Origin of the sequence: Roseateles hydrophilus, from assembly GCF_026712245.1 — a bacterium.
Taxonomy (GTDB): Bacteria; Pseudomonadota; Gammaproteobacteria; order Burkholderiales; family Burkholderiaceae_C; genus Pelomonas; species Pelomonas hydrophilus.
The window spans coordinates 114,845-171,578 of the sequence record NZ_JAPPUY010000003.1; the positions used below are offsets into that span (position 1 = coordinate 114,845).

Sequence of the window (56,734 nt, forward strand, 5' to 3'; positions counted from 1 at the left end):
CCAGGACAAGGTGCCCGGCCACGCCGCCATGCTGCCGTTCACGCGCAACCTGTTCGACCCCATGGACTTCACGCCCGTCGTGTTCCACGAGATCCCGAACATCAAGCGCGCCACGCGCAACGGCTTCGAGCTGGCGCAGAGCGTGCTGTTCCTGTCCGGCATCCAGCACTACGCCGAGACACCCGAGGGCATGGCCACCGTGCCGGCCTACGTGAAGACCTTCATGCGCGAGCTGCCGCGCGCCTGGGACGAGGTGCGCTTCCTGGGCGGCGAGCCCGGCCGGTGGGTCGCAATCGCGCGCCGCGCCGGCCAGCAGTGGTTTGTGGCCGGTCTGAACGCCGACGACACGCCGCGCGAGGTGAAGCTCGACCTCGCCTGGCTGGGCCAGCGCGAAGGCCAGCTCATCACCGACGGCGCCGGCCCGCGCGAGTTCGCCGAAGCCAAGCTCGCCGCGCCGGCCGCCACGCTGACGCTGGCCCCCAAGGGCGGCTTCGTCGCACGCTTTCGATAATGCGGTCTTTGTTCGGTAGCCTGCCGTTGATGAAGACCCGCGCGGACCATTCCACCTACAGCGCCCCGGCCGAGGGCAAGAGCCAGCACGGCCGCATCGTCAGCGAGCTGGGCCTGGCCATCGTCGGCGGCCAGCTGCAGCCCGGCGACAAGCTGCCGCCCGAGGCCCAGCTGCTGGAGCGCTACGAGATCAGCCGCCCCGTGCTGCGCGAGGCCGTGCGCGTGCTCGTCGCCAAGGGGCTGGTGGTGTCGCGCCAGCGGGCCGGCGCCATCGTGCGGCCGCGCAACGAGTGGCACCTGCTGGACCCCGACGTGCTGTACTGGCTCATCCAGGCCCAGCCCCAGCGCGACTTCGTGCAGACGCTGCTGGAGGTGCGCCAGATCTTCGAACCCGCTGCCGCCGCGCTGGCCGCCAAGGCCGCGACCGACGAGCAGCTGGCCGGCATCGCCACCGCCTACGAAGGCATGGCTGCGGCCAAGACCACGGCCGAGCTGCTGGAGCCCGACCTGCTGTTCCACCGCCGCATTGCCGAGGCCACCGGCAACGACCTGCTGGCCTACATCGGCAACATGCTGTCGCTGGCGCTGCGCGAGTCCATCATCCTCTCCAGCCAGCTGCCCAACACGCACGAGCTCTCGCTGCCGCGCCACAAGGCCATCCTGACCGCGCTGCAGGCCCGCGACCCACTGGGCGCCCGCCAGGCCACGCTGGTGCAGCTGGACGAGACCGGCGACGACATCAACAGCGTCCTGGCCAACGATGGCCGCGTCAACCTCGCCTGACCCAGAAGACCCCCATGGCCCGTGAAGACGACGATGACGAGGCCGGCGCGTCACTGACCGACGCCAGCCCCAACCCCAACTGGTTCCTGCGCGCGCGGCTCAAGACGCGCCAGCTGCTGCTGCTCATCGCGCTGGACGACGAGCGCAACATCCACCGCGCCGCCGAAGTCCTCTGCATGACGCAACCCGCCGCGTCCAAGCAGCTCAAGGACCTGGAGGACATGCTGGACGTGAAGCTCTTTGACCGCCACCCGCGCGGCATGGAGCCCACGCTCTACGGCGAGACCATGATCCGCCACGCCCGCATGGCGCTGACCAGCCTGTCCGCCGCGCACGACGACATCGTCGCGCTCAAGCACGGCCTGTCGGGCCAGGTGGAGGTGGGCGTCATCATGACGCCCGCCATGGGCCTGCTGCCGCGGGCCATCGCGCGCATCAAGCTGCAGGCGCCACGGCTGCGCATTGGCGTGCACATGGAGAGCAGCAAGCAGCTGCTGGGCATGCTGCAGCGCGGCTCGCTGGACTTCATGATCGGCCGCATCCTCGAGGACGACAGCGCCGCCGGCCTGCACTACGAGGAGCTCACCGTGGAGCCCGCCTGCGCCGTGGCCCGCGTGGGCCACCCGCTGCTCAAGAGCGACAACCTCAAGCTCGCCGACCTGGCCGACCAGCCCTGGATCCTGCCACCGCCCGGCAGCGTGCTGCGCCACCGCTGGGAGCTGATGTTCCGCCGCGCCGCGCTGGAGCCGCCCACCAACTGCGTGGACACCACGGCCCTGCTGCTCATCACGGCTCTGCTGCAGCAGACCGACTCGCTGCACGTGATGCCCGTGGAAGTGGCACGTTACTACGCGTCGCTGAATGTGCTGGCCATCCTGCCGATCGAGCTGCCGTGCCACATGGATGCGTTCGGCATCATCACGCGGGAAGGCCACCTGATGTCGCCGGGGGCGCGGCAGTTGCTGCATGAAGTGAGGCTGGCGGCGCGGGATTTGTATTGATCGTCCTGGCGGGGCCAGTGGGTTGTTCTTGCCGAGCATGCGCGCGCTCACAGCATTGCCGAGAATCGCGCCCATGCGTCGCCCCCACCCACTCCTCCTCGCACTGCCCCTGGCCCTGCTGCTGCAGGCCGCCAGCGCCGCCCCGCTGCCCGCAGTCGCCCGGGCGGAGATCGACGCCTTGCTGGCGCGGCTGCAGGCGTCGGGCTGCGAGTTCAACCGCAATGGCAGCTGGCATGCCGGCGCCGAGGCCCGCGCGCATCTGCTGAAGAAGCTGGACGTGATGGCCGGCCGCGGCCTCGTCGCGAGCGCGGAGCAGTTCATCGAGCGCGGCGCGACCAGCAGCAGCATGAGCGGCCAGCCCTACCGCGTGCGCTGTGCCGGCCAGGCGCCGGTGGACAGCGCGCCGTGGCTGAAGGCCGAGCTGCAGGCGCTGCGCGCGGCACGGGCGGCGTCCAGCCCGCGCTGAGCGCCCGCTGTGGCCCGCAGCCGCCTGCGCCGCGCCGAGCTGGCCCTGGCCGCCGTGCTGGCGGCCGTGCTGGCGCTGGACATCGCCTGCCCGCTGCCCCAGCCCACCGCCGACGCCCCCACGCTGACCGTGCTGGCCGCCGACGGCACGCCGCTGCGCAGCTGGGCCAGTGACGACGGCGCGCAGCGCCACCCCACCACGCCCGAGGCCGTCTCGCCGCTGTACCTGCAGGCCCTGCTGCACTACGAGGACCGCTGGTTCCACTGGCACCCCGGCGTCAACCCCGCCGCACTGGCCCGCGCCGCCTGGCAGTGGGCGCGGCATGGGCGCATCGTGTCGGGCGGCTCCACGCTGACCATGCAGGTGGCCCGCCTCGTCGACGAGCGCGCTGCCGGCCGCAGCCTGGGCGCCAAGGCGCGCCAGATCGCCCGCGCGCTGCAGCTGGAGCTGCACCACAGCAAGGCCGAGATCCTGGCGCTCTACCTCAACCTCGCGCCCATGGGCGGGCCGCTGCAGGGCGTGGAGACGGCCGCGCGCGCCTACCTGGGCAAGGGCGCGGCCGAACTCTCGCAGGCCGAGGCCGCGCTGCTGGTGGCGCTGCCGCAGTCGCCCACGCGGCTGCGGCCCGACCGTGCCGTGGCTGCCGCGCAGGCCGCGCGCGACAAGGTGTTGACACGCATGCAGACGCTCGGCGTGTGGGCCGCCGCGGACGTGGCCGACGCCAAGCTGGAGCGCGTGTTCGCGCCGCCGCTGCGCGCCCGCTGGCTGGCGCCGCTGGCGGCCGAACGGCTGCGCCAGCAGGCGCGCCGCGAGGGCGCGGCCGTGGCCGTCATCCACACCACGCTGGACGCCGGCCTGCAGGCCCGGCTGGAGCAGCTGCTGGCCGACCGCCTGCCCACGCTGCCCGAGGCCAACTCCCTGGCCGCGCTGGTGGTGGACAACCGCACGATGGAGGTGCGCGGCTACGTGGGCTCGGCCGACTTCGGCGACGCCCGGCGCGGCGCCCATGTGGACATGGTGCGTGCGCTGCGCTCGCCGGGCTCCACGCTCAAGCCCTTCCTGTACGCGATGGCGCTGGACGACGGCCTCATCCACTCCGAGAGCCTGCTCATCGACGCACCGCAGAACTTCGGCGGCTACGCGCCAGGCAACTTCCAGGCCGACTTCTCCGGCCCCGTCAGCGTGGCCGAGGCCCTGGCGCGCTCGCTGAACGTGCCGGCCGTGGACCTGCTGGCCCACCTGGGGCCCGAGCGCTTCGCCGGCCGGCTGCGCCACGCCGGCCTGCGGCTGCGCATGCCGGCCAACGCCGCGCCCAACCTCAGCCTCATCCTGGGCGGCGGCAGCACCTCGCTGGAAGAACTGGTGGGCGCCTACGCCGCGCTGGCCCGCGGCGGCCTGGCCGGCAAGCCGCGCCTGCTGCGCGCCGAACCCGTGCAGGACACGCCGCTGATGAGCAGCGGCGCCGCCTTCATCGTGCGCGAGATCCTGGAAAGCGGCGGCCGCCCCGGCAACCCGTTCCGCGAGAGCGCCCAGCGCGTGGCCTGGAAGACGGGCACCAGCTTCGGCTTCCGCGACGCCTGGGCGCTGGGCGTGACGGACCGCTACACGCTGGGCGTGTGGGTGGGCCGGCCCGACGGCACGCCCAACCCCGGCCACTTCGGGGCCAACACCGCCGCGCCGCTGCTGCGCGACATCGCCGCCGCGCTCGGCCCCGCCGGCCCGGACCGGCAACAACTGGCCCCGCGCCGCCAGCCCGACAGCGTGCGCGCCGTGCCCATCTGCTGGCCGCTGGGCACCGCGCTGGCCGCCACCGCGCCCGGCCACTGCCTGCAGCAGCGCACCGCCTGGACGCTGGACGGCGCCGTGCCGCCCACCTTGCCCGACCGGCTGGCACCCGGGGGCCTGGTGCAGGCGGTGTGGACGCAGGCCGGCCAGCGTGTGCGGCCCGACTGCGCGCCCGCCGCCGAGCGCGTGGACGCGGTGCGCTGGCCCACGCTGCTGCTGCCCTTCCTGGACGCCGCCCAGCTGCACCCCGCCGAGCGCCTGCCCTGGGCGCCCGGCTGCGCGGCGCGCACGCCCAGCGCGCAGGCGCTGCGCATCGTGGGCGTGGAGCCCGGCACCGTGCTGCGGCCCACGCCCGGGCGGCCGGAGGTCACGCTGCGGCTGCAGGCCTTGGGCGCGCAGCAGGGCCTGAGCTGGCTGCTGGACGGCCAGCTCGTCGCCAGCAGCGAGGCCGCCGACCACACCCAGGCGCTCACGCTGCGCCAGCCCGGCCGCCACACGCTGACCGCGCTGGACGGCCGCGGCCGCTGGGCACGCGTGGCCTTCGAGCTGCAGGCCCCGCTCAGCGCGGCGAGCAAAACTGCCGGGATCCCTCAATGACGAACGTGACGGTCACCGTCGTTCGTTAAGCTGCCGTGCTGGAACCCGCTGATGGGCCTGCTGACCGCTCCGTCCGCCGGAGCCTCCCACCATGAATGAGCTGTTGATCTGGATCCTGGCCGCCGCCGCTGCGGCGCTTGTCGTGCTGCTGCTGTGGCTGGGCCGTGCGCGCCAGCGCCGCGCCCGCGAGGACGCTGAGCGCCGCGAAGCCCAGCGCCTGGCGCAGGCCCAGGCCGAGCACGCGGCCCGCGCCGCGCAGCTGGCCACCGCGCAGGAGGCCGCTGCTGACGCGCCTGAAGCTCCGCTGGCCGCGGCCGCCGAGGCGCGGCGCCTGGCCGAGCAGGCCCGCCAGCAGGCCGAGGCGCAGCGCGACTCCGAAGACATCACCCGCCGCATCGCCGAGGCCGAGGCCGCGCGGCTGGCGCAGGAGCGCGCCCGCCAGGAGGCCCATGAAGCCCAAGAGGCCCAGCAAGCCCAGCAGGCCGAGGAAGCCGCCGCCCGCGAACGCGCCGAGCGTGAACGTGCGGAGCGCGAAGCCGCCGAACAAGCCGCAGCCGAGGCCGAAGCCCGTGCGCAGGCCGAACGCGAGGCTGCTGAGCAGGCGCAACGCGAAGCCGCCGAGCGGGAGGCCGCCGAGGCCGCCCGCCTGGCCGCTGAAGCCGAAGCCCGCGCACAGGCGGAACGCGAGGCGGCGCAAGCCGCAGCCTTGGCCGAGCGCCAGGCACGCGAACAAGCCGAGCGCGAAGCCGCTGAACGCGCAGCGGCCGAGGCTGCACAGCAAGCCGCCGAGGCCGAGGCGCGCGCCCAGGCTGAGCGCGCCGCCGCCGAGTTGGCCGAACGCCAGGCCCGCGAGCAGATCGAGCGCGAGGCTGCCGAAGCCCGCGCCGCTGCCGAGGCCGCGCGCGCCGCCGAAGAGGCCCGCCTGCAGGCCGAGGCCGCCGAGCGCGAACTGGCGGCCCAGCAGGCCCTGCAGGCCGCGCCGCCCGACGCCGCCCCCACCCGCGAGCTGCGCGCCGACGAGCTGCTCGTGGTGGTGGCCGACGACTCCAAGATCGTGCGCGTCAAGCTCAGCCGCCTGCTGGCCGGGCAGGGCTACCGCGTCGCGCTGGCCGACAGCGGCGAGCAGGCGCTGGAACTGCTGGCCGCCGAGCGGCCGCATGTGCTGATCACCGACGTCGAGATGCCCGGCATCGACGGCTTCGAGCTGACCCGCCAGGTGCGCGCCACGCCGCACTGGGCCGCACTGCCGGTGCTGATGATCACGTCCTCCGACGACAAGACCGAGGCCGCCGCCGCCGCTGGCGTGACCCAGCTGCTGGGCAAGCCCTTCTCCGAGGAAGCGCTGCTGGCCGCCATCGAGCGCGCCCGGCTGGCCGTGCGCGTGCCGGCCTGAACCCATGTCGGGCGGCGACTGGAAGGAGATGTTCAACGCCGGCTGCGAGGGCGACCTCGCGCTGGTGCAGTACCACGTGCAGGCCGGCGTGGACGTGAACTACGCGCACCCGGAATTCCTGTCCACGCCGCTGGTGGCTGCCATCCTGGCCCGCCAGCCGCAGGTGGCGCTCTACCTGCTGGAGCACGGCGCGCTGCCGGACCTGCCCTCGGAGTTCGACGGCCTCACGCCCATGCAGGCGGCGCTGCGCACCGGGCTGGACGGCGTGGCCGAGCGGCTGCAGGCCCTGGGCGTGGCGCGCCCGGCGCCATCGGCGCTCCCTGCCGCGCGGCGCTGGTGGCAGGGCCTGTGGGGCTGAACAGCCTGCGGTGGTGGGGCATCATCGCGCCCACCACACAGGGAGTCAGCCCATGCTCATCAGCAACCTCGAAACCGCGCCCGGCCACCGCATCACCGCCCACCTGGGCATCGTGCAGGGCAGCACCGTGCGCGCCAAGCATGCCGGCAAGGACATCCTGGCCGGGCTGAAGAACATCGTCGGCGGCGAGCTCAAGGCCTACACCGACCTGATGCAGGAAGCCCGCGCCGAGGCCGTGGAGCGCATGACGGCCGAGGCCCGCGCCATCGGCGCCAACGCGGTACTCAACGTGCGCTTCGTGACCACCAGCATCACCATGGGCGCCGCCGAGATCCTGGCCTACGGCTCGGCGGTGACGGTGGAAGCAGCCGCATGAGCCTGAACTTCTGGCTGGACACCTTCAGCCTGTGGGCGCTGCTCATCGCGCTGGCGCTGGGCTACGGCGTGGGGCGCTGGCTGGAGCGGCGCCACTACCGGAGCCTGCGCGAGCGCGAGCAGACGCTGCGCCACGTCATCGCGCTGAACACGCGCTATGTGCCCGAGGGCGTGGCGGCCACGTCGGCGCAGCTGGTCAGCGGCGGCGTGGTCATCTCGTCGGACTACTTCAAGACCTTCGTGGCGGGCTTCCGGTCCTTCTTCGGCGGGCGCTTCCGCGGCTACGAGACGCTGCTGGAGCGCGCCCGGCGCGAGGCGCTGCTGCGCCTCAAGGCCGAGGCCGAGGCGGCGGGCAGCACGCTGGTCATCGGCGTGCGCTTCCACACCACGACGATCGCCGGCTCCACGACGCCCTCGGTCGAGGTGCTGGCCTTCGGCACGGCGCTGACACAGGCGCCGCCCGCGCCCGCGGCATGACGCCGCCGCGGCTGGAGAACCGGCTGCCGCCGGACGACCTGCTGGAGCGCGACGAGCACCCGCTGCGCGAGCTGGCCTGGCTGCTGGGCGCCAGCCTGGCGCTGCTGGCGGTGCTGGTGCTCGTGACCGGGCTGTCAGCGCGCTGGCTGGCGCCGCGCCTGCCGTTTGCCTACGAGGTGGCGCTGGCCCAGCGGGTGTTCGACGCGCCCGCCCCCGCCACGCCCGAGGCTGCGCAGCGCCGCGCCGCGCTGCAGGCGCTGGCCGACCGCGTGGCCGGCGCCATGGCGCTGCCGCCCGGCATGCGGGTGGTGGTGGCTGACGATCCGTCCGGCCTGGTGAACGCCTACGCCACGCTGGGCGGGCGCATCCACGTGTTCCACGGCCTGCTGCGCCGGCTGGACAGCGAGGAGGCGCTGGCCGCGCTGCTGGCCCACGAGATCGCCCATGTGAAGCACCGCCACGTGGCCGCCAACCTGGGCCACGGCCTGGCCGTGGCGCTGCTGCTCTCGGTCATCACGCCCGACGGCGCCGCCCAGGCCGCGCAAGGCCTGCTGACCGGCGCGGCGCAGCTGGCGCTGCTGGGCTACTCGCGCGACGCCGAGCGCCAGGCCGACGCCGAGGCGCTGGCCGCGAGCCTGGCGCTGTACGGCCACGCGGGCGGCATTGCCGCGCTCTTCACCACGCTGCCGCAGCGCGATGCGCCGGCCGGCACGGCCTGGCTCAGCAGCCACCCCGACACCGCCGAACGCCTGGCGGCGCTGCGCAACGCCGCCGCCGCGCGCGGCGCCACGCTGGCCGGGCCGGCCACGCCCCTGCCCGCCGCGCTGCGCGCGCTGCCGGCGCCCGCCAAGTAACCGCGCTGGCTGACAACGCCCCGCCACGCCGGCGCGTTATCGTTGCCCATCCCCCGCTTTGCCCTGATCCCCATGCAAGCCTCCCGCCTCCTTCCCCTGCTCGCCGCCCTGGCGCTGGCCACCACCGCCGCCCGGGCCACCTCGTTCGCGTCGTCCGCCGCCGGCGCGGGCTCAGCCTCGTCGGGCAGCGTGTCCGACTCGCTGAAGGCTTCGTCCGGCAGCAGCACCGGCGGCGAGAAGCGCGCCGAGGGCCGCTACCGTGTCACCGACGTGGCCCAGGCCGACGCCGGCCGCCTGCGGCTGACACTGGCCCGCGAGGGCGCCACCACCGTGGAGCTGACGCTGCCCCAGCAGGCGCTGGCCGCCCGCGCCGTGCAGGTGGGCGACGAGGTGCAGGCCACGCCGCAGACCTACGGCGTCGCGTTCGCGCATGCCGACACCGGCCGGGCCTTCTTCCTGGTGCTGGAAGACGCCTGGGCACGCGAGCTCGCCGCGCGCGTCGTCACGCCCTGATGCGCCGTCTGCTGCCGGCGCTGCTGGTGGCGCTGGCCTCCGCAGGCGCCGCGCAGGCCGGCTCGGTGCTGCCGCAGGGCTGTGACCGCCCGGTGGCCGTCAACGCCACGCAGCAGGACCGGCTGCTGCGCTTCACGGCCGTGGTGCGCGAGGCGCTGGCCGCGTCGGGCGCGCCGGCCGCGCTGGTCGCCCGCTCCGGCACCGACCTGTCACGCCTGGGCCTGCGCTACTCGCACGCCGCCGTCGCGCTGGCCGAGGGGCTGGACACGCCCTGGGCCGTGCGCCAGCTCTACTACGCCTGCGCCGAGGGCCAGCCGCGCCTGTTCGACCAGGGCCTGGCCGGCTTCGTGACCGGCAGCGACGATCCCGACGTCGGCTACCTCAGCGTGCTGCTGCTGCCGCCCGAGGCCGGCGCCGCGCTGGCCGCCGCCACGCTGGACCGGCCGCGCGCGCTGGCGCTGCTGAACGCGCGCTACAGCGCCAATGCCTACCCGTTCAGCACCGAGTACCAGAACTGCAACCAGTGGGTGGCCGAGCTGCTGGCCGCCGCCATCGCCGGCAGCACCACGCGCACCGAAGCCCAGGCCTGGCTGCAGCGCGAGGGCTATGCGCCGCAGCCGGTGCGCGTGTCGCCGTGGCTGATGCTGGCGGGCCGCTTCGTGCCCTGGGTGCGCTTTCACGACCACCCGGACGCGCTGCTGCAGGCCGGCCTCGTGCAGACCAGCCTGCCCGACAGCCTGGAGGCCTTCGCGCTCAAGCGCTGGCCCGGCGCCCGGCGGCTGGAGTTCTGCCATGGGCCAAAGGGTGTGTTGCGCAGCCTCGACGGCAAGCCGCTGCCGGCCGGCTGCGTGGCGCAGGCTGAGGTCAGCGCGGCTGATGGACGGCACGCCGCCGCAGCAGCGCCAACACTGCCAGACCGGCCAATCCCATGAGCGCCGCGGATGGTTCAGGTACCGGCGTCGTGATGAGGCTCAGCCGGTCCAGCCGCGTCGCGCTTGCGTCGGGCGCCTCGACGCCGCCCGCCAGGTCGCTCCCATTTGTGTACACAGCCGCGATCGTGCCAACGAACAGCAGCTTGTTCAGGTCGATCCCGGTTGCCGTGGGCAAGGCATCACCGGGCTGCAGCAGGCCGGTGGTGCCGATCAGCTCGACGCTCCACTCATAGCGCGCTGATGCACCGCAGTCGCTGGTGCTGCAGACCGCGGACATGCCGAAGAACGTGATCTTCTCGTATGTGCCGGCGGGCAGGATGCCGAACGCGCCGTCATAGTCCCAGGCCGTCTTGATGTTGATGTAGTTCAGTGCGGAGGTGGCAGCAAAACCGCCGTCCACGACCACATTCAGGCCACCCGTGCCCTGCAGCTGCCAGCCCCGGTCGAAGTCCGCCGTCGGCCCATCCACGCGCTGAACCAGCAGCGAAGACCAGCTCATCTGCACGCTAAAGGTCTTGCCGAGCCAGCTTTGCAGCTGATTCGGGACGCCGCCCAGGTCGCTGCCGATGAGCTCGGTGGTGAACTGCCCGGTGGTGGCCAGGTGGTGCTGGTCAGCGGCCTGCGCTGCAGGCGTCGTACAAGCAAGGGCGCAAAGCGCCGCGATAGTGGACATGAGCGTGCGCATGGCGTTTCCCCGACGAGTGATGACGCTGCAGTCTAGGCACGCGTTCGAGCGTGTCCATCAGCAAGTGTGGGGGCAGCAGCGATGCTAGGGGGACGGAGCTGGTGCCACCACTTCGGGCGCCTCACGACCCTGCCGGGTTGGGGGGAGGGTACAGCTGTGGAGCGGCCAGCCTAGCGGCGCGAGAAAATGCCCGCATGACCTCCACCGCTCCCGCCGCCACGCCGCCCTCGCGGCTTGCGCTCTACCTGCAACTCATCCGCTGGGACCGCCCGGCCGGCTGGCTGCTGCTGCTGTGGCCCACGCTGGCGGCGCTGTGGATCGCGGCGGACGGCTTCCCCGGCTGGCACCTGCTGATCGTCTTCACGCTGGGCACGGTGCTGATGCGCTCGGCCGGCTGCTGCGTGAACGACGTCGCCGACCGCGATTTCGACCGCCACGTGAAGCGCACCGCGCAACGGCCGGTGACGACGGGCGCGGTGTCGGTGAAGGCCGCGCTGACGCTGGGCGCGGCGCTGGCGCTGGCGTCCTTCGGCCTGGTGCTGACGACCAACCCGCCGGCCATCCTGCTGAGCTTTCCTGCGCTGGCCGTGGCCATCGCCTACCCGTTCGCCAAGCGCGTGCTGGCCATGCCGCAGGCGGTACTGGGCGTGGCGTTCTCGTTCGGCATCCCGATGGCGTTCGCCGCCGCGCTGGGCGGCATGGAGTGGCACCTGCGATCGGTGCCGCTGTCGGCCTGGGCGCTGCTGGTGGCCAACCTGTTCTGGGTGCTGGCCTACGACACCGAGTACGCGATGGTGGACCGCGACGACGACCTGAAGATCGGCGTGCGCTCCTCAGCCGTCGCGCTGGGCCGCTGGGATGTGGCCGGCATCATGGGCTTCTATGCGGCCTTCCTCGGGCTGTGGACCTGGCTGGGCCTGCGCCTGGGGCTGGGCGCGTGGTTCCTGGCCGGCATGGCCGTGGCGGCCGCGCAGGCGCTGTGGCACTACACGCTGATCCGCCACCGCAGCCGCGACGACTGCTTCCGCGCCTTCCGCGCCAACCACTGGCTGGGCTTCGCGGTGTTTGCCGGCACGGCGCTGGACCTGGCGCTGCGCTGAGGGAGTGAAAAGTCACGCGTGATCGCGCAGCGCGGCGAGCCGACGCGCCGCCGGACCCACGTACATTGCCCGCCATCGTCCCGGGGAGTGAATCGATGTCCGATGTGTTGCGTGCGCCGCTGTCGCTGGCCTTGCTGCTGAGCTTGGCACTGGCCGGCTGTGGCGGCGGTGGGGGGGGTGGCGGCACGTCGACCACCGGAGGCGGTGGCGGCAGCAGCGGCAGCGCGTCGCCCAACCCGCAGGGGCCGTCGTCCAGCTTCGCGCAGCAATGCGCCGCCAACAACACGCTGGCCGCCGCCGGGCTGCGCACCGCCACGCTGGACACCGAGAAGAAGTGGCTGCGCGCCTACGTGGACGAGGCCTACCTGTGGCGCGACGAGGTGCCCACGGTCGACCCGTCCGCCGCGGCCTACAGCGGCAGCGACGCCTTTGTCGCGATGGACAACTACTTCGAGGCCCTCAAGACCCCGCAGCTGACCGACACCGGCCAGCGGCGCGACCGCTTCAGCTTCACCTACGCCACCGATAAGTGGAACGCGCTGAGCAGCAGCGGCCAGGAGGCGGGCTACGGCATCGAATGGCGGCTGGCCAGCACCACGCCGCCGCGGCAGATCCGCGTGGCCTATGTCGAGCCGGGCAGCCCGGCGGAGCGGGCCGGTGTGATGCGCGGCGACGAGCTCGTCAGCGCCGATGGCTACAGCGCCGACGTGTCCAGCGACGCGGGCGTGGACGGGCTGAACGCGGCGATGTACCCCGAGGCGGCCAACGCCGCGCACAGCTTCGTGTTCAACCGCAGCGGCAGCGGCACGCTGACCCGCAGCCTGACCAGCGCCATCATCACCAAGACCCCCGTGCCGCAGGCCCGCGTGCTGAGCACGCCGCAGGGCAAGCGTGCCGGCTACCTGGTGTTCCATGACCACATCGCCTCGGCCGAGCAGCCGCTGATCGACGCGATGCGCAGCTTCCAGCAGCAGGGCGTGAACGAACTGGTGCTGGACCTGCGCTACAACGGCGGCGGCTACCTCTACCTCGCCAGCGAGCTGGCCTACATGATCGCGGGCACGGCACGCACCAGCGGCCAGGCCTTCGAGACGCTGCGCTACAACGCGCGGCGCAGCGCCGACAACCGCACCACGCCGTTCTACAGCACCTCCTGCCTGCTGGTGGGCAACCGCTGCACGCAGGAGCTGCCGCTGCCCGCGCTCAACCTCAGCCGGGTCTACGTGCTGGCGCAGTCAGGCACCTGCTCCGCCAGCGAGGCCCTCGTCAACAGCCTGCGCGGCGTGGGCGTGGAGGTGGTGCTGATCGGCGGCAAGACCTGCGGCAAGCCCTATGGCTTCACGGCCAAGGACAACTGCGGCATCAGCTATTTCCCCATCGAGTTCACCGGCGTCAATGCGCAGGGCTTCGGTGACTACGCCGACGGCTTCGAGCCCACCGCCAGCGGCACCACGGGCACCCGCTTCGTGAAGGGCTGCACCGTGGCCGACGACTTCAGCCGCGCCCTGGGTGACACCAGCGAGTCCCTGCTCGCCTCGGCGCTTGGCCATGCAGACACAGGCAGCTGCCCGGTGCTGCCGGGCGTGTCGTCCGCCACCGCGCGCGCCCAGGGTGCCTTGCACGGCGAGGGCGGCGAGGGCGGTGTGGCGCTGATGCCGCGCCGCCACCCGGCGCGCGACAACCGCATCTGGATCGCGCGCTAGGAGCCTGTCGGGCTCCTAGCCCTTCTTGTTCACGCCTCCGGGCAGGCGCTCACGGATCGCGTCGCTCCAGCGCAGCAGGCCCAGCGTCTCGCTGTGCGGCATGCGCGGGCTCTCCAGCAGGCCGGCGCGGATGCAGGCCTGCGCCTCGGCGATCTCGCCCTCGAAGCCATTGACGGCATGCGGCGCGTCGAAACGCTGCACCGGCGCCTTGCGCGTGACCAGCTCCACCGCCTCCGAGCCCCAGAAGTCCACCGGAAAGCGCAGCGCGGCCTTGGCGCCCATCGCCTCGAAGGCGTTCATCGACGACGCGTCGAAACCGCAGCGGAACTGCGACGTGACGCCGCCGGGAAAGTGGAACGTGGCCGTGACGGACGCATCCACGCCGGTGGGTGCCAGCGTGGCGGCCACGTCGATGCACTCGGGCTCGGGGCACTCGCCGCCGTTCATCTGCTGCAGCACCCAGCGCGTGACGACGAGGTTGTAGATGCCGATGTCCCACAGCGCCCCGCCGGCCAGCGCCGGGTTCCAGCAGCGGTGCGTCAGGTCCGCAGGGCCCGTGAAGCAGAAGGTGGAGGCCATCGCGCGCAGCTCGCCGATGGCGCCCTCGCGCAGCAGCCGGCCGGCCAGCTCGTAGGCGGGCAGGAAGCGCGTCCACACCGCCTCCATCAGGAACACGCCGCGCTCGCGGGCCAGGGTGATCAGCGCCTGGCCTTCCTCCAGCGACGTGACCAGCGGCTTCTCGCACAGCACCGGTTTGCCGGCCAGCAGTGCGGCGCGGATGTACTCGCCGTGGTGGGAGTGAGGCGTGGCGATGTAGACCGCGTCTACATCACCGTCGGCCAGCAGCTCGGCCAGCACCGTGGTCACGCGCGCCGGTGCGCCGTCACCCCGCCACTGCTCGGCATAGGCCTGGCCCTTGGCGGCGTCGCGCGCGAACACCGCGGCCAGACGCGCCCCGGGCACGCCGGCCAGCGCGCCGGCAAAACGGTTGGCAATGCCGCCCGGGCCGATCACGCCCCAGCGGAAGGATTCTTGGTGTTCAGTCATGGCGAGCAGCAATGCAGCGGTGGCCCGGACGGAGGCCCGGGCCGGCCGCGCATTGTGGGCGCCACGGCGCTGCGCCGAGGTTCAAGCCGGTTTCATCAACCGGGCGTCGCCCTCACTTGCCGAGCAGGGCCGCCATCTCCTGCTTCAGCACCTTGGCCTGGGCGCGGCGCTCCTTGGTCGCGGCGCGCTGGTAGGCCTCCTCGGCCTTCTCGCGCAGCGCGACGGCGCGCGCCAGCGCCTCCTGGTAGCGCTCGATGGTGTAGGTGTTCTCGGTGCCGATGTAGACGCTGCGCGCCAGCGGCGTGTCGCCGAAGCGAGGCAGGGTTACCGCGAAGCTGCAATCACGGACACGACTGCCCGCGCGCTGGCGAACGATGGGGCCGGAAATGCCCGACGGCAGGTCGCTCTGTTTTTTGCGGCTGGGCGTGCGGCGCAGGCGCGACGGTGCGGGCATCGTCGCGATGCGTTTGAGCAGTTCCTTGGTGGCCAGCACCAGTGCCTTCTTGGCGCCGCTGCCGTCCTGGCTGTGATCGGAGTACAGCTTGGTGCCGCCGTAGCGCAACTGCCAGCCGTGGGTGGAAAGGTGATCGATGCGCTGGATGCACTGCGGCACCATGAAACGCTCGCCGGTGAAGATCGCGACATCACGGGTCTTCATGTTTGTCCCAACTGTTCTTGTGCCTGCCTTTGCGGGGTCCGCGGCAGGTCGTCTAACGCCCCTCTGCAAGGGCAGATTTTATGAGCGCCATGCGCCGCACCGCGCATTTATGACTGGGTGAAAACACCGTCATTGTTCACGCGTCAGCCCGCTGACAGCTGACCGCGCCGTCAGCGCTAACGCCCGGGCCGGTGCCGCCGCAGTTCGGGCGCGAACAGCTCCATCACGCGCAACTGCGCGCCGCCGCGGCTGAACACCGAGTTGCGCGACCACAGCATCTGCGCCGGCATGGCCTCGCCCGTGGCAGCCAGCCACTGGCGCTCGGCATGCCGGCGGGTGTGGCCGTGGCGCGAGAGCCGGCGCGGCTGCAGCTCACTGCGACGGATGCGGTCGTCGTCGTACAGCAGGTGGGCCAGCGGGCGGGCACCCAAGCCCTTCACCGCCCGCCACGGCCCCGTGGTGGCGCGCTGGTGCAGCGCCGAGCGGGCCCACACCAGCGGCCGGTCGTCCACGCGCAGGATGACCTCGCGCACCACCGTGAGCCCGCGCGGCGGCAGGCCCAGCGCGGCGCGCTCCAGCGCCCGGAACGGCGCCACACGCTGGCGCAGCACCTGCACGCTGAAACGCTCGCCCAGCCGCGCCAGCCGGCGGCTCAGCGAGCCCGGCGCACGCAGCCAGTCGCGCAGGCTGTCGCGAGTGGCGATGCCCATGGGTTCAGCCGAATTCCTTGCCGAGTTCGGCGGCGCGGTGCTGTGCGGCGATCACGGCGCGCCGGATGGCCGCGTCCACGCCATCGGCCTGCAACGCCGTGATGGCCGCATGCGTGGTGCCGCCCTTGCTCGTCACGCGCTCGCGCAGCGTGGTGGGCGACTCGGGCGACGCCAGCCCCAGCGCCGCCGCGCCCTGGCAGGTGGCCAGCGCGAGGCGCCGGCCCTGCTCGGCGCTCAGGCCCATGTCCTGTGCCGCGGCCATCATGGCCTCGACGAAGAAGAAGAAATACGCCGGGCCCGAGCCCGACAGCGCCGTCACGGCGTCCAGGTCGTCCTCACGCTCCACCCACAGCGTCTGCCCCGTGGGCTGCAGCAGGTGCTCGACGGCGGCGCGCTCCACGGCCGACACCGCCGGCCGCGCATACAGCCCGGCAATGCCCTGGCCGATCAGGGCTGGCGTGTTGGGCATGCTGCGCACGATGCGCTCGCTGCCGGTCAGGCGCACCAGCGCCTGCGACGGGATGCCCGCCATCACCGACAGGTGCAGCGCGCCGCCCAGCCAGGCCTGCAGCGGCTCGGCTGCCGCGGTGAACAGCTGCGGCTTGACGGCCCACACCACCGTGGCAACGCCCGCCAGTGCGGCGTCACCCGCGGGCCGGGCCTCGATGCCGAAGTCGGCCCGCAGCTTGTCGCGCTGCGGCGCGTGGGGTTCGATGACGAGCACGTCGGCCGCCTTGACCTGCCCCGCCCGCAGCAGGCCGCCAAGAATGGCGCCGGCCATGTTGCCGCCACCGATGAAGGCGATCTGTTCTGAACTCATGGGGCGCGAGTCTACGGGCCCGCCGGATCGGCCGCGCCCGCCTCAGCCGCGGGTCAGCGCGCGCCGGTCGGCCTGCACGCGCTGCTGCACCTGGGCGTGCAGCGCGGCCACGCGCGGCAGCTCGCGCACGCTGGCCAGCGCCGGGTCGTGGGCGATGCACCAGCTGCGCCGCCAGCCCAGGCCCACGGCCTCCTCCAGCGCCGCCACGGCCGCCTGCGGGCGCTGGCGCAGGGCCTCGATGCGGGCGCGTAGAAAGGGCTCGGTGTGCCAGACGTTGCCCTGCTGGCGGTGGCGCTTGAGAAAGGCCTCGGCCTGGGCCAGCAGGGGCTCGGCGCGGGCAGGCTCGCCCAATCCCAGGTAGACCGCCGCCGCGTCGATCAGCACATGGCGGCCGTTGAAGGCATCCCAGTTGCCCCAGGCGGGCAGGGGGTCGGCCAGCATCAGGCCCACGGCCTGCTCCAGCAGGCGACGGGCGCGTTGCCGGTCGCCCAGACGGAGCCACAGCAGCGCGGCGTCGATCACCAGCTCGTGCCCACCGCTGGCCGGCAGTTGCAGGGCCTGCAGCGTCTGGCTCAGCGCAGCCGCGTCGTCCAGCTGCAGTCGCGCGCCGGCGAGCTGCGTCTCGGCCGGCTGCGCCGTCTGCGACTGGGACTGGGCGAAGGCGTGGCGGGCTTCGTCGGCCATGCCCAAGTCGAGGTAGAGCCAGCCCAGCTGCAGCCACAGGGCGTCGCGGCGGGGGTCGACGACCAGCGCCTTGCGGTAACCCTGCACCGCCTCGGCGAGCTGGCCGCGCGCATAGCCCACCAGGCCCAGACCCCAGTGGCCGTTGGCATGCTGAGGGGCCAGTACCAAGGCGCGGCGATAGTGGGCCTGGGCCTCGGCGTAGCGGCCGGCGTACAGCGCAGCCAGGCCGGCCAGGTGCTGCACCTGGACCGCCAGCGGGCTCAGCTCCGCCGCGCGCCGCAGCAGCGGGCCGGCGGCAGCGGGATGGCCGTCGTCCATCTCGTTCTTGGCCGTCCAGGTCAGCAGCGTGACGTCGTTGGGCGAGCGCTGCAAGGCCGGGCCCAGCCAGCGGCGCGCCTCGTCATGCAGGCTGAGGTTGGCCTTGAGGTGGCCCTGCAGGCCCTGGGCCAAGGGCAGCTCGGGCGCCAGCTTGAGGGCGCGGTCGATCAGGGGCTGGGCGCGCGCATCCACGTCGCGCAGGGCCAGGCCGCCGCCGTAGTGGAACTGGGCGATCCAGGTCGCGGCCTGGCCGACGTAGGCGGGCGCGAAGCCGGCGTCGCGGTCGATGGCGCGCTGGAAGTACTCGCGCGCCTTCAGGATGCCGGGCAACTGCGCGCTGCGCTGGTGCTGCAGACCGGTCAGGTAGAGCTCGTAGGCATCGGCGGGCGTGGCCGGCAGCACGGGCGCCGACACCGGCGCCGCACCCAGGGCATCCAGTGCCTGGTTGGCCACGCTCAGCGCCAGGCGGCTCAGGTCGGCCAGCTCCACCTCCAGCGCTTCGCGCCACAGCAGCCGCTGCCGGGGCAGGCCGTGCAGGCGCAGGTTCAGGCTCAGGCGGCTCGGGCCGCGCGTCAGCTCGCCCGCCAGCACATGGGTGACGAAATGCTGCTCGGCCAGCGGCAGCAGGGCATCGGGGCTGTTGAACTGGAAGCTGGTGGCCCGCGACAGCACGCGCACCTGGCGGTGGCTGGCCAGCGCGACGATTACCTGCTCGGCTAGGCCATCGGCCAGCGGCTGCTCCAGCTTGTGGGCCGAGGTGTCCTGGAACGGCAGCACGGCCAGCCGCACGTTCTCGGGCAGTACCCGGCCGGCCAGCTGCCACCACGCCGCCAAGCCGCCTGCACCGGCAAGCGCCACCGCACCGCCGCCCACCAGCCAGGCGCGCCGGCGCGGGCCGGTTGCCAGGGTGGGCGCCGGCTCGGCATTCGGCGCCGGTGGGGCTGCGGTTGCGGAAATGGGGTCAGGCTCAGGCGCCGATACCGGTAAGGGTATCGGTGGCGAGGCGGTGGCCGGTGCAGCTGGCGATTCCACCGGCACCGGTGCCCGAGGCACCCGCACCGGCTCCACCACGGCGACCAGCCGATAGCCCTTGCGCGGCACGGTGGCGATGTAGCGCGGTCGGCCGGCCTCGTCGCCCAACACCTGACGCAACTGCGATACGGCCTGGTAGACCGAACTCTGCGTGACCACCAGGTCGGCCCAGACCTCGGTCAGCAATTCGTCGACCGTCAGCACCTCGCCGGGGCGCTGCGCCAGGGCGGCCAGCAGCCGCATATTGCGCGGTTCGATCTTGATGACTTCGTTGCCGCGGCGCAGCTCATCGAGCTGGCTGTCGGCCAGCCAATCACCGATCAGCCACTGCTCGGGCGGGTTGTCCAGGTCCTCTGGCAGCCCGGCCAACTCCTCACCCCCCTGTTTGAATGGCTCCATAACTCGTTGTTTTATTTGAGGAAATTGCTTCTTGAGACAAGCATCAGGGAAGCTTGAGGACAGCGATGCATCGGCCGTCCAGGATGTCTCCATCCTCACCTCCCTGGCTGGCCCGGGCGGTGCCCAGGCGCCAGGCTGCCTCACTCTTTAAGAGGCCGCAGTATCTGGAATTCCGGCAGTTGCCGAGTCCCTCGTTCAGAGGGCGCGGCGGCGGCGGGCCTGGGCACCCACGGGTTGGCAGCGCACACCGATGGCCATGCTTTGCCCACGTTTCGCCCTCTCCCGCCTCGCCCTGGCGCTGTTGGCGCTGAGCTCCACCTCGCTGGCACCCGCCGGCACTGTGACCTGGGTCGGCCCGCAGGGCGGCAGCTGGGCGGATGCCGCAAACTGGAGCGGTGGCGTGCTGCCGTCGGCACTGGACGACGTCCAGCTGGGCAGCTTCATCACGGCGGTAGAGGGTACCCACGTCATCGCCAGCCTGATGGGCACGAACTCGCTGCAGCTGTACAACACCGGCGGCCGGCTGACGGTCAACGGCGCCGCCGACCTGGGCGCGCTGGACCTCGTCGCGGGCACGCTGATTGGCAACGGCAACACACAGGTGGGCGGCTCGCTGCGATGGGACAACGGCAGCCTGGCCGGCGCCGGCAGCACGCGTGTGCTGGGCCTGACCACGCTGAGCGGCACGCTGTTCAACGTCCGCTCGCTGAGCGGCGGCCACACGCTGACACTGGCCGGCGGCGTGCAGCTGACCGACAACTTCGGCCTGGACATCACCGGCGGCAGCACGCTGGTCAACACCGGCATCTGGCGCGACCAGGCCGCCGGCGACATCGGCCTTGGATCCATCGAATCCGCCACCGGCCCGGCCAACCGCTTCGACAACCGCGGCAACTACGTCAAGGCCGGCAACTTCACGACCAGCGTGGCGGCCGGCGTGGCCTTCGACAACAGCGGCAGCGTGGCCGTGAACGAGGGCACGCTGAGGCTGCAAGGCGGCGGCGATGGCCGCACCGGCAGCTTCAATGTGGCCCTTGGCGCGACTCTGGACTTCAACCACGCCGGGCAGACTTATGCGCTGGGCCGCAACGTCGTCAACCGTGGCCGGCTGAAGATATCCGTCGGCACGGTCACTGCTGATTCGGGCCTGGAGGTCGATGGCAACGTCACGGTGGAGGCGGGAGAGCTGCAACTGGGCCTTGCCAGCACCTTCGAGAATTTGAGTCTGGTGTCGCCCTCCAGCCTTGTCAGTGTGAGCCGCAACAGCGGCATCATCACCGATGGACTTGATTGGGGAGGCGGAACACTCAGCGTCAGCGGCATGGCTGTCCAGCGCGCTATGTTGATCCATGGCGGTTCCCACCAGCTGGGGGGCTTCCTGTCGCTGGCGGCAGGAGCCAACAGCTCCGTCCAGGGCTCGCAGGTCAGCGTCAGAGGCGTCGGCGCCACGCTCTCGAACAGGGGCGTCTGGAACGACCTCACCTCCATCAGCCTGGATTTCGTCGACGCCGGCACGTTCTTCAACTTCGGAAGCTTCCTCAAGAGCGGAGCTGGCACGACGACGTTGGACTGGGCCTTCGACAACAGCGGCGTCGTCAACCTGTTCTTCGGCACGCTGCGGCTGATGGGCGGCAGCGATGCGGCCAGCGGCTCCTTCGCGCTGTCCTCCGGCACCACGCTGGAGCTGGGCGGTGCCGCCAACCATGCGCTGAACCGCAATATCAGCAACGGCGGCACGCTGCTGATGCAGGGCACCACCGTCGACGCCGCTGCGGGGCTGGCCCTCGGCGGCCAGACCCGCATCAACGGTGGCAGCCTCACGCTGGGTGCCGACAGCAGTATGAACGCGTTAACGCTGCAGGGCGGCGCGACGCTGAGCAGCGCTGGCAGGCTGGAGGTGAACGGGCCCATGGTGTGGGAAGACGGCCACCTGGCCGGTGCGGGCCGCACGCGCGTGCTGGGCCCGCTGACGCTGGACGGCAACACCGTGCGCACCGTGGCCGCCGGCCACACGCTGGAACTGCTTGGCAATACGGCCTTGAACGCCGGCACGCTGCAGCTGCAGTCCGCCTTCAACCAGGTCGGCAGCCTCAGCATCGCCAGCGGCGCCGTGCTGCAGGTCGACCACACCAGCTTCACCAACAGCGGCACGCTGGCCGGCTCGGGCACGGTGCGGGCGCTGGACGCACTCGGCAACACGGGCACCCTCGCCCCGGGCGGCATCGGGCAAGTGGGCCGGCTGGACGTGATCGGCAACCTGGTCAACAGCGGCAGCCTGCTGGTGGACCTGGGCCGCAGCAGCGCCGACCAGCTGGCCGTCAGCGGCAGCGTCACGCTGGGCGGCACGGTCAACTTCGCCGTGGCCGGCGGCGAGCGCCTGGCGCGCGGCAGCCAGTTCACCGTGGTGAGCTGGGCCGAGCGGGCCAACAACAGCCAGTTCGACACGCTGGACTTCTCCCAGGCCTCGGGCTACCGCTTCGCCACTGCGTATGAGGCCAACGGCCTGAGCGTGACCGTGACCGGCGTGCCGTTCAACTGGACGGGCGCGGCAGCCGGCGGCTTCTGGGATGTGGCCAACAACTGGAACAGCGGCAACGACGGCCTGCCCCAGGCCGGCGACACCGTGCTGCTGGGCGGCGCCGACACCGTGATCCGCAGCACCCGATCGATGGCCGCCGCGACCGTCAACGGCACCGGCACCCTGGTCATCAACAGCGGCGCCACGCTCACGCTGAGCGACAGCGCCAGCCTGGGCGGCCTGCACCACAGCGGCACGCTGAACAACACCGGCCGCATGGTCGTGACGGCCGCCGGCATCCTCTCAGGCGCCACCCTCAGCGGCGCGGGCACCACGCGCTATGAAGGCGCGCTCGCCATCCAGGGCAATGCCAGCGCCCTGCAGAACGGGCAGACCCTCGAGGTGGCGGGCACGACCACGGTGCAGGGCAGCACCGCCACCGGCCTGTCTGCCAGCAGCGGTGCGCGCATCGTCAACCAGGGCACATGGATCGATGTCGCCAGCGCCAACAGCCGCCTGAGCGGCAACAGCGGCAGCAGCGCTTTTGACAACCAGGGCAGCTTCACCAAGGCCAGCGCCACCACCACCACCATCGGCAGCTTTGGCCTGAGCTTCAACAACAGCGGCAGCGTCAACGTCGAGGCCGGCACGCTGAGCCTGGTCGGCAACGGCGCCAGCACCGGGCAGATCCGCATCGCCAGCGGCGCCACGCTGGATTTCGCCGGCAGCGGCGCCAGCTTTGACCTGAACCGCGACGTGAGCAACGCCGGCAGCTTCCAGGTCCGCGCCGGCGTTGTCAACGCGGCACAAGGCCTGACGCTGGGCGGCAGCACGGTCATCAGCGCCGGCCGGCTCAACCTGGGCGGCAACAGTCAGTTCGACACCTTCAACTTCGTCGGCAGCGGCAGGCTCGACAGCAACGCCACCCTCATCGTCACCGGGCCTACCACCTGGGCCGGCGGCACCTTCGCCGGCACGGGCACCACGCGGCTGGAAGGCGCGGTGAGCCTGGAGAGCGCCTCGTCCAGCGCCCTCAGCGGCGGCACGCTGGTGATGGCCGGCACCACCACGCAGACCAGCAGCGCCGGTATCAACATGAATGGCGGCGCCAGCGCCCGCCTCGTCAACGAAGGCACCTGGCTGGACCAAGCCGGCGGCAACATCAGCATCGGTGGCAGCGCGTCTCGCTTCGACAACACGGGCCGCTACATCAAGACCGGTGCCTTCACCACCAGCATCGGCAGCTTCGGCACCGTCTTCAACAACACCGGCACCGTGGACGTGCAGGCCGGCACGCTGGACTTCTTTGGCGGCGGCAACAGCCCCGGCCAGTTCACGGTGGCCGCTGGCGCCACGCTGCAATTCAGCGCCGGCACCATGACCTTGAGGCGGTCGGTCAGCAACCTGGGCAGCTTCCGCGTGGGGGGCGCCGCCATCGTCAATGCCGCGCAAGGTCTTGAGCTCGGCGGCAGCACGGTCATCAGCGCCGGCCGGCTCAACCTGGGCGGCAACAGTCAGTTCGACACCTTCAACTTCGTCGGCAGCGGCAGGCTCGACAGCAACGCCACCCTCATCGTCACCGGGCCTACCACCTGGGCCGGCGGCACCTTCGCCGGCACGGGCACCACGCGGCTGGAAGGCGCGGTGAGCCTGGTGGGCGCCTCGTCCAGCGCCCTCAGCGGCGGCACGCTGGTGATGGCCGGCACCACCACGCAGACCAGCAGCGCCGGTATCAACATGAATGGCGGCGCCAGCGCCCGCCTCGTCAACGAAGGCACCTGGCTGGACCAAGCTGGCGGCAACATTAGCATCGGTGGCAGCGCGTCTCGCTTCGACAACACCGGCCGCTACATCAAGACCGGTGCCTTCACCACCAGCATCGGCAGCTTCGGCACCGTCTTCAACAACACCGGCACCGTGGACGTGCAGGCCGGCACGCTGCAGGTGTCCACGGGATTCAGCAACACCGGCCTGATCACCCTCGCCGCGGGTGCCGAGCTCCACGGTACGGTTGGCGCCTTCACCAACGCCGGCACGCTGGCCGGCGACGGCACGGTGCGCGCGGCCGACCGGCTCACCAACACCGGCACGCTGGCGGCCGGCGGCCTGAGCGACGCCGGCACGCTGAGCCTCATCGGTGGCCTGACGCAGCAGGCCGGTGGCACCTTCCTCGTCGACCTGGGTGGCACCACGGCCGGCAGCTTCGACCTGCTCACCATCAGCGGCGTCGCCACGCTGGGCGGCACGCTGGCCGTCAACCTGCTGGACGGCGCGCACTTCAACGTGGGCGACAGCTTCACCGTGATGACCTGGGGCCAGCGCCTGAACAACAGCCAGTTCGCCAACCTGGACCTCAGCCACGCCCAGGGCTACACGTTTGCCACCGAGTACGGCGCCAACAGCCTGACGCTGCGCGTGATGACCGCCGCGCCCGTGCCCGAGCCGGGCAGCTGGGCGCTGATGGCGGCGGGCCTCGTGGCCCTGGGCGCACTGCAGCGCCGCCGCCGCAAGGTCCAGCCCACCGCCTGAATGGAACTGCCATGAACCACGCCCCGCGCCCCATCCCGTTCCCCGCGCAACCGCAACCCGCCACGGCCCGCCGCACGCTGGCGCTGCTGGCCACGCTGGGCGCCCGAGCCCGGGCCGAATCGCCGGGCCGTGACGCCGAGCAACAGCGCGCTGCCGGCCTGGCGCCGTCCACCGGCGGCAAACCGAGGCAGCGCCGCTGGCGGCGGCTGCGTGCCGGTCTGGCGGGCCTGGCCCTGGCCTGCGGCGCCCTCAACGCCGCCCAGGCCGGCCTCGTGAGCTATCGCTTCGACGGCCACTTCACCGCGGCCGGGCCGCATGACCCGGCACTGGTGGATGCCTTGTTGCCGCTGCTGAACACGGGTGCCGTGCGCATCGACATCACGTTCGACACGGCGGCGCCGGTCTCGCTGGAGGCAGAGGGCCAACTCGCCCGTGCGGCCGCCATCACCGGCGCCAGGTTCCAGTTCGCCGGCTTCTCGGGCGAGCTGACCGGCTGCGCCAGCCGGCCGGACAGCAGCTGTGCGGTCCGCGTGGGCAATGACATCTCGCCGTTCGACCCCGACGACCCGGGGGGCTACGACCTGTTCGGCCTCTCGCCCGGCCTGTTTCATCTGCAGGCACTGGACGATGCCGCCGGCCTCGGCACGCGCATCGACTTGCGTTGGCACATCGGCTTCCTCGACGTCTTTGGCAATGCGCTGGACTCGTTGGCCTTCGACGCCGACCTGACGACGTTGCCGCTGAGGGACTGGTACCCATCGCTGTTCGCCGCGGCACCGGAACGCCCAAGCGCCTTTGGAACGGCCGAGTTCCACATCCGGATGGACGCGGTGACGCGGCTGGACGAGGCGGTGGTCGTCACCGTGCCCGTGCCCGAACCCGCTTCATGGGCACTGACCGTGCTCGCACTTGGCGGTGCAGCACTGGGCGCACGCCGCCGCGCCGCCATCACACGCACAGCCTGACACCTCAACGCTGCGCCAAGGGGAGCCCGCCATGTCCAAAGCCCTCGACGACCTGCTGACCAAGCTGCCGCTGTGGCTGGGCCAGTTCACACGCACGCTGACCCACCCCAGCCAGGTGCTGACCGAGCAGCTGAGCGCGGACGCCACCGCCAGCGCCCCGACGGACGCCAAGCCCGTGCAGGACGGCGTGGGCTTTCTGATCCTGTCCTTCGCCGTGGCGGCCGGCGTGGCCATCGCCTTCCCCGTGGCCAGCATGGCCCCGCTGGCGCCGGTGCCGGCCGACGGCGCGCTCGCGCAGAGTGCCTTGGTGCTGCGCCATCTGTTCGTGTTCCTGGGCGCCGCCGCGCTGGTGCACGGCGCCAGCAAGCTGCTGGGCAACCGGCAGGCCTTTGCCGGCTTCTTCGGCGCGGTGGCGCGCTTCGGCGGCGTGACGCTGGTGCTGCTGGCCCTGGCTGGCGCACTGACCAACGTGGGCATGGCCGACCCCATCGTGGCGCGCAACTGGCAGCAGTTGCGCCAGGTGGCCGTGCAGATGGGCGAGGGCGCCAAGACCGTGCTGTGCCAGGCCGACGCCAAGACCGGCCAGCTCTCGACCGGCACCGCCGTCGCTGGGCTGAACCCCGCCCAACTCGCCGACGCGCAGGCCCTGTACCTGGACACCGTGAGCCGCCCGCTGGTCCTCATCGCCAGCGCGCTGGAGTCGCTGTGCCTGCTGGCGCTGACCGTGTGGCTGGGCTGGGTGTGGTGGCGCTACTTGCGCACCAGCGGACTCACACCCGGCCGCGCCGTCGCGGCCAGCGCCGTGGGCGCCGTTGGCCTGGGCAGCGGCTACCTGCTGCTGGTGCTGATCGACGGCGGGCAGATGGCGTCGCAGCTGATGCGCACCTGCAGCTGAACTCACCCCACATGCTGATACCCATGACCCATCTCCTCCCCGTCCGGCTGCTGCGCCACACCATCGCACTGCTGACTGCCAGCCTGCTCTGCGTGAGCGCTGGCGCCATGCCCCTGGTCAGCGCCGAGGCGGCCTTGCTGGCGCTCATCAACGATGCCCGCGGACAGCTGGGCGCCGCGGCACTGACGCTGAACGACCGCATGCGTGACGCGGCGCTCGCCGCCGCGCAAGACATGGCCGCCCACGCCATCACCGGCCCGGTGGGCAGCAACGGCAGGACGGCGCTGGATCGCCTGGGGGACGCCGGCTACACCGCCGCCACCTTCCAGCCCGTGGGCCTGGTGGGCGTGGGCGGCGCGGACGGCAGCGCTCCGGTGCTGCTGGATCTCTGGCTGGCCGACACCACCAGCCGCGCCGCGTTGACCGCCACGTCGGCCACCGAGATCGGCGTGGGGCTGAGTTTTGACAGCGCCTCGCGGTCGTACTGGTCCCTGGTGATCAACCCGGTGGTGCCGGCCGACAACGGTGGCAATGACACCCCGCCCACCCCGCAGCCCCTCCCCGGGCTGGACCCGACCGCCTGCGCGGCCGGCCTGGCCACCCTGGACCGAGCCCAGTGCCTGCTGAACGACCTGCGGCTGCGCCAGGGCCTGCAGCGCCTGGCGCTGGACGGCGCCTTGACCGACGCCGGCCAGGCCCACAGCCTGGACATGCTGACCCACGACTTCCTGGGCTTCCTGGGCAGTGATGGCAGTGACCTCATGCAACGCACGGCACAGGCCGGCTACGACGGCGCCGTGCTCGGCCAGCTGGTGGCGGACGGCTTCGCAGGTGTGGACGCCGTGCTGGGCGCCTGGCTGGACGGAGCAGCCAGCCGCGACGTGCTGCTCAACCCGCTGGCCAACGAGTTCGGCCTGGGCCTCCAAGGCAGCGGGCGCGACAGCCGCTGGACGCTATTCACCGGCCAGGCTCACGACACCGCGGCCGACCTTCCCGAGCCCGCGGCGCCGGGCCTGGCCTTGCTGGCCCTGGCAGCGCTGGGCGCAGTCCAGGCCCGCCGCCGCGCCACCACCATCTATCTCCCGACCCCGAGGACCTGAACCATGCGCCACCTCGCCCTGCGCACCCTCCCCGCCGCCCTCGTGCTCATCGGCCTGCTACCCGCCCCGGGCGGCGCCGCCGTCCACCTGTGGACGGGTGCCACCGACGCCAACTGGAGCAACGCCGCCAACTGGGCCGGCGGACTGCCTGTGCCCGGGGGCGAGCTGCTGCTGGACAGCGCCACGCGCCCGGCCACGTTCAACGACATCGCCGGCGGCGTCACGCTGCTGGGCCTGACGCTGGGCGCCAACGCGCCCGCACCCATGCTGAGCGGCAACGCGCTGCGCTTCCAGGGCGACGGCGCCTACCTGCGCATGCTGTCCAACAGCGGCCACGGCCTGGTGGACAACGACCTGCAGCTGGACAACATGCTGCAGATCAGCGGCGGCCCCAGCGTCACCAGCCAGCTGTTCCTGCGCGGCGACATCAGTGGCAGTGGCGGGCTGGCCGCGCTGTCCGGCCGCACGGTGCTGAGTGGCAACAACAGCTTCAGCGGCGCCACCACCATCGCGGCCGGTGCCGCGCTGGGCATCGCAGGCGGCGCGCTGGCCGGCAGCAGCGGCGTGCAGGTGGCGAACGGCGGCGAGCTGCAGTTCGTCAGCGCCAACGTCGCGACCACGCTGAACAAGCCCGTCGCGCTGGGCGGGCGGCTCAGCAGCAGCGCTGTCGACGTGCAAACCCCCTTCGGCAAGGTCGCAGGCAGCGCCGTGCAGGGCGCGGTGACGCTGACCGACAGCGCCGAGATCCTGGCGCTGAACGGCACCACCGCACAGCCGGTGCGCTTCTTCGTGACCGGCAGCGTCGACCGCGCCGGCCAGGCGCTGACGCTCGCCACGTCGGGCGTGGGCAGCACGCTCAACGTCGGCGCCATCGTCGGCAACGGCGCGCTGACGCTGCGGCCGGCCGGCGGCGCGATCACCGTCGGCGCCGTGAGCGGCGCGGGCGAACTGCGCGCCACCGGCGCCAGCGGCTCGGCCACCGTGGCCAGCCTGGCCGGCGACGGCCGCGTGCTGGTGGACTTCGACGACAGCTTCGGCAAGCTCACCCTCACTGGCGCCCTGGGCGGCCAGCGCGACCTGGACGTGCGCCGCGGCACGCTGAACCTCGGCACCACGGCACCGCTGAGCTTCACCGGCCAGATCACGCTGCGCGGCGAGGGCACGCTGAGCCTGGGCCGCGAGAGCTATCTCGGCAACGCCAGCCCGGTGCTGCAGTTCGACGGCGGCGGCCGGCTGGTGCTGCGCGACGGCTTCGGCCTGGCGCGCAACATCGTCACCCAGGGCGGCACGGGCAGCGTGACCTTCGGCGCCAGCACCACCAACACCGTCAGCGGCACCATCAGCGGCGACGGCGGCATCAGCTTCGTCGGTGGCGTCATCACGGTCACCGGCAACAACACGTTCGCAGGCGGACTGGGCGTGTTCAACGACGGCACGATCAATGCCGCCGGCCAGCCCAACACCACCACGCTGCGCTTCAACCATGACGGCAACCTGGGCGCCGCGGGCCAGGGCATCACGCTCAGCGGCGGCCTGGCGCTGCCCGACGGCTACGACCTGAGCCGCCCGCTGACGCTGGTGGGCACGGCCGCCAACCTCAGCGCCAGCGGCACGCACACGATCGCCAGCAGCATCAGCGGCGACGGCCGCCTCAACCTCGGCGGCGCCGCCCGCTACGTGCTGACCGGCACCAACACGCACACCGGCGGCGTGGCGCTGGCCGGGCAGGCGAGCGGCCAGGCCGCCGTGCTGGTGATCGACAGCGACGCCCAACTCGGCATGCCCGGCGGCGTGCTGAACATCGGCCGCGCCAGCGGCTTCTTCACGCTGCCCGGCACGCTGGTGGCAGCCGGCAACCTGGACATCGCCGCCACGCGCAGCACGAGCTTTCGCGCGATGACGGTGGACACCAACGGCTTCGATGTGGTGTTCAACCAGCCCATCGCCGGGCTGGGCATCACCAAGGCCGGCACCGGCACCTGGACGCTGAACACCGCCAACACCGGCACCGGCGCCGACAACGTCGTGCGGGTGCAGCAGGGCACGCTGGCGCTGGGCGCCGACGAAGCGCTCGGCACGCGCAACCTCGTGACCGTGGCCGATGGCGCCCAGCTGGCACTGAGCGGCCACGTGCTGACCATGACCTCGCTGGATGCCGCCGCCGGCAGCACGGTGGACCTCGGCGCCGGCGGCACGCTGCGGCCGCTGTTCGGCACGCTGGACGGCGCGCTCACCGGCCAGGGCAGCCTCGTCGTCGGCCGCGCGGGCTTCTCGCCGGCCGGCGTGACGCTCAACGGCGCCAACAGCTTCAGCGGCAGCATCGACGTCATGAACGGCAGCCGGCTCACCGTCGGCCATGTCGACGCGCTGGGCGCAGCCGCCAACCTCATCCGCCTGGACAACGGCTCGCTGGAGGCCACCAGCCGCCTCGCCGCACCGCTGGTCATCAGCAATGCCACCAACCTGCAGATCGGCACGGGCGGCGCCGGCTTCGTGGCGGGCGGCCAGTCCGTCGTCATCGAGCGCACGCTGACGGGGCCGCTGGCGCTGCGCATCCAGGGCGGCAGCCTGCCCGGCAACGGCGGCGACAAGTTCGACGTGCGCCTGGCGGCCCGCGACAACAGCTTCACCGGCGACCTCGTGCTGGGCGACCCGCAGAGCTTCGGCAGCGCGGTGCTCGGCATTACCGCCGACGGCTCGCTGGGCGCGGCCGGCAACCGGCTCGTCCTCGGCAAGAGCTTCTTCGACGGCGAGAGCACCCGCAGCGCCCAGGGCGGCCTGCGCGCCTGGGACTCGCTGACGCTGGCGGCCACGCGCACCCTGCTGCTGGACGGCAGCGCAGGCGACACCGCCGGTTTCATCGACACCAACGGCCACACGCTGGTGGTGGCCGGTCGCATCGGCGAGTTGCAGTCCGAGCTGGGCCTGCTCAAGACGGGCGAAGGCACGCTGGTGCTCAACGGCGTTCAGGCCTACACCGGCCGCACGACGGTGGACGCCGGCACGCTCGGCGGCCACGGCGAGGTGGAACGGCTGGCCGTGCAGGCCGCCACGCTGGCGCCGGGCGAGAGCGCGGGGCTGTTCAGCGTGCGGCAGGACTTGAGCTTCAGCAGCGCCGCCCAGCTCAGCATCGAGCTGGGCGGCCTGCTGCGCGGCACGGGCTACGACGCGCTCAACGTCGGCGGCAGCGTGGACCTGGGCGGCGACACGCTGCTGAGCCTGAACTTCATCAACGGCTTTGTCGCCACGGCGGGCCAGCAGTTCCAGCTCATCCAGGCCGACGGCGGCCTGTTCGGCAGTTTCGCCAACGTGGCCGACGGCGCGCGGCTGCTGACCACCGATGGCAGCGGCAGCTTCCTCGTGCAGTACGGCAACGGCCAGGGCCTGGTGATCAGCGACTTCCAGGCCGCCGCCGTACCGGAGCCGTCCACCTGGGTGCTGATGGCCCTGGGCCTGGCCGGCCTGGGCCTGCGGGCCCGCCGCCGCGCAAGCGTCTGACCACGCTGCGCACCGCCTGACACACCGACACGGACGGAACCATGCCCAATCTCGTACTCGCAGGTGAAGTCTTCTCGCTGGACGCTTCGGCTGGCTTCGACGAGGGCCTCATCCGCGGCAAGGTTGGCGCCGGCGCGCGGCTCAACTTCACCACGCGCTTCACGGCCTGCCACGGCCTCGCCGCGCAAGCCGCTGCGCAAGCGCGGGCCGACGCCTCGGCGCAGCTCGGGCTGCTCGGCCTGCTGTCCGGCGATGCCCAAGGCGCCGCGCTGGCCACGGCGGGGGCCACGCTGGTCGCGACGGCCACCATCGACCCCTTCGACCGCGCTGGCCTGGACGTTGGCGTGGCGGCCTACGCCGAGGCCTCCGTGGCGGGGCGGCTGAGCTTGTCGCTGGACTTGCAGGACGTCGCCCGGCTGGCCGCCGAGCGGCTGGACGGCCCCGCGCTGGAGGTCTTCCTCGCCTTGCTGCGCGAGATCAAGCTGGGTGCCGGGGTGTGGGCACGCATCGGCGTGGCCGCGATGGCGCGGGGGCAGCTGTCGGTGCTGCTGAGCCTGGCGGACGACGACAAGGCGGGCTTCGTGATCGAGGGCAGCCTGGCGGTCGGTGCCGCTGTCGGCGGCGGGGTGGATGTGTACGCGGGCGCGCTGTTCGAGAGCCCGAAGCGCTTCTTCCTGACGGCGGTGGACATCGCGACCGGAGCCTTGGTGACCGAGGCCCACAAGCACCTGCCGCCCAGCCTGCGCGTGCATCTGGCGGCCCTGGAGTTCGCGCTGCCGGCGTTGCTCAACGCCGCGTACGAGATCGCCCAGATCGACACCGCCGCGCTGGCCGCCCGGCCGGCGCTGGCCGGCGAGGTCTTCGCGGCCTGCATCGGGGCTGAGTTGCAGCGCTTCCTGCTCGACAAGCTCGCGCTGGGTGCGGCCACCCTGGTTGCTGCGCAGCTGGATGTCCTCTCGGAGCGCCTCGCCGCCGCGCCCTTGCCTGACGCGGCCGCGCGCACGGCGGCCGCGGCGGTGCGGTCTGCCTTGGACCTGCTGGAAGGCCGGACGTTGACCCTGACCAGCGCCACCGAAGCGCTGCCTGCGCTGGCCGCCGTGCTCGACGCGGTGGATGCGGCGGGGCGCAGCACCTGGCGGCCGGCGCTGGCGGCGCTGTGGCTCAGCCTGGCCGCCGCCGATGCGCTGCGCCAGGGCATCGTCGCCCGGCACGCAGGCGCCAGCGCGGGCGTGATGGGGCTGGCGGCGCAGGTGACGGGCGCGCTCACGATCGAGATCCGCGATGTGCCGGCCTTCATTCAGGACGAGCTGCAGGCGCGGCTGGGCATCCCGCGCGCCAGCAAGCTCGGTTTCACGCAGGTGGTGGCCTGGCTGATCGACAGCCAGCTGCTGCCACGGCTGCGCCTCGCGGTGCCCGAGGTCGTGCCCTTGCTGGACATGATCGAACGGGAGCTGGACCTCTCGGATGTGATCACCGCCGCGCTGCGGGGCGACCTGAAGCTCAGCTACGCGCCCTGCCGTGCGCTGGCGTCGCGCCTGCTGGATGAGTTGCTGCTGCAGCGCTTGCTGCCTCAGCTGGCCCTGCTGCTGCGGGACAACGACGCCAGCCGCTTGTGGACCGAGGAGGTGGCCCGCCCCAGCCTGGTGATGCTGCGCGACTTTGTACTGGCCCGGCTGGACGACGCCGTGGCAGGCCGCGCGCTGCAGCAGGAACCCTTGCGCGCGGCCTTGGGGCTGCTGGTGGGCAAGATCGTCACCAGCCACGTCATCGTGCTGCGCGACATCCTCGTGGACCACATCCGCGACAACGTGGCCCAGGCGGCACGCCAGCTGTCCGATGAACTGAGGGACGGGCGGCGCACGCCGCTGGTCAACGCCTTCAACACCCTGGCGCAACCGCTGGTGTCGGTGGCCGGCCATGTCATCCCACGCCCGCTGATGCTCGATGCCTGCCAGGAGCTGGCGGCCGACCTGCTGCTGGCGCTGGCCAGCGCCACCGGTGAGCAGGTGTGGACCGACGCGCGGCGCGCCAAGGAGCGCGAGCTGCTGCGCCGCATCGTGTTCAGCATCTACAGCGAAGCCGACCGGGCAGACCCGAATCGCTTCATGGCCGAGGTCGCCGCCTGCGCCTACCTGCCGGCACCGCAAGCCGTGAAGGACATGCTGCTGCTGCAGGCCGAGATGATGGCCGCGACGCTGGGCCAAACCCTGTCCGCCACGTTGGCGGCGCTGGAACGCTTCTTCGCCCGGCTGGCTGAAGGCTTGATCAAGCAGATCGAGACCGGGCTGGCCGACGGGCTGGCCGACCTGCGTGACGACCTGGTGGCCATCGGCAAGGAGCTGGTGGTGCTGGGCCGGCAAGCCGAAGCGCGGTTGGCCGAGGCCGAGCGCTTTGCACGCGAGATCTCCCGCCAGCTTGGCAACGCGGCGGCGGCCTGCCGGTCTGCCACCCGACGCCAGCAAATCCTCGACCGGCTGCAACGGGACGGCGCCGCCAACGCGCGCGCGTTCGCCCGGCAGGCGCCCGGCTTCAGCCTGTGGCCGAGAGAGGCCCGGGCACTGGCCCTGACCGCCGCAGGCAACGCATTCGGCACGGCCTTTGGCGCCGTGCGGCCGCTGCTGGACGGCGCGCTCCGGGTGCTGGGCGCGGTGGGCGACGACATCGCCCGGCTGTTCGCGGCTGTGGCCGACATGGCGGCCCTGATGCGGGCGCTGACCCAGGCCATCACGAACCGCCTGAATGCCGCCGTGCAAGCCTTGGCGAACCTGCAACTGCCACGCGAGATCTCCCTCCAAGCCATCGTGGACGCGGCGGTGGACATCGTGACCAACCTCCCGCCGATCCGCGAGGCGCTGCGCCTGGCCTTCGCCGCGCGCCAGAACGAGCAGGCAGCCCGAGCCGGCGAGCGCAGGCTGCGCGCCAGCATCGCCACCAAGGCCCAGGCCCAGGAGGCCAAGCAGGACGCGCTGGACGCGGCCCTGGTGGGCGGCGCGCTGGGGGTGAACATCTGCAGCCCGCTGGGCGTCACCAACGATCCGGATGCTGCTTGCGTCTACCACACGAGCATCCCGGTCCGCATCGTCGTCGCGGGCCTGCCCGCGACGCCCGGCAACGCCATGGACGGCCAAGCGCTGCTGCTGCTCAATGGCCAGCAGGTCAGCGTGCCGGATGCAGCGTGGCAACGCACCGGCAAGCTCTTGCGGCTGTCACTGCCACTGGCGGCGTCTCACCCGGCGATGCGGCCGGGCCTCAACGTGCTGGAGTTCGCCTGCGCCGGTGGCGGACGGCCTGCCCAGCGCAGCCGCAAGACCTTCCTGGTGAACAAAGCCGCGACGCCGACCGACGGTGTGCGGGTACGCGTGACGAACGGGGCCCTCGACATCAGCGGCGCGGTGAGCACGGCCGCGCTGCAGGGCTGGCGCGTGGTGGTGCCCGGCGGGCAGGTGCGCCGGGGCGTCTTGACCGCCGGCACGCCCATGCCGCTGAACAAGCTGGCGGGCCCACCAGCCGCACCACCCAGCCCGCGACCCGGGCCGCCCCGCATCCATCCCGCCCCGGTGACGCCGGGACGAATCCCCCATCTGCGGCCCGTCAACCTGGCGCCATGCCTGCGGGCCATCACCGTGATCGACGCCGCCGGGCGTCACCGCCTGGACCACCTGCTGGGAGACGACCAATGAGCAGCCGCCAACCGCTGGCCCCGCTGAGGCCGGCCTTGAACCGCCTGCTGGGCACGCTGGAGGCGCGCCCGCTGGACGGGCGCCTGATGAGCACGCTGTCCATGCTGACCGACTTCGACATCAACAGCGCGGCGTTGACGGCCGAACACGAGCAGCAGATTGCCGACATCGCGCAGTTCATGCTGGAGCGGCCCGAGGCCGGCATCGTCAGCATCGTGGGCCGCGCCAGCCAGACCGGCCCCGAGGCCACCAACCGCGCGCTGGCCCAGGCCCGCGCCGAGCAGGTGGCCACCGCGCTGGCGGCCCACGGCCTGCCGCCGTCGCGCATCGGCGCCACGCTGTCCAACGGCTCACGCCTGCCCCTGATCCACATCCCGGGGCGCGAGGCCGGCCTGAACCGCAGCGTGGAGCTGACGCTGGAGTGGCGCGCCCGGATGGCGAGCCCGGCGCCGGCCGCCAACGCGGCAACGTCGACCGACTGGGTGCTGGACCTGAGCCTGAGCATGACGCTCACGTCCGGCCTCATCAAGCTGCCACTGGCGGGGCAGGTGCAGCTCGGCGAGCTGCAGCGCCTGGACGCCTCGGGGCGGGTGCTGGAAACCCGCAGCGCCCATCTGTTCATGGGCGGCCTGGACTGGGGCATGTCGTTCAAGAAGATCGAAGCGCTGCCGATCTTTGCCTCGTTCTCGACAGGCGCCGGCCTGGGCGGCGAGATCTACATGCCCGACCCGCCCGGCGCCGTCGACGCCGAGTGGTTCGACGGCCGCTGCGTCATGCTCATCGGCGTCTCGGCCGGCGTCGGCGTGGGTGTCGAGGGCACGGTGCTGCTGTTCCCCAGCGTCGGGGAGTGGCCGGGCACGTTCTACGCACAGGTCACGACGGGCTTCCAGGCCGGGGCGAGCCTGCTGACCGGCCTGGTCGGTGTGCTGACCCTCGCGGACTGATCCGGCACGCGCAGCGGCGCTAGTGCCGGTGCGTGTGGTGCGCGTCCGGCACGTGCGGGTGGGCGTGGCGCTTGGGCTCGTGGCGGTGCGGGTGGCTGTGCGCACCGACGGGCATGGGGTCGTGCCAGTGGTCGTGGTGGTCGTCGCCGTGCGTATGCGTATGCGCATGCTCGTGCTCCAACGCCTCGTGCTCATGCTCGTGCGCGTGCGATTCCATCAGGTGCAGGGCCACGCCCGCCAGCATCAGCGCACCGCCCGCGGCCATGCCCCAGCTGGCCAGCCGGTCGCCCATCAGCAGCGCAATGCCCGCGCCCACAAAGGGCGCGAAGGCAAACACCGAGCCGGTGCGTGCGGCGCCGAAGGTCCGCTGGGCCAGCAGGTAGAAGCGCAGGCTCAGGCCATAGCCGCTGGCACCGATGACCAACAGGGCGCTCGCGGCCGCCGCACCGGGCAGCGGTTCTCCGGCAAGCACGGCCAGCACCAGCGCCGCACCGGCGCCCAGCGCCGCCTTGGCCATCACCACCTGCCCCGGATCGCGCTCGGCCAAGGCGCGTGACAGGCAGTTGTCCACGCCCCAGGCCACCGTCGCCAGTCCGATGGCCAACAGGCCCAGCAGCTGCGAGTTCCCGCCTCGGCCCTGGTCCAGCACCAGCACGACGCCCCCGGCAAACAGCATCAGCAACGCCGCCCAGACGCGCCGGTCCATCACCTCGCCATAGAGCCTCCAGGCCAGCAGCGCGGTGAACAAGGCCTCCAGCGTCAGCATCAGCGACGCGCCCGTGCCGCTGGTGCGCTGCAGCCCCCAGGCCAGCGCCACCGGGCCGATGACGGCACCGCACGCCGCGAGCAGCAACAGCCGCGGCAGGTCGGCACGCCGCAACGCCGCCTCGCGCTCGGGCCGCTGCCGCAGCAGCGCACCGATGCAGGCCGCCCCCGCGTACAGCAGGGCGGCCGTGGTGAACGGGCCCAGCCCGCGCCCGACCTGCTGCACCAGCGGCATGCTGGCGCCAAACAGCAGCGCAGCCAGCAGCGCCAACGCACCGCCGCGCAGGGCCGGGCCGGTGAGCACGAGGCGGTGCATGCTCACTTGATGGTGAAGCGCACGGTCACCGTCTTGCCTTCGACGTTGTTCAGCACGGCCACGACCTTGGCGCCCGCGGCGATCTTCACGCCGGTGGCGCGCAGCTTGTCGTCACCGGCCGACTTGATGTCGACCTCGGTCTTCTGCGCGCCCTGCAACACGGTCAGCTTGCCGCCGATGCCGGTGGACGACATGGGCTCGTCGTGGTCGGTCAGGTAGATGGTCGCGCCGTCGGCCTCGGCCACCAGCTCGAAGCTGACATCGTGGGCCACCTGCACGATGCCGCCGTGGCGCGGCTTGGCCGCGCCATGGGCCATCGCGGTGTTCAGGGTCAGGGCGGACAGGGCCAGCACGGCGGCCTGGAACAGTTGCTTCATCGTCATCTTCAAAACTCCTTGGTGTCGGTGCGGCGCGCTTGATGCAGGCGCGCGCCGCGAGGCCTGATTCAAACGCTCAGAAGGCTTCCTGCGCCGGCACAGCGGCGGTTTCTTCGGTGTCGGGTTGCAAGAGCTTCTCGGTCGCCGCGCGCCCGAAGCGGGCGTAGAGCAGCGGCGTCAACAGCGTGTCCAGCAGCGTCGAGCTGACCAGGCCGCCGAAGATGACGACGGCCACCGGATGCAGGATCTCCTTGCCCGGCGCGTCGCCCGCCAGCAGCAGCGGCGTCAGCGCAAAGGCCGCCACCAGCGCCGTCATCAGCACCGGCGTCAACCGCTCCAACGAGCCGCGCACGATCATGGGCTGGCCGAACACCTCGCCCTCCAGCCGGCACAGGTTGATGTAGTGGCTGATCTTCAGGATGCCGTTGCGCGTGGCGATGCCGGCCAGCGTGATGAAGCCCACCATCGTCGCCACCGACAGCGTCACGCCGGCCAACCACATCGCCACCACGCTGCCGATCAGCGCCAGCGGGATGTTGGCCATCACGATGCCGGCCAGCACCGCCGAGCGGTAGCGCGAATACAGCACCAGGAACATCATGGCCAGCGAGATCAGCGACAGGCCGATGATCTGCTGGGTGGCCTGCTCCTGCGCCTGGAACTGCCCTTCCAGGCTGATGAAGCTGCCGGTGGGGAGTTGGGTCGCCGCGATGGCCTGGCGGATGTCGGCCACCACGCGGCCCATGTCGGCACCGTCGGTGTTGGCGTAGACGACGATGCGTCGCCGCCCGTTCTCGCGGCCGATCTGGTTGGGCCCGTCGGCCTCTTCCACGGTCGCGAAGCTGGCGATGGGCAGGCGCCCGGCCGGCGTGTCGACTAGCGTGCGCGCCAGGTCCAGCGGGCCGCGCTTGTCGTCGGGCAGGCGCAGCACCAGCTCGTAGCGGCGCGGGCCGTCGACGATCTGGGCACCATGCGCGCCGTCGGTCAGCGCCTGCAGGATGCGCACGGCCTCGCCCGGCGCCAGGCCCGTCTGCGCCAGGCGCTGGGGGTCCAGCCGCACCAGGATCTGCGGAATCAGCACCTGCTTCTCGACGCTCAGGTCCACCAGGCCCGGCACGCTGGCCAGCTGGCCGCGCATCTGCTCAGCCAGACCGCGCAGCGTGTCGATGTCGTCACCGTAGATCTTCAGCGCGATCTGCGCGCGCACGCCGGACAGCAGGTGATCCAGCCGGTGCGAGATGGGCTGGCCGATGGCGACCTGGGCAGGCAGCGAGGCGAGCTGAGCGCGGATCTGCGCCATCACGGCCTCGCGGTCGACGGGCTTGCCATCGCGGCGCAGGTCCACGTCGATCTCGGCCGAATGCACGCCTTCGGCATGCTCATCCAGCTCCGCACGGCCGGTGCGCCGGCCGACCTGCGTGACGCCGGGCACCTGGGCGATGAGCTGCTCGGCCAGCGCGCCCATGCGGTTGGCCTCGGCCAGCGACGTGCCCGGGTTGAACACCATGCCCAGCACCAGCGAGCCCTCGTTGAAGGCCGGCAGGAAGGTGCGCGGGAAGAAGGGCACGCTGGCCGCGGCCATGACGACAGCCACCAGCGCCGCACCCATCAGCAGCCGCGCACGCGGAAAGGACCAGGCCAGCAGCCGCGCGTCCCAGCCCTTGAGCCGCGCCACCAGCGGGCTGTCGCCATGGGTGAGCCGCTTCATGCGCGGCAGCAGCATCGCGCACAACACCGGCGTGACAGTCATCGACACCACCATCGACGCCAGGATGGACACGATGTAGGCGATGCCCAGCGGCGCGAACAGCCGGCCCTCGATGCCCGGCAGCGCGAACAGCGGCACGAACACCAGCACGACGATGACCGTCGCATAGACGATGCCCGAGCGCACCTCCACGCTGGCCTGGCGCACGACGGCCAGCACCGGCTGCGGCACGGCGAGCGCGCGGTTCTCCTTCAGGCGGCGCAGGATGTTCTCGACGTCCACCACCGCGTCGTCCACCAGCTCGCCGATGGCGATGGCCAGGCCGCCCAGCGTCATCACGTTGATGGACTGGTCCAGCAACCGGAACACCAGCGCCGTGACCGCCAGTGACAGCGGAATGGCCAGCAGCGAGATCAATGTCGTGCGCGCCGACAGCAGGAAGGCGAACAGCACGATGGCCACCATGAGGGCGCCGTCACGCAGCGCCTCGGTGACGTTGCCGATGGAGGCCTCGATGAAGTCCGCCTGGCGGAACAGCACCTGCGGCGCGGCCAGGCCCTTGGGCAGGCCGGGCTTGAGCTCATCCAGCGCGCGCTCGATCTGCTGCGTGAGCTTGACCGTGTCAGCCGCCGGCTGCTTCTGCACGCTGACGATGACGGCCGGCGCGCCCTTGTAGCCGGCGTCGCCCCGCTTGAGCGCCGGTGCGAAGCGCACCTCGGCCACCTGCTGCAGCAGTACCGCCCGGCCGTCCTTCCAGCCCACGGCCATGCCTTGCAGGTCCTCGAGCTTGTTGGTGCGGCCCAGGTGCCGGATCAGGTACTCGCGGCTGTTCAGGTCGATGAAGCCGCCACCCGCGTTGTTGGCGAACCCGCGCAGTGCCTGCTCCACCTGGCTCAGCGTGATGCCGAGCTGGGCCAGCCGCTGCGGGTCGGGCTCGACGCGCAACTGCCGCACCTCGCCACCGATGGGGATGACCTGCGACACGCCGGAAATGCCCAGCAGCCGCAGCCGCAGCACGAAGTCGGCATATTCACGCGCAGCCATAGCGCTCGCGTTGCCCTGCAGCGGCAGCGCAATCAGCATCACCTCGCCCATGATGGACGACACCGGCCCCATGACCGGCGCGATGTCACCGGGCAGCTGGCCGCGCAGCTGCGCGAGCCGCTCGGCGACGAGCTGGCGGTTGCGGTAGATGTCCGTGCCCCAGTCGAACTCGGCGTAGACGACGGACAGGCCGACCCCCGACGTCGAGCGCACGCGCGTGACGCCGGGCATGCCGTTCAGCGCGGTCTCCAACGGGAAGGTGACGAGCTGCTCGACCTCCTCCGGCGCCATGCCGCCGGCCTCGGTCAGCACCGTCACCAGCGGCTTGTTGAGGTCGGGGAAGACATCCAGCGGCGTGCGCCATGCCGTCATCGCGCCATAGGCGAGCAGCAGCGCGGCGAAGGCCAGCACGAAGAGCCGGTTCTTGAGGCTGGCTCTGACGATCCAATTGAACATGATCGGCGGCTCCGTTCAGCGGATCTGCGCCACCAGGGACGCCCCCTGGACGACGACCCGGTTGTCGGGGGCCAGGCCTTGCGTCACCAGCACCGTGGCGCTGTCCAGCGGCTGCACCTGCACCGGCTGCGGCACATAGCGCTCAAAGCCCGCCTTGATCCAGACGACGGCCTCGTTGGCTGGGCTGCGCACAACGGCTGCAGCCGGCAGCACCATGCCCTTGCGGCGCTCCTTCAACGCGGCCACCAGCGTCACCGGCTGGCCCAGGGCCAGCGGCGTCGCGCCCGGCGCCACGCTGGCGCGGAAGTTCAGCGGCAGCACGCCGTCGCGCAACGCACGGGCAGCGCCGACGAGGTGGAGCTTCACGCCCTCCACGCCCAGCAGATGGGCGCCAGCCAGCTTGACGCCGAGCGACACATCGGGCGTGCTGGCCTCCACCATCAGCCGCGTCGGGTCCACCACCTCGACCAGCACCTCGCGGGGCTCGACGATCTGGCCGGCCTTGAGGTCGGCACGGGCGATGACGCCGGAGATCGGCGCCCGCAGCGCCTCGCGGGCGCCCAGGCTGGCGGCAATGCTCTGCTCACGCGCGGCCAGCGACTGCGCCTGGATGCGCGCCGCGTCGATGTCCTTGCGCGGCACCGTGCCCTCCAGGCCTTCGAGCCGACGCACGCGCTGCTCGGCCAGCTCACGGGCCGCCTTCAGCTCGGCGCGCTGCGCCTGCTGGCTGGCCTGGGCGAAAGGCTCGGCGTGGTGGCGCACCCAGGCGATCACGTCGCCCTGGCGCACCGCCTGGCCGGCCACCGGCAGGCCCTGCGGGCCGGCCTCGATGCGGCCGCCATGCGCCGACTGCACCTGGCCGCTGGCATTGGGGTCGGCCACGACGCGGGCCGGCAGCTGCACCGTGGCGGCCGCCTCGGTCTCGGGCGCGATGAGCGTGCGCAGGCCCATGCGCCGCTGCGCGAGCTTGGGCACATTGACGCTGCCGTCGGGCAGCCGCGCCAGGCCGTTGGCCGTGGGCGCGCTGGCCTGGTCCAGGTGCTCGCCGTTGGGGCCGTGGGCGCCCGGGCTGGCCCAGGCGATGGAGGTGGCGAATGCGAGGGTGATGCAAAGCCGCTTCATGCCTGGCCTCCGTCGTTGTTGTGGCCAAAGCGCAGGCCCTGGCGACGGCGCCAAGCCAAGCCGCCCAGCGCCACCGCCACCGCCGCGCCGCCGAGGGCCCAGCGGCCCCAGCGCGTGCCGTGCGCATGGTCATGATCGTCGTCGCCATGGGCATGGTCGGCATCGCTGACGGCCTGCGTCACACGCAGCACGCCGTCCAGCAGGTCGGTGTCATCGCCGGCCAGCACCGTGATGACGAGCGCGTGCTCGCCCGGCGTGGACAGCTTCTTCAGCAGCGCTGCGTCGTCGACCGAGAAGTCGCCGATGTCGGCATGGAACTTGGCCTTGGCCTTCAGGCCACCGGACTCGACCTCGACCTCCGCCTTCAGCAGCGGCTCGTTGGTGGCGAAGCGGTCGATCAGCAGCGACAGCTCGCCGCCAGCCAGCGTGCCGACGATCTCGAACAGCTCCGATTGGGCCTCGATGCGCGGGCTGGCCTTGCCGCCCGCAGCCGTGGTGGTGGGCGCGTCCAGGTGTTCGCCGTTGGGGCCATGGGCGCCGGGCGCGGCCAGGACGGGCAGCGCCAGCAGGCTGGCCGCCAGCGCGCAGGACATGGAGGAGTGATTCATGGCAGGTTTCCGAGAGCTTGTTGGAGGCGGGCCAGGGCCAGTTGGTGGCTGGCCTGCTGGCGGGCACTGGCGGCGTCGGCCAACGCGGCGGCGCCGAGGGCGCGCAGCAGTTCGGGCAGCGGCGTCTCGCCAGCGCGGAAGGATTTGTCGATCAGCTGGGCACGCTCGCGCAGCAGGGCCGCACGGTCGCGCTCCAGCGCGGCCTGGGCCTGGCTGGCCTGGGCCTGCTCGGCCGCCAGCGCCAGCTCGGCCGTGAGCCGTTCGCGCGTGCGGCGCTGCTGGGCACGCGCCACCTCGTCGTCGGCCAGCGCCGCAGCGATGCGCGGCTGCTGGTGCGCCTGGCCGCCGAACGGCACCCGCAGGCCCACCACGACGCTCTGTTGCGACGGCAGCGCGCCGCCCGGCCGCTCCTGGCGCAGGCCAATGGACAGCTCGGGCGCTGCGCCACGCTGCAGCCGCGCCAGCGCCAGCCGGCGCTGGCTCAACGCCAGGGCCGCATCGGCCAGCCTGAGCTCGGGATGCGCGTCGGGCAGGTCCTGCGGCGTGCTGGCGGCCGGTGCTTCGGCAGGCTGGGCATCGAAGCCCGTCAGCAGCCGCCAGGCGGCGCGCTGCGCCTGCAGTGCCTGCTGGCTGCTGCGCCATTGAGCCTCAGCGGCCAGCAGCTCGGCGCGGGCCGCGAGCGAGTCAGCCAGCGCGAGATCGCCGGCCTGCACGCGGCGCGCGACGTCGTCAGCCAGGCGGCGCAGCGTCTCAACCTGCTGCTGAGCCTGCGCGGCCTCGGCAGCGGCCAACCGCGCGGCGCCAGCGGCTTCACGCAACTGGCCGGCCAAGCGCAAGCGCTGCGCCTGCTCGCTGGCGTCGGCCCAGGCCAGTTCGGCGTCCGAGGCCTCGCCGCCGGCCGCACGCTGGCCCGGCCGCCACAGCGGCAGCGCCAGGCCCAGCTCGGTCTCGCGGGCGCCTGCCGGCAGGCCGGCACGGCCCTCGCGCTGGCTGGCTGACAGCGCCGCAGGGGCCGCCAGCCAGCTCTGCGCGGCCGCTTGTTCGGCGCGCGCCCTGGCCTGGCGGCCCTGCGATTCGGCAGCGTCGATGGAGCGCTGCCAGGCAGCGTCCAGCGCCTGTTTCAAGGAAGGAGGGGCACCGTCAACCGGTGCCTGCGCCCACGCTGTGCGGGCGCTCGCGGCCAGGCACAGCGCAAGGGCCGCCGCAAGGCGGGCGATGCGCCATGGCCGCGGCCATGGAGAGAGAGTCATGATGATCGTGGCAGAGATGCGCCCCGGTCGCCCGCCGCATGGGCACAGGCGGGGTGGGGCAGCGGTCAGCAGAGCCCGGGCAAGGCAAGCCCGGGGCGACAGCGGATCAGGCCGTCAGCCGTGGCGGTCGTTCAAGACCGGCCAGGAAGGGGAGCGCATGCGCTGGCAGCGCGGCCGGCAGCGGCCGCTCCGGGCAAGGCTGCAGCAGTGGCAGGATCAGCGCCGAGGTCAGGGCCGGCGCAAACAGCCCGGCGTCCAGCGTGACGTGCGTGACCGAGGCGGTCGAGTCGTCCTGGTGCAGGCCGCCGTCGTCATGATCGTGGTCGTCATGGTGATGGGCGACGTCCTCGAAGTGCAACTGCTGGTGCACCCGCTCTTCCGCACTGGCCACCACAGCGCCCACACCCGCGAAGGCCAGCGACTGCCAGCACATGCAGAGGGTCAGGAGGAAGGCGACGAGCCGGCGAGACATGTCAAAAAGTCTAGCCGACGAACACCAGCGCACCGACAAGGCCTGACGCGGCGCAAGGCTGTGGGCCAGCAACAAAGCAGCCAAGTCCGCCCGCTATCGTGCCGTCATGACGCCGCCTCGCCTTGACCGCCGCACGCTGTGGTTCGCCATGCTCAGTCTCGCCCTGGCCGGCTGCGCCGGTGCGCCGCCTGAGCCCCGCCCCTGGGCCGAGGTGGCAACGCGCGAGTTGCAATTGGTGCTGGACAGCATCGAGGTGCAGGGCCGGCGCGTGGCCATCACGCGCAGTGCCACGGCCGTGGCCGCCACGCCGGTGGTCGTCTACCTGCCCGGCCTGGGGCAGGACACCGAGGCCGGCCAGCGCTGGGCGGCGGCGTGGGCGCAGGCCGGCTACACCGTGCTGACCGTGCAGCCGCTGGCCGCCGATGCGCTGGCCTGGCGCTCGGCGCTGGCGCGGGCGGCCGAGTTCCGCGCGCTGGGCGAACACCACTACGGCCCGGGGCTGCGCGCCGAACGGCTGGCAGCGCTGCGCCAGCTGCTGCCCGCGCTGCAGGCCGCCCGGCCCGCGCTGGACTGGCGCCGCGCCGCGCTGGCCGGCTACGAGACCGGCGCCCAGACGGCGCTGGACGCCCGCGCCGACGCCGCCTGGCGGGCCGTCATCGCCATCAGCCCGCCGGCCATGCAGGCGCCCGCCACCGGCGCGCCGGCCCTGCTGATCACCAGCGAGACCGATCACGATCCGCTGGGCCTGCTGCGCAACCCGGCCGAGCGCCTGCAGACCCTGGCGGCCGACGGCGTGCAACTGGCCCAGCTGGGCGCGGTCTCGCATGCGGCGCTGGCCGGCACGCGGGCGCCCGACGGCTGGCATGCGCAGGACCAGCACCTCGTGCGCGCCGCCCGCCGTGGCCCCGGCCAGGGCGGCGGCGCACCCGGTGGCGCACCCGGTGGCGCGCCAGGCGGCGGCGCCCTGGCGCCACGCAGCGGCAGCGCGACCGAAGCCGCGCTGACCGACCTCGGCGACGGCCTGTCGCGCAGCCGCGCCTTTCTGGATGCCTGGCTGCGCCGCCCCTAGCCGGCGGTCGGCGCTCACCGGCGCTCGTGAACAAATGCGGTGAATCGCCGCCGGCCTGTCGCCCGCCCCTGTGCGTGCGCAGCAACGCCGCCCTATCCTGCGGCGAGCTGGGTGATCGTCACCGGCCTCTGACCGCAGGAGTACGCATGTACGGCCTTGTGAACCGCGCCATTGAGCAACTGGTCGTGTCCCTCAAGGGGCCCGCTGCCTGGGAAGAGATCTGCACCGCTGCGGACTGGCCGGATGGCGGCTTCGTGGCGATGCAGACCTATGACGATGCCGTGACCTACCGCCTGGTCGGTGCCGTCAGCCACACCCTGGGCCTGACGCCGGAGCAGGTGCTGCGGGCCTTTGGCGAGTACTGGATCCTCTACACCGCCGAAGAGGGCTACGGCGACATGCTCGCCATGTGCGGCAACGACCTGATCGGCTTTCTGCATGGCATGAACCAGATGCATGCCCGCATCGAGGCCTCGCTGCCCGACATCCGGCCGCCGCACTTCGCGGTCAAGGAGCTCGGCCCCACCGAGTTCGAGTTGACCTACGCGTCCAAGCGCGAGGGCCTGGCGCCCATGGTGGAGGGCCTGATCAGCGGGCTGGCCAAGCGCTTCGGTCAGCGGGTGGACATCCAGCACACGGCGCAGCGATCGGCGCAGGCGCCGCGCGACTGCTTCCTGATCAAGATCCTGCAGTGAATGCGCCCACCCCCATCCTCGCGGGCGCCGATCTGGACGCGGTCTTCCCGTTCTACATCCTGCTGCACGCGGACGGCACGGTGCTGTCCGTCGGCACGGGGCTGCACCGCGTGCTGCCCGCGCTGGCGCCCGGCACGCGGCTGCGCGACCAGCTGACCCCGACACGCCCCGTGGCGCTGGCCACCGCCGACGACTGGCTGCGCTTTGACGGCCAGGCCGTGCTGCTGGAGACCGTGCAGGCCGGCGGCCTGTCCCTGCGCGGCCAGCTGTGCAGCCAGCCCGACCAGCGCGTGTTGCTGCTGCTGCGCCCCAAGGTGCAGACCTTCGAGGACTTGAAGACCCACGGCCTGCAGCTCGAAGACCTCGCCGCGCACGATGCCACGGGGGATCTGCTGCTGCTGCAGCGCGCCGCACAGACCTCGCGCGAGGACGCCCAGCGGCTCACCGACCGCCTGCGGCAGAAGACCCAGCAGCTGCAGCTGATGAGCGAGCTGTCGGCCATGGGCATGGGCTACTTCTCGGCCTCGGGAGAGCTGCGGCAATCCAACCGCTTACTCAACACCATCCTGCGCGTCGAGCCAGGGGCGCCCGCGTTTCGCAACGTCGCTGATGTCGAGCAGCATTTGAGAGGCCTGGTGGACGCCAGCGACGCCGTGTGGCTGCGCCTGGACGAGCTCGCGCTCCACGCCAGCGATGACGACGGCGCCTTCGTGCTGCGCACGCGCGACGGCCGCCACCTGTCCCTGCTCTACCGCAGCGGCGGCGACCACGAACACGTGCTCTTCGTGCGCGACGTGACCCGCGAGACGCTGGTGGACCGCATGAAGAGCGAGTTCCTCACGCTGGCCGCACACGAGCTGCGCACGCCGATGACCAGCATCTTCGGCTTCAGCGAGTTGCTCATCCACCGCACGCTCACGCCCGAGCGCTTCCGGGACACGGCGGCCACCATCCACAAGCAGGCGGCCTGGATGGTCAGCCTGTTGGACGAGGTGCTCGACGTGGCCCGCATCGAGGCCAAGCAGTCCGGCGACCTGCACCTGTCGGCCATCCACCTGTCCGCGCTGCTGCCGGACACCATCAACGCCTACGGCAACGCCCACCAGACAACCGAGCTGCGGCTGGACCTGCCCGATGATCTGCCACCGATGCGCGCCGACCGCGTGAAGGCCGGGCAGGCGCTGGGCAACGTGATCAGCAACGCCATCAAGTACTCGCCCAACGGCGGCATCGTCGACATCCGCTGCCGGCCGCAGGCCAAGGGCTCGCTGCCCGGCCTGCTGATCGAGGTGCAGGACCACGGCATCGGCATGTCCGAGGAGCAGGTGGCCCGCATCTTCGAGCGCTTCTACCGCGCCGATCCATCCGGCCACATCCCGGGCACGGGCCTCGGGATGACACTTGTCGAACAGATCATGAAGCTGCACCGCGGCACGGTGAAGGTGGCCAGCACGCTGGGCCAGGGCACCTGCGTGAGCCTGTGGTTCCCGACCGCGACCGAGGCCGCGCCCAGCGAGGGCGCCAGCGCCTGAGCAGGCCGGGGCCGCGCTGCTCAGTCCTCGCCCAGGAAGCCGCCGCTCTGGTGCGCCCACAGACGCGCGTAGATGCCGCCCGCGGCCAGCAGCTCGGCGTGCGTGCCCTGCTCCACGATGCGGCCGGCGTCCATCACGACGAGCCGGTCCATCGCCGCGATGGTGGACAGCCGGTGCGCGATGGCCACCACCGTCTTGCCCTCCATCAGCGTGTACAGGCTCTGCTGGATGGCGGCCTCGACCTCGCTGTCCAGCGCGCTGGTGGCCTCGTCCAGCAGCAGGATGGGCGCGTCCTTCAGCATCACGCGCGCAATCGCGATGCGCTGGCGCTGGCCGCCCGACAGCTTCACGCCGCGCTCGCCCACGAAGGCCTCGAAGCCGGTGCGGCCCTTGGGGTCGGACAGCTGCGCGATGAACTCGTCGGCATGGGCACGCACGGCGGCGCGCTGCATGTCCTCGGCGCTCGCATCGGGGCGGCCGTAGAGGATGTTGTCGGCCACCGAGCGGTGCAGCAGCGAGGTGTCCTGCGTGACCATGCCGATGTGGCGGCGCAGGCTGTCCTGCGTGACGCAGGCGATGTCCTGGCCGTCGATGCTGATGCGGCCGCCGCCCTCGGGCAGGTCGTACAGGCGCAGCAGCAGGTTGACGAGCGTGCTCTTGCCCGCGCCGCTGCGGCCCACCAGGCCGATCTTCTCGCCGGGGCGGATGGTCAGGTCCAGCCCGTCCACCACCACCTTGCCATTGGGGTAGGCAAAGCGCAGCTGCTCGAAGCGCACCTCGCCCTGCGTCACGGTCAGCTCGGTCGCGCCGTTCGCATCGGCAATCGACTGCGGCTTGGACAGCGTGGCCAAGCCGTCCTGCACGGTGCCGATGTGCTCGAAGAGAGACGCCATCTCCCACATCACCCAATGCGAGATGCCGTTCAGCCGCATCGCCATCGCGGTGGCCGCCGCCACGGCGCCCACGCCCACGGCGGACTCGCTCCACAGCCACAGCGACAGCAGCGCCGTGCTGCCCACCAGCAGCGCCGACAGCGTGGCGTTGACGACCTCGAAGCCCGTCACCAGCCGCATCTGGCCGTAGGCCGTGAGCATGAAGTCCTGCATCGCCGACTTGGCATAGCCCGCCTCGCGCCGCCCATGGGCGAACAGCTTGACGGTGGCGATGTTGGTGTACGCATCGGTGATGCGGCCCGTCATCAGGCTGCGCGCATCGGCCTGCGCCTGCGCCACCCGGCCCAGCCGCGGCACGAAGAAGCGCAGCGCCAGCAGATACAGCGCCAGCCACACCGCGAACGGCGCCATCAGCCGGGCGTCGAACGCCGCCACGATGGCCACCATGGTGCCGAAGTACACGCACACGTAGACGAGGATGTCCACGACGATGAGCCAGGTGTCGCGCACCGCCAGCGCCGTCTGCATCACCTTGGTGGCGATGCGGCCGGCGAACTCGTCGCCGAAGAAGGCCATGCTCTGGTTGAGCATGCGGCTGTGGAAGATCCAGCGCATGCGCATCGGGAAGTTGCCGAACACGCCCTGGTACTTCATCAGCGCCTGCAGGCCGGCCAGCACCACCCCCAGCGCCAGCACGCCCACCAGCATCAGCACCACCGGCTGCGGCCGCTGCCACAGCTCGGCTGGCTGCTGCGTGGCCAGCCAGTCCACCAGCGAGGCCATCAGGCTGAACAGCCAGGCCTCCGCCGCCGCGATGCCCGCCGTGAACAGCATCACCGTCAGCAGGTGCGGCCGCACCCCATCGGCGCAGCGCCACAGAAAGGCAAAGAAGCTGGCCGGCGGCGCCGCGTGGCCGGAGGTCTCGGGGTAGGGGTCGACGAGGTGCTCGAAGCGCGCAACGAGCGGTTGGAACAGGGAAGCCATGGCGCTAGTTTCGCTGCGGGGCGAGTCAGCACGGTGGCGGGCCGCGCAGCCACGGTCCGTCAGCCGGCGCACCGCCGGGGAATCCCCGGCGCGCTGCCGTCAACGCCGGGGGTTGCGCAGGAACGGTTCTGGCACCTCGATACCAGCGGGCTTCAGTGCGGGATCCGCCTGCACCAGGCCCCAGGCCGTGGCCCTCAGGGAGCGGGCGGCGTCCGCCTCCTCGCGCTCGCGTTCAAAGTAGTAGTCGCGGTCGTCATCAGCATGCGCCTCACGCGCCCGTTGGTAGTACGAGCCCGCCCGGGCCTCATGGGCATTCGCTTGCGCCAGCAGGCGCACGATGTCGTCTGGGGTGGTCATGCGGTTCTCCCACGCTGCGTTCATGAATTCGGCGCTTGCATCGCAAGCCGGGGCACACAGCTTCGCGCATGCACCAAGCCTTCATCAAGGCCGGACGCTACCGATGGGGTTCGCCAGGCGGCTTGCTTACAGTCCGGTTGCGATGCCCAAGCCACCGCCACGCCGTGCCTCACCGGGAGCCCCGCCGATGATCCAGATCCGCATGACGCCTGTGCTTCGTTTGCTCGCCACGCTGCTCGTCAGCGGCGCCGTGGCGTCAGCCGCCGTGGCCCAACAGCCCGCTTTGGCAGCGGCCAAGGCGGACATCGAACCGATGTTCGCGGCGATGTTGACTGCCGCGCATGCACGGGACGCCGAGCGCCACATGGCGGCCTACGCGCAGGACCCGGCGCTGGTGTTCATCTACAACGAGGCCAAGTTCAGCGGGTACGACGCCGTGCTGGCCATGACGCGCCAGGCCTTCTCGCCCGGCTCGGACCTCGCCTTCCAACTCCAGGGCGAGCCCCAGTACCAGCTGCTGACGCCCGACTGGGTGATGCAGACCTTCTTCCTGACGTCGACGTTCACCAGCCCCAAGGGGCAAGCCATGAAGGGCCGGCTCAGCGTTTCCAACCTGTGGCACAAGCGCGCTGAGGGCTGGCGCATCGTCTACACGCACGAGTCGAACGTGGTGCGCTGAGGGGCGCGGCGACAGCCCGCTGGCCGACACCTGCACAGGGCGCCATCACCCGATCACCGGGCTGGCCTGCGCTGAGATCAGTTGCTCGTCACCTCGAAATCACCCTTGGCGGCAATCGAGATCGGTTTGAACTTGGAAAACACCCACAGCCCCAGCGCCGATGCCGAGCCCAGCAGCGCCGTGAACATGAGGGCCACAAAGGCGCCGACAAACGGCCCCGCCAGGAGCCCGGCGAAACCGTGGATTGGCTGCCCGTTCCATGTGACGGTGTCGTAGCCGAACAGGGAAAACACACCGAACACGGCGCCCAACGGCACGAATGATGTGGTCAAGCCAATCATCCAGAGCTTGTAGATGGTTCCTGTGCTCAGGCGGGCCGCCGAGATGTTGGTAAACAAGCCGATGTTCCTTTGCTGATGCTGACGTTCGATGGGCCTGTCTGAGGTCCCAAGGGCCGAGAAACGACCTGCGACCCATCGTCCAATGGCTAATCTTTGTGCAGCCCTGTGTCGTGACTTGGGGTGACGCACCCACATCTCGGCGTGAGTGCCTTCCTGGCCCAAGTATGGCGCGCCCCACAGGCAGCAACCGCCTTGCCGCCCCTGGCGCTAACCCTGCCAAGCGTTCACGCCATCACCACCCCGCGCGGCTCACCAAGGCCGCCCCTGCCTCACCGCCCGGTCATCCGACCACGTCGCCGCCAGGTAGTCCGCCGGCTCATCGCGAGACAGCGTGCGCCCATACCCTGCGCCGGTGCCGGCCACCAGCAGGAAGTCGGCGCTGGGGTGGATCAGCCGGGCGTTGAAGTAGGCGGACGCGAGCGAGGCCTGATCGCCGTCCGGCGGGTCGCGGTACCAGGGGCCGAAGCTGGCTTCCAGGTCACCCAGCCGCACACGGCCCGGCTTGAACTGCGCGGTAAGCGCGGCCACCAGCGCGTCGGGCACCGGGCTGACGGTGGCGATGTGCAACTCGGCCACCACGCCGTGCTGCACCTGGTAGGCCACGCCCCAGTCGGCCTGTTCGGTGCGCTGCGCGCGATGGGGCGATGCCGCCAGCCAGCGCGTCACGTGGGCCGCGCGGCGGGAGTAGGTCAGCTGCGCGAACGCGCGGCGCACGAAATCCAGGTCTTCGGCCAGCGACGTGCTCATCTCCACGGGCCGCAGCGTCTGCGCCCATGGCGCCAGCGGCTGCAGCCCCAGCAGGGCGCCGCAGGCGGCCGGCAGGTGGCGCGTCAGCAGCCGGCGGCGGCCCGGGCTCGGCAAGGCGCAGGTGCTCAGCGGCTGGCCGCCGAGGCGGGCAGCGCCATGGGCTGCGGCACGACGACGCCGGGCGACAGGGAGATCTCATCCACCAGCGTCACCCCGGTCACGAAGTAGCGCGTCTCGCCGAAGCAGGAGCCCGGCAGGCCCACCTTCTCCTCGTAGTGCAGGTTCACGCGCCGGCCCATGACCTTGTTGATGGCCTGGGCGGTGGCCTCGTCGTGCACGGTGAAGTGGAACTTCTCGACCGTGCTGGAGCCAGGCAGCGACACCAGCGCCTGCTCGCCCTCCCAGGTCTTGCACACCCAGCCCTTGCGCGAGAGCTTCTGCACCCAACCGGCGCGTTCGCCCTCGGAATAGCTCCAGTTCCAGGCAAACACGAACCAGGCCGCCACAAGCAGCAGCAGGGCAACGATGACGAGGGCAAGCTTCAGGCGCATGGCGGGTGGGTGAGGAAAGGCGCGGCGATTGTGCGTCAGGCCCGTGACGCAATTCCCCAGTCACACGGCCGGTTTGAACTTGGGCCAGACTCCGCCTCGCGGCCTGCTGCCGCACCAGCTGCCCCCACTCTTTTGCCAGCACCGCCATGACCCTGCTGCCCCGCTTCCCGCTGCCCCTGATCGCCGCTGCCGTGGCGGCGCTCCTGCCCCTGGCCAGCCACGCGCAGCCGCCCGCCGAGGGCGACGCGCCCCGCAGCAGCTGGGCCGCCGGCCTGGCCGTGATGCCCGAGACGCAGGCCTACCGCGACTTCGACGACAAGCTGCGCGTGCTGCCGCTGCTGACCTTCGAGAACCGCTGGGTGCGCGTGTTCGGCCCCGGCCTGGAGCTCAAGCTGGGCCGCAGCGGCCCGCTGAGCTACGGCCTGACGGCCAGCTACGCGCGCGACGGCTACGACGCGGGCGACTCGCCCTTCCTGGCCGGCATGGACAAGCGCCGCGCCAGCGCCTGGCTGGGCGCCCGCCTGGGCCTGCGCACCGAGTTCGCGTCGCTGAGCGCGCACTGGCAGGCCGACGCCAGCGGCCACAGCAAGGGCCAGAAGCTTCGCCTGGGCGCCGAGCGCCGCCTGGCGCTCGGCGAGGTGGGCCTGACGCCGCGCCTCAGCGCCACCTGGCTGGACGGCAAGTTCATCAACTACTACTACGGCGTGCGCATGGGCGAGGTGCGCGCCGACCGCGCGGCCTACACGCCCGGCTCGACGGTGAACACCGAGCTGGGCCTGCGCGTGGACTACCGCCTGGCGCCGCAGCAGACGGTGTTTGCCGACGTGGGCGTCACGCTGCTGGGCGGCGCCATCAAGCACAGCCCGCTGGTGGATCGCAGCACGCTGCCCGAGCTGCGCGTGGGCTGGCTGTACGCCTTTTGAGAGCTTGCGCTAACGTGTCGATGCATGAGCCGACACCTCTTTGCGTCCCTGGGCCTGGCGATGCTGACGGGCTGCCAGTCCGGCGAGGCCCCGTCACACACCCCCACGCCCTCTGCAACGCCCGGCGCGGCCGATGACTCGCCCGCCGCGCTGATGGCCGCGGCCTTCCCTGGCTGGGCGCCGGGGCGGGCGCATGCCGTGGCCGTGGGCACGCCCGAGCCCAGCTCGGGCCAGGTGATGGACGTGCAGGTGGCACCCGCGCGCGTGGTGGCGCTGGACGCGCAGCACCGCGTGCTGGTGGTGACCGGCCCGCCCGTGACGGCCGACGGCGAGCCCGTGGCCTCGCACGCCAACGGCGCGAATGTGGGGCTGTATGGCTTTGAGCGGCGCAACGGGCGCTGGCACCGCACGTTCGCGCAGCCCTCGCTGGCCTGGACGGGCTTCTTCGGCCAGGCCGGCGAGCTCCAGGCCCACCCGCTGGGCGCGGGGCGCTGGGCGCTGTCCATCGAGAACGGCAGCTGCTGGCAAGGCCAGTGCGGCCGCTGGCTGACGCTGTTCTCGCTGAGCGCCCGGGGCGGGCAAGCCCTGGCCCCGGCACTGCAGACCCAGGCCTCGGCCGTGGGCGCCACGCTGGGCTGCGAGGAGGTGCTGCAAGGCCAGCCGCTGCCGGCCGACAACCCCATGCCGGTCACCGCCGACACCTGCTACGACATCAGCAGCCGCTGGCGTTTCGAGCCCACGAGCGGCCCGGGTTGGCCGGCGCTGGTGCTGGACTTCGGCGGCGCCGAGGTCGCGCCGGCCGACGCCGCCAGCGCGCCGCAGCGGCGCGCGGTGCAGGCGCAATGGGTGCTGCGCCACGACGGCCAGGCCTACCGGCCGGTGCAGGGCCGCAACCCGGTGCGCGCCTTCTAGGCAGCCGCCTCGGGATGCCGCTCGCGCCACGCGCGCAGCGCGCGGCGGTACTCGTCCATGGCCAGGTCGTGCAGGTCGAAGATGCAGGGGTCGCAGCCGTTGCCGCAGCAGGCGTCGAAGTCCGGCGGCGGCGGGGGCAGCGGCATGGGGTCAGGCGTGTCGCTCACGGCGCGGATTGTCGCGCCGGGCGGCCGCTCAGGCGCGGCGGCGCAGGCGCTCCACGTCCTTGATGGCCTGGATGGCGGCGTGGATGGCGCGCAATTCCTCCAGCGGCTTGGACGCCGCCTGCACCTCGGCCGGCAGCCGCTCGGCCCAGTCCAGCAGCAGCTGGGTGATGACGCCCAGCTGGTCGCCGTAGCTGGCCACATCGAAGGCCAGGGCCTCGATGCGCGCATCGCCCGCCCCGGGCTTGATGCCGCGGAAGAAGACGTCGAGCCGGGGCTCGATGTCCTGCGTCACATCACCGCTGAAGGGCAGCTGCAGCTGCGGCGCCCACAACCAGAACCACGGAAACATCGCGCGCTCCCGGCGCCCGAGACGACAGGCGCACGGGCCGATGCTGGCGGCCCCATCCCCAGCGCGCAAGCTGCGCCGTGGGGATGGACAGCGGGCGAGAGGCTCAGTGCCCGCCGGCCAGCAGCGCCGCGTTGCCGCCGGCTGCCGCCGTGTTGACCGTGAGCGTCTGCTCGGCCGTGAAGCGGTAGAGCTGGCGCACATGGCCAGCCGCCGTGACCAGCGGCAGGATGGCGCCCGGCCGGCCGGCGAGCGCCTGGGCCAGCGTGTGGGCGGCGTCGGCGTCTGACGAGGCCAGGGCCACGCCGGCCAGGGCCGGCGCCACCAGCAGGCCGGGCAGCGCGGTGTCGGGCGGCAGCGTCAGCGCGTTGGCGGGCAGGCCGGCGCGCAGCAGCGCCTGGCGCACGCGCTCGTCGCCGCCCAGCCACAGCACGCTGTTGCCGGCCAGCAGAGCGCTGACGACGGCGGCCAGGCCCGCGTCGCCACGGCCCAGCACGAGGAAGGCGCCGCGGGCATGGTGGCGCAGCGTGTTGCGCTCACCGGTGGGGCCGGGCAGCTCGATGTCGGCGAACTGCGCCTGGGCCGCCGTGAACAGGCCGCGCAGCGCAAGGGCGCTGGCCGCGTCCAGCGCGTCGGCGGCGCGGCGCAGCGTGGCGATGCGCTGGGCCAGCGGGGTGTAGCGCCAGGTGGCGTCGGCCACCACGACCAGCGGCGCGGGGTGGCTGCCCAGATGCAGCGGGGGCAGCGGCGACGCGGTGGTGTCCAGCTGCGGCTCGGCGCAGAAGCGGTGCAGGTAGTCGGGGCCGCCGGCCTTGGGGCCGGTGCCGGACAGGCCTTCGCCGCCAAAGGGCTGCACGCCCACCACGGCGCCGATGATGTTGCGGTTCACGTAGACGTTGCCGATGCGGGCGGCGTCGGCCAGGCGCTCAGCGCGGCTGTCGATGCGCGTCTGGATGCCCAGCGTCAGGCCGTAGCCCAGCGCGTTGATCTCGGCGATGACCTCGTCGGGCGAGCCCTCGAAGCGCACCACGTGCAGCACCGGGCCGAAGATCTCTTCGCCCAGGTCGGCGATGCGGCGCAGCTCGAAGGCGACCGGCGGGATCTGGCGCGGCAGCGGCTCGGCCACGGGCGACTCGGCGATGAGTGTGGCCTCGCGCTTGAGGCGCTCGACGTGGCGGGCGATGTGGGCGTGGGCCTCGTCGTCGATGACGGGGCCGACGTCGGTGGCGAGATTGGCGGGCTGGCCCACGTGCAGCTGTTCGAGCGCGCCCTTGAGCATCTCGATGACCCCATCGGCGATGCTGGACTGCACGCACAGCAGGCGCAGCGCCGAGCAGCGCTGGCCGGCAGAGCGGAAGGCGCTCTGCACGACGGCGTCGATGACCTGCTCAGGCAGCGCGGTGGAGTCCACCACCATGGCGTTCAGGCCGCCGGTCTCGGCAATCAACGGCAGCGGCGAGTTGGGCTTGGCGGCCAGCGCCTTGTGGATGATCTGCGCGACGGCCGTGGAGCCGGTGAAGCAGACGCCCGCCGTGTGCGCGTGGGCCACGAGGCCGGCGCCCACGGTCTCGCCCGCGCCGTGCAGCAGCGCCAGCGCGTCGGCCGGCACGCCGGCGGCGTGCAGCAGCTCGACCATCTTCAGCGCGACGAAGGGCGTCTGCTCGGCGGGCTTGGCGGCCACGGTGTTGCCAGCCACCAGCGCGGCGACCACCTGGCCCGCAAAGATGGCCAGCGGGAAGTTCCAGGGGCTGATGCAGACGAACACGCCGCGGCCGCGCATGCCGGCCTCATCGGCTTCCGCTTGATCAGCGTAGTAGCGCAGGAAGTCGACGGCCTCGCGCACTTCGGCCACGCAGTCGGCCTGGGTCTTGAAGGCTTCCTTGACGAGCAGCGCGCAGAACTCGGCCAGGCGGTCGTCCAGCGCATCAGCGGCGCGGCGCAACGTGGCGGCACGCTGGGCGACGGGCGTGGCGTTCCACGCCGCAAAGCCGGCGTGCAGGCGCTGCATGGCGGCGTCCACATCGGCGGTGCTGGCCTCCGGCACGCCAGCGACCTGCACCATGCCCAGCGCGGCCTGCAGCGGCGCGCGCTGGGCGGGGGCGGTGAGGTCGGCACCGGTGGAGTTGACGCGGCCCTGGCCGTTGGCGTCGAGGTAGAGCGCCGGCGGCAGCGGCAGGGCGCTGGCGGCGCGGATGTCGGCCAGCGGCGAGCCCAGCAGCTCGGGCACCTGCACGGTGGGGTCGGCCAGCTGGTGCACGAAGGACGAGTTGGCGCCGTTCTCCAGCAGCCGGCGCACGAGGTAGGCCAGCAGGTCGCGGTGCTCGCCGACGGGGGCGTAGACGCGGCAGGGGATGGACGCGTCCTTCAGCACCTCGCGGTAGACGCCCTCGCCCATGCCGTGCAGGCGCTGCATCTCAAAGGCCGCACCGGCCGAGCGCGCCATCTGCACGATGGCGGCGATGGTGCCGGCGTTGTGGCTGGCGAACTGCGGGTAGATGACGTCGGCGTGCTGGATGAGCGCGCGGGCGCAGGCCAGGTAGCTCACGTCGGTGTGCTGCTTGTGCGTGAACACCGGGTAGGCGGCCAGGCCCAGCTCCTGCGCGCGCTTGATCTCGCCGTCCCAGTAGGCGCCCTTGACCAGGCGCACCATGAAGCGCAGGCCATGCTTGCGCGCGATGGCGGCCACCTCGTCGACGACGGCCAGCGCGCGGGTCTGGTAGGCCTGCACCGCCAGGCCGAATCCGCGCCACTCGGGGAACTCCAGCGCGATGCGCGCAGCCAGCGTGTCCAGCACGTCCAGCGACAGCTCGAGGCGGTCGACCTCCTCGGCGTCGATGGTGAGGTTGATATTGGCCGCCGCGGCCAGCGCTATGAGCTGCCACACGCGCGGCAGCAGCTCGGCGAACACGCGTTCGCGCTGCAGCACCTCGTAGCGGCTGAACAGCGCGCTGAGCTTGATGGAAATGCCGTCGGAGGCCTCGGGGCTTTCGGCGCGGCGGCCGGCGCTGATGGCCTTGATGGCGTTGACGTA

The 56,734-nt window shown here is 72.1% G+C and carries 48 protein-coding genes (2 of these 48 cut by a window edge); 27 read left to right on the plus strand and 21 right to left on the minus strand.

The window, feature by feature from the left end; genetic code table 11:
* The 12 genes from NYO99_RS12190 to NYO99_RS12245 all read left to right on the plus strand — a co-directional run.
* Positions 1-511, plus strand: the end of a protein-coding gene (locus NYO99_RS12190) for a glycoside hydrolase family 97 protein (RefSeq protein ID WP_268167478.1). Its footprint begins 1,388 nt before the window's first position; 511 of the gene's 1,899 nt are visible here — the last part of the coding sequence; its start codon lies beyond the left edge, outside the window; it ends in the stop codon at positions 509-511.
* 29 nt (positions 512-540) lie between these two features.
* Positions 541-1,293 (plus strand): FadR/GntR family transcriptional regulator, encoded by a 753-nt coding sequence (locus tag NYO99_RS12195; protein ID WP_268167479.1) that lies wholly within the window; start codon positions 541-543, stop codon positions 1,291-1,293.
* A 14-nt stretch (positions 1,294-1,307) separates the two neighbouring features.
* Positions 1,308-2,294 (plus strand): LysR family transcriptional regulator, encoded by a 987-nt coding sequence (locus tag NYO99_RS12200; protein ID WP_268167480.1) that lies wholly within the window; start codon positions 1,308-1,310, stop codon positions 2,292-2,294.
* 73 nt (positions 2,295-2,367) lie between these two features.
* A complete protein-coding gene (locus tag NYO99_RS12205; RefSeq protein ID WP_268167481.1) occupies positions 2,368-2,760 on the plus strand; it encodes a YfeK family protein in 393 nt (130 codons plus the stop codon).
* Between the two features lie 9 nt (positions 2,761-2,769).
* On the plus strand, positions 2,770-5,142 hold the full coding sequence (gene pbpC, locus NYO99_RS12210; protein WP_268167482.1) for a penicillin-binding protein 1C: 2,373 nt from the start codon (positions 2,770-2,772) through the stop codon (positions 5,140-5,142).
* Positions 5,143-5,233: 91 nt separating this feature from the next.
* The gene (locus tag NYO99_RS12215) at positions 5,234-6,535 is read left to right on the plus strand and encodes a response regulator (RefSeq protein ID WP_268167483.1); all 1,302 of its coding nucleotides are present in this window, start codon (positions 5,234-5,236) and stop codon (positions 6,533-6,535) included.
* A 4-nt stretch (positions 6,536-6,539) separates the two neighbouring features.
* On the plus strand, positions 6,540-6,893 hold the full coding sequence (locus tag NYO99_RS12220; protein ID WP_268167484.1) for an ankyrin repeat domain-containing protein: 354 nt from the start codon (positions 6,540-6,542) through the stop codon (positions 6,891-6,893).
* A 52-nt stretch (positions 6,894-6,945) separates the two neighbouring features.
* Entirely contained in the window at positions 6,946-7,269 is a 324-nt protein-coding gene (locus NYO99_RS12225; protein WP_268167485.1) for a YbjQ family protein, read from the plus strand.
* Positions 7,266-7,745, plus strand: a complete 480-nt coding sequence (locus tag NYO99_RS12230) for a YbjQ family protein (protein WP_268167486.1) — start codon at positions 7,266-7,268, stop codon at positions 7,743-7,745. Before NYO99_RS12225 ends, NYO99_RS12230 begins: the two co-directional genes overlap by 4 nt.
* A complete protein-coding gene (locus tag NYO99_RS12235) occupies positions 7,742-8,599 on the plus strand; it encodes a M48 family metallopeptidase (RefSeq protein ID WP_268167487.1) in 858 nt (285 codons plus the stop codon). Before NYO99_RS12230 ends, NYO99_RS12235 begins: the two co-directional genes overlap by 4 nt.
* Before the next feature lie 72 nt (positions 8,600-8,671).
* Positions 8,672-9,112 carry a hypothetical protein gene (locus tag NYO99_RS12240; RefSeq protein WP_268167488.1) on the plus strand — a complete coding sequence of 147 codons (441 nt, stop codon included), beginning with the start codon at positions 8,672-8,674 and terminating at the stop codon, positions 9,110-9,112.
* Complete coding sequence (locus tag NYO99_RS12245) at positions 9,112-10,044, plus strand: DUF2145 domain-containing protein (RefSeq protein ID WP_268167489.1); 933 nt, start codon at positions 9,112-9,114, stop codon at positions 10,042-10,044. The genes NYO99_RS12240 and NYO99_RS12245 overlap by 1 nt, the downstream gene beginning before the upstream one ends.
* Here NYO99_RS12245 and NYO99_RS12250 read toward each other — a convergent pair.
* The gene (locus NYO99_RS12250; protein WP_268167490.1) at positions 9,977-10,729 is read right to left on the minus strand and encodes a PEP-CTERM sorting domain-containing protein; all 753 of its coding nucleotides are present in this window, start codon (positions 10,727-10,729) and stop codon (positions 9,977-9,979) included. The genes NYO99_RS12245 and NYO99_RS12250 overlap by 68 nt on opposite strands.
* Before the next feature lie 194 nt (positions 10,730-10,923).
* Between NYO99_RS12250 and ubiA the strand changes: the two genes are divergently transcribed.
* Both ubiA and NYO99_RS12260 read left to right on the plus strand, forming a co-directional pair.
* A complete protein-coding gene (gene ubiA / locus NYO99_RS12255; RefSeq protein WP_268167491.1) occupies positions 10,924-11,829 on the plus strand; it encodes a 4-hydroxybenzoate octaprenyltransferase in 906 nt (301 codons plus the stop codon).
* Between the two features lie 95 nt (positions 11,830-11,924).
* The gene (locus NYO99_RS12260; protein ID WP_268167492.1) at positions 11,925-13,532 is read left to right on the plus strand and encodes a S41 family peptidase; all 1,608 of its coding nucleotides are present in this window, start codon (positions 11,925-11,927) and stop codon (positions 13,530-13,532) included.
* Positions 13,533-13,547: 15 nt separating this feature from the next.
* Here the strand turns inward: NYO99_RS12260 and NYO99_RS12265 are convergent, their stop codons facing one another.
* The 5 genes from NYO99_RS12265 to NYO99_RS12285 all read right to left on the minus strand — a co-directional run bounded on the left by NYO99_RS12265 (position 13,548) and on the right by NYO99_RS12285 (position 19,200).
* The gene (locus NYO99_RS12265) at positions 13,548-14,579 is read right to left on the minus strand and encodes a Gfo/Idh/MocA family protein (protein ID WP_268167493.1); all 1,032 of its coding nucleotides are present in this window, start codon (positions 14,577-14,579) and stop codon (positions 13,548-13,550) included.
* A gap of 112 nt (positions 14,580-14,691) precedes the next feature.
* Positions 14,692-15,237 carry a hypothetical protein gene (locus NYO99_RS12270; protein WP_268167494.1) on the minus strand — a complete coding sequence of 182 codons (546 nt, stop codon included), beginning with the start codon at positions 15,235-15,237 and terminating at the stop codon, positions 14,692-14,694.
* Between the two features lie 176 nt (positions 15,238-15,413).
* A complete protein-coding gene (locus tag NYO99_RS12275) occupies positions 15,414-15,947 on the minus strand; it encodes a chorismate--pyruvate lyase family protein (protein WP_268167495.1) in 534 nt (177 codons plus the stop codon).
* A 4-nt stretch (positions 15,948-15,951) separates the two neighbouring features.
* Entirely contained in the window at positions 15,952-16,767 is an 816-nt protein-coding gene (gene proC / locus NYO99_RS12280; protein ID WP_268167496.1) for a pyrroline-5-carboxylate reductase, read from the minus strand.
* A gap of 42 nt (positions 16,768-16,809) precedes the next feature.
* Entirely contained in the window at positions 16,810-19,200 is a 2,391-nt protein-coding gene (locus tag NYO99_RS12285; protein WP_268167497.1) for a winged helix-turn-helix domain-containing protein, read from the minus strand.
* Between the two features lie 256 nt (positions 19,201-19,456).
* Between NYO99_RS12285 and NYO99_RS12290 the strand changes: the two genes are divergently transcribed.
* Genes NYO99_RS12290 through NYO99_RS12320 form a run of 7 tightly spaced genes read left to right on the plus strand, consistent with a single transcriptional unit; the run spans position 19,457 to position 35,329 of the window.
* A complete protein-coding gene (locus tag NYO99_RS12290; RefSeq protein WP_268167498.1) occupies positions 19,457-24,247 on the plus strand; it encodes a beta strand repeat-containing protein in 4,791 nt (1,596 codons plus the stop codon).
* Positions 24,248-24,258: 11 nt separating this feature from the next.
* Complete coding sequence (locus tag NYO99_RS12295; RefSeq protein WP_268167499.1) at positions 24,259-25,212, plus strand: PEP-CTERM sorting domain-containing protein; 954 nt, start codon at positions 24,259-24,261, stop codon at positions 25,210-25,212.
* Between the two features lie 31 nt (positions 25,213-25,243).
* Entirely contained in the window at positions 25,244-26,107 is an 864-nt protein-coding gene (locus tag NYO99_RS12300) for a hypothetical protein (RefSeq protein WP_268167500.1), read from the plus strand.
* 23 nt (positions 26,108-26,130) lie between these two features.
* Positions 26,131-27,207: a CAP domain-containing protein gene (locus NYO99_RS12305; RefSeq protein ID WP_268167501.1), complete on the plus strand. Its 1,077-nt coding sequence runs from the start codon at positions 26,131-26,133 to the stop codon at positions 27,205-27,207.
* Positions 27,208-27,210: 3 nt separating this feature from the next.
* On the plus strand, positions 27,211-30,705 hold the full coding sequence (locus NYO99_RS12310; RefSeq protein ID WP_268167502.1) for an autotransporter-associated beta strand repeat-containing protein: 3,495 nt from the start codon (positions 27,211-27,213) through the stop codon (positions 30,703-30,705).
* A 41-nt stretch (positions 30,706-30,746) separates the two neighbouring features.
* Positions 30,747-34,385: a hypothetical protein gene (locus tag NYO99_RS12315; protein ID WP_268167503.1), complete on the plus strand. Its 3,639-nt coding sequence runs from the start codon at positions 30,747-30,749 to the stop codon at positions 34,383-34,385.
* Positions 34,382-35,329 carry an OmpA family protein gene (locus NYO99_RS12320; RefSeq protein WP_268167504.1) on the plus strand — a complete coding sequence of 316 codons (948 nt, stop codon included), beginning with the start codon at positions 34,382-34,384 and terminating at the stop codon, positions 35,327-35,329. The genes NYO99_RS12315 and NYO99_RS12320 overlap by 4 nt, the downstream gene beginning before the upstream one ends.
* 19 nt (positions 35,330-35,348) lie before the next feature.
* Here NYO99_RS12320 and NYO99_RS12325 read toward each other — a convergent pair whose 3' ends face one another.
* The 7 genes from NYO99_RS12325 to NYO99_RS12355 form a co-directional block, all read right to left on the minus strand.
* Positions 35,349-36,410: a DMT family transporter gene (locus NYO99_RS12325; protein ID WP_268167505.1), complete on the minus strand. Its 1,062-nt coding sequence runs from the start codon at positions 36,408-36,410 to the stop codon at positions 35,349-35,351.
* A 2-nt stretch (positions 36,411-36,412) separates the two neighbouring features.
* Positions 36,413-36,793, minus strand: a complete 381-nt coding sequence (locus tag NYO99_RS12330; protein WP_422395500.1) for a hypothetical protein — start codon at positions 36,791-36,793, stop codon at positions 36,413-36,415.
* A 70-nt stretch (positions 36,794-36,863) separates the two neighbouring features.
* Entirely contained in the window at positions 36,864-39,995 is a 3,132-nt protein-coding gene (locus tag NYO99_RS12335) for an efflux RND transporter permease subunit (protein ID WP_268167506.1), read from the minus strand.
* A 15-nt stretch (positions 39,996-40,010) separates the two neighbouring features.
* Entirely contained in the window at positions 40,011-41,117 is a 1,107-nt protein-coding gene (locus tag NYO99_RS12340) for an efflux RND transporter periplasmic adaptor subunit (RefSeq protein WP_268167507.1), read from the minus strand.
* Positions 41,114-41,725, minus strand: coding sequence for a hypothetical protein (locus NYO99_RS12345; RefSeq protein WP_268167508.1), 612 nt, complete (start codon positions 41,723-41,725; stop codon positions 41,114-41,116). The genes NYO99_RS12340 and NYO99_RS12345 overlap by 4 nt, the downstream gene beginning before the upstream one ends.
* Complete coding sequence (locus tag NYO99_RS12350) at positions 41,722-42,849, minus strand: TolC family protein (RefSeq protein WP_268167509.1); 1,128 nt, start codon at positions 42,847-42,849, stop codon at positions 41,722-41,724. The genes NYO99_RS12345 and NYO99_RS12350 overlap by 4 nt, the downstream gene beginning before the upstream one ends.
* 232 nt (positions 42,850-43,081) lie before the next feature.
* Positions 43,082-43,447, minus strand: a complete 366-nt coding sequence (locus NYO99_RS12355) for a hypothetical protein (RefSeq protein ID WP_268167510.1) — start codon at positions 43,445-43,447, stop codon at positions 43,082-43,084.
* Between the two features lie 106 nt (positions 43,448-43,553).
* Here NYO99_RS12355 and NYO99_RS12360 point away from each other — a divergent pair, with 106 nt between their 5' ends.
* From NYO99_RS12360 to NYO99_RS12370, 3 genes are all read left to right on the plus strand, one after another.
* On the plus strand, positions 43,554-44,516 hold the full coding sequence (locus tag NYO99_RS12360) for a hypothetical protein (RefSeq protein ID WP_268167511.1): 963 nt from the start codon (positions 43,554-43,556) through the stop codon (positions 44,514-44,516).
* 146 nt (positions 44,517-44,662) lie between these two features.
* Entirely contained in the window at positions 44,663-45,211 is a 549-nt protein-coding gene (locus NYO99_RS12365; RefSeq protein ID WP_268167512.1) for a heme NO-binding domain-containing protein, read from the plus strand.
* A complete protein-coding gene (locus NYO99_RS12370; protein WP_268167513.1) occupies positions 45,208-46,743 on the plus strand; it encodes an ATP-binding protein in 1,536 nt (511 codons plus the stop codon). Before NYO99_RS12365 ends, NYO99_RS12370 begins: the two co-directional genes overlap by 4 nt.
* Positions 46,744-46,763: 20 nt before the next feature.
* On the opposite strand, the gene NYO99_RS12375 is transcribed toward NYO99_RS12370, so the two are convergent.
* Both NYO99_RS12375 and NYO99_RS12380 read right to left on the minus strand, forming a co-directional pair.
* Entirely contained in the window at positions 46,764-48,620 is a 1,857-nt protein-coding gene (locus tag NYO99_RS12375) for an ABC transporter ATP-binding protein (RefSeq protein WP_268167514.1), read from the minus strand.
* Between the two features lie 99 nt (positions 48,621-48,719).
* The gene (locus NYO99_RS12380) at positions 48,720-48,977 is read right to left on the minus strand and encodes a hypothetical protein (protein ID WP_268167515.1); all 258 of its coding nucleotides are present in this window, start codon (positions 48,975-48,977) and stop codon (positions 48,720-48,722) included.
* A 187-nt stretch (positions 48,978-49,164) separates the two neighbouring features.
* On the opposite strand from NYO99_RS12380, the gene NYO99_RS12385 reads away from it, so the two are divergent.
* Complete coding sequence (locus tag NYO99_RS12385; protein WP_268167516.1) at positions 49,165-49,656, plus strand: YybH family protein; 492 nt, start codon at positions 49,165-49,167, stop codon at positions 49,654-49,656.
* A gap of 77 nt (positions 49,657-49,733) precedes the next feature.
* Here the strand turns inward: NYO99_RS12385 and NYO99_RS12390 are convergent, their stop codons facing one another.
* From NYO99_RS12390 to NYO99_RS12400, 3 genes are all read right to left on the minus strand, one after another.
* Positions 49,734-50,054 carry a hypothetical protein gene (locus NYO99_RS12390; protein WP_268167517.1) on the minus strand — a complete coding sequence of 107 codons (321 nt, stop codon included), beginning with the start codon at positions 50,052-50,054 and terminating at the stop codon, positions 49,734-49,736.
* Positions 50,055-50,306: 252 nt separating this feature from the next.
* Positions 50,307-50,918 (minus strand): hypothetical protein, encoded by a 612-nt coding sequence (locus NYO99_RS12395; protein WP_268167518.1) that lies wholly within the window; start codon positions 50,916-50,918, stop codon positions 50,307-50,309.
* A gap of 11 nt (positions 50,919-50,929) precedes the next feature.
* Positions 50,930-51,355 carry a hypothetical protein gene (locus tag NYO99_RS12400; protein ID WP_268167519.1) on the minus strand — a complete coding sequence of 142 codons (426 nt, stop codon included), beginning with the start codon at positions 51,353-51,355 and terminating at the stop codon, positions 50,930-50,932.
* A gap of 146 nt (positions 51,356-51,501) precedes the next feature.
* Between NYO99_RS12400 and NYO99_RS12405 the strand changes: the two genes are divergently transcribed.
* Both NYO99_RS12405 and NYO99_RS12410 read left to right on the plus strand, forming a co-directional pair.
* Entirely contained in the window at positions 51,502-52,278 is a 777-nt protein-coding gene (locus NYO99_RS12405; protein WP_268167520.1) for a MipA/OmpV family protein, read from the plus strand.
* A 24-nt stretch (positions 52,279-52,302) separates the two neighbouring features.
* On the plus strand, positions 52,303-53,190 hold the full coding sequence (locus NYO99_RS12410; protein WP_268167521.1) for a hypothetical protein: 888 nt from the start codon (positions 52,303-52,305) through the stop codon (positions 53,188-53,190).
* Here the strand turns inward: NYO99_RS12410 and NYO99_RS12415 are convergent.
* From NYO99_RS12415 to NYO99_RS12425, 3 genes are all read right to left on the minus strand, one after another.
* Entirely contained in the window at positions 53,187-53,357 is a 171-nt protein-coding gene (locus NYO99_RS12415; protein ID WP_422395501.1) for an oxidoreductase-like domain-containing protein, read from the minus strand. The two genes, NYO99_RS12410 and NYO99_RS12415, sit on opposite strands and share 4 nt — an antisense overlap.
* A gap of 28 nt (positions 53,358-53,385) precedes the next feature.
* Complete coding sequence (locus NYO99_RS12420; RefSeq protein ID WP_268167522.1) at positions 53,386-53,706, minus strand: hypothetical protein; 321 nt, start codon at positions 53,704-53,706, stop codon at positions 53,386-53,388.
* A 103-nt stretch (positions 53,707-53,809) separates the two neighbouring features.
* On the minus strand, positions 53,810-56,734 hold the 3' portion of the coding sequence (locus NYO99_RS12425; protein WP_422395502.1) for an L-glutamate gamma-semialdehyde dehydrogenase. The gene runs 639 nt beyond the window's last position; the window shows 2,925 of its 3,564 coding nt (coding positions 640-3,564); its start codon lies off the right edge, out of view — the gene reads right to left on this strand; its stop codon occupies positions 53,810-53,812.

Excerpts from the sequence above, each read along its gene's own strand:
- NYO99_RS12235 (WP_268167487.1), top strand. The coding sequence starts at position 7,742 with ATGACGCCGCCGCGGCTGGAGAACCGGCTGCCGCCGGACGACCTGCTG.
- NYO99_RS12245 (WP_268167489.1), top strand. The coding sequence starts at position 9,112 with ATGCGCCGTCTGCTGCCGGCGCTGCTGGTGGCGCTGGCCTCCGCAGGC.
- NYO99_RS12345 (WP_268167508.1), bottom strand. The coding sequence starts at position 41,725 with ATGAATCACTCCTCCATGTCCTGCGCGCTGGCGGCCAGCCTGCTGGCG.
- NYO99_RS12400 (WP_268167519.1), bottom strand. The coding sequence starts at position 51,355 with ATGCGCCTGAAGCTTGCCCTCGTCATCGTTGCCCTGCTGCTGCTTGTG.
- NYO99_RS12195 (WP_268167479.1), top strand. The coding sequence starts at position 541 with ATGAAGACCCGCGCGGACCATTCCACCTACAGCGCCCCGGCCGAGGGC.
- NYO99_RS12260 (WP_268167492.1), top strand. The coding sequence starts at position 11,925 with ATGTCCGATGTGTTGCGTGCGCCGCTGTCGCTGGCCTTGCTGCTGAGC.
- NYO99_RS12205 (WP_268167481.1), top strand. The coding sequence starts at position 2,368 with ATGCGTCGCCCCCACCCACTCCTCCTCGCACTGCCCCTGGCCCTGCTG.
- NYO99_RS12200 (WP_268167480.1), top strand. The coding sequence starts at position 1,308 with ATGGCCCGTGAAGACGACGATGACGAGGCCGGCGCGTCACTGACCGAC.
- ubiA (WP_268167491.1), top strand. The coding sequence starts at position 10,924 with ATGACCTCCACCGCTCCCGCCGCCACGCCGCCCTCGCGGCTTGCGCTC.
- NYO99_RS12305 (WP_268167501.1), top strand. The coding sequence starts at position 26,131 with ATGACCCATCTCCTCCCCGTCCGGCTGCTGCGCCACACCATCGCACTG.
- NYO99_RS12405 (WP_268167520.1), top strand. The coding sequence starts at position 51,502 with ATGACCCTGCTGCCCCGCTTCCCGCTGCCCCTGATCGCCGCTGCCGTG.
- NYO99_RS12215 (WP_268167483.1), top strand. The coding sequence starts at position 5,234 with ATGAATGAGCTGTTGATCTGGATCCTGGCCGCCGCCGCTGCGGCGCTT.
- NYO99_RS12225 (WP_268167485.1), top strand. The coding sequence starts at position 6,946 with ATGCTCATCAGCAACCTCGAAACCGCGCCCGGCCACCGCATCACCGCC.
- NYO99_RS12320 (WP_268167504.1), top strand. The coding sequence starts at position 34,382 with ATGAGCAGCCGCCAACCGCTGGCCCCGCTGAGGCCGGCCTTGAACCGC.
- NYO99_RS12385 (WP_268167516.1), top strand. The coding sequence starts at position 49,165 with ATGATCCAGATCCGCATGACGCCTGTGCTTCGTTTGCTCGCCACGCTG.
- NYO99_RS12410 (WP_268167521.1), top strand. The coding sequence starts at position 52,303 with ATGAGCCGACACCTCTTTGCGTCCCTGGGCCTGGCGATGCTGACGGGC.
- NYO99_RS12355 (WP_268167510.1), bottom strand. The coding sequence starts at position 43,447 with ATGTCTCGCCGGCTCGTCGCCTTCCTCCTGACCCTCTGCATGTGCTGG.
- NYO99_RS12285 (WP_268167497.1), bottom strand. The coding sequence starts at position 19,200 with ATGGAGCCATTCAAACAGGGGGGTGAGGAGTTGGCCGGGCTGCCAGAG.
- NYO99_RS12275 (WP_268167495.1), bottom strand. The coding sequence starts at position 15,947 with ATGGGCATCGCCACTCGCGACAGCCTGCGCGACTGGCTGCGTGCGCCG.
- NYO99_RS12270 (WP_268167494.1), bottom strand. The coding sequence starts at position 15,237 with ATGAAGACCCGTGATGTCGCGATCTTCACCGGCGAGCGTTTCATGGTG.
- NYO99_RS12360 (WP_268167511.1), top strand. The coding sequence starts at position 43,554 with ATGACGCCGCCTCGCCTTGACCGCCGCACGCTGTGGTTCGCCATGCTC.
- NYO99_RS12335 (WP_268167506.1), bottom strand. The coding sequence starts at position 39,995 with ATGTTCAATTGGATCGTCAGAGCCAGCCTCAAGAACCGGCTCTTCGTG.
- NYO99_RS12310 (WP_268167502.1), top strand. The coding sequence starts at position 27,211 with ATGCGCCACCTCGCCCTGCGCACCCTCCCCGCCGCCCTCGTGCTCATC.
- NYO99_RS12325 (WP_268167505.1), bottom strand. The coding sequence starts at position 36,410 with ATGCACCGCCTCGTGCTCACCGGCCCGGCCCTGCGCGGCGGTGCGTTG.
- NYO99_RS12295 (WP_268167499.1), top strand. The coding sequence starts at position 24,259 with ATGAACCACGCCCCGCGCCCCATCCCGTTCCCCGCGCAACCGCAACCC.
- NYO99_RS12365 (WP_268167512.1), top strand. The coding sequence starts at position 44,663 with ATGTACGGCCTTGTGAACCGCGCCATTGAGCAACTGGTCGTGTCCCTC.
- NYO99_RS12340 (WP_268167507.1), bottom strand. The coding sequence starts at position 41,117 with ATGAAGCGGCTTTGCATCACCCTCGCATTCGCCACCTCCATCGCCTGG.
- NYO99_RS12330 (WP_422395500.1), bottom strand. The coding sequence starts at position 36,793 with ATGACGATGAAGCAACTGTTCCAGGCCGCCGTGCTGGCCCTGTCCGCC.
- NYO99_RS12315 (WP_268167503.1), top strand. The coding sequence starts at position 30,747 with ATGCCCAATCTCGTACTCGCAGGTGAAGTCTTCTCGCTGGACGCTTCG.
- NYO99_RS12230 (WP_268167486.1), top strand. The coding sequence starts at position 7,266 with ATGAGCCTGAACTTCTGGCTGGACACCTTCAGCCTGTGGGCGCTGCTC.
- NYO99_RS12380 (WP_268167515.1), bottom strand. The coding sequence starts at position 48,977 with ATGACCACCCCAGACGACATCGTGCGCCTGCTGGCGCAAGCGAATGCC.
- NYO99_RS12265 (WP_268167493.1), bottom strand. The coding sequence starts at position 14,579 with ATGACTGAACACCAAGAATCCTTCCGCTGGGGCGTGATCGGCCCGGGC.
- NYO99_RS12240 (WP_268167488.1), top strand. The coding sequence starts at position 8,672 with ATGCAAGCCTCCCGCCTCCTTCCCCTGCTCGCCGCCCTGGCGCTGGCC.
- proC (WP_268167496.1), bottom strand. The coding sequence starts at position 16,767 with ATGAGTTCAGAACAGATCGCCTTCATCGGTGGCGGCAACATGGCCGGC.
- NYO99_RS12300 (WP_268167500.1), top strand. The coding sequence starts at position 25,244 with ATGTCCAAAGCCCTCGACGACCTGCTGACCAAGCTGCCGCTGTGGCTG.
- NYO99_RS12220 (WP_268167484.1), top strand. The coding sequence starts at position 6,540 with ATGTCGGGCGGCGACTGGAAGGAGATGTTCAACGCCGGCTGCGAGGGC.
- NYO99_RS12420 (WP_268167522.1), bottom strand. The coding sequence starts at position 53,706 with ATGTTTCCGTGGTTCTGGTTGTGGGCGCCGCAGCTGCAGCTGCCCTTC.
- NYO99_RS12290 (WP_268167498.1), top strand. The coding sequence starts at position 19,457 with ATGCTTTGCCCACGTTTCGCCCTCTCCCGCCTCGCCCTGGCGCTGTTG.
- NYO99_RS12375 (WP_268167514.1), bottom strand. The coding sequence starts at position 48,620 with ATGGCTTCCCTGTTCCAACCGCTCGTTGCGCGCTTCGAGCACCTCGTC.
- NYO99_RS12250 (WP_268167490.1), bottom strand. The coding sequence starts at position 10,729 with ATGCGCACGCTCATGTCCACTATCGCGGCGCTTTGCGCCCTTGCTTGT.